This window comes from Pseudomonas sp. B329 (assembly GCF_023127835.1).
GTDB classification, from domain to species: domain Bacteria; phylum Pseudomonadota; class Gammaproteobacteria; order Pseudomonadales; family Pseudomonadaceae; genus Aquipseudomonas; species Aquipseudomonas synxantha_A.
The window spans coordinates 65,284-112,408 of record NZ_SPKP01000045.1 but is presented as its reverse complement, the minus strand read 5'-3'; the positions used below and the strand labels follow the sequence as shown (position 1 = coordinate 112,408).

The window sequence follows — 47,125 nt, the reverse complement described above, 5'->3', positions numbered from 1 at the left end:
CAATCGGGTTGTTGTTCTCGTCCAGCAATTGCACGGTCGAACCCGGCTTGCCGGTGACCGGCAATGCACCCGTATCAGGATCTACAACGCCCAACGTCGGTGTCATCAGCGGCAAGGTAAGCGCCACAGAAGGATCAGACTGAAGACCATCCACCGTCTGGGTCGTCGTGATAGTTTGGTGGCTGGCAGTGGGTGGCAGCTGGACTTGCACGCGCCCATCATTACCAAGCGTACCAGCGGAAAGTACTTGGCCGCCTTCTCCCTTGACCTCAAATAGACCACCAGGGCGACCTTGAATAGCCAGTGTGTTGGACTGGATATCGAAATTGATCAAAGGTGCAGACGGCTTGGTGGCGCTGACGGCCGCGTTTCCACCACCACCACCACCACCACCACCACCACCGACCAGTGCCGCTACGCCGCCAAGGCCAAGCGCTCCAAGCAGCCACATGAAGGTGTTGTCTCCGTCATCCACCAGCAGCTCATCTACGTTAGAAATCTCTTTTAAAGAAAGCGATGCATGATCTGGTTCATAAGTTGCGTGCCAGAATTTGCCTTGATGCTCCAGGACCAACTCATTGCGCAGCCCGTCAGCCGAGACAATAAAAAAGCCTTTGAGAACGATCTGTTCACCCGTCGTTAGCTCAATAACCAAGTCGCTTCCAGCCTGAGAAGCAGACTTCAGCGTTTGAGGATTCAACGAAATCTTAACAATACTAGGGCCGCCAACGGTGATAGAGTTTCCCGTTGATTGCGCGACCAATTTTCCAGACGTGATATCTATCAGACTAACCTGAGCCATGCGTGCTTCGCTCCAAATGTAAGGGGTCTGACTGCGGCGCCCTTCGTCGAATGACATCCAAGCCCAGTCAGCCAAACCAATAACGCCGGGAACACATGACGTGTTTGGGCATTAACAGGCGCACATACTCATAAGAAATATCCTGAAGGTCTGTGGGATTTTTCACCAAACCATTTAGACTGATTTAAGCAGCCTTTTCAGAAAAGTGGAGAAAACCCCAGCAATCGTTGACGGGCGGAGCCTGCACCGGCCCGTCTCTGTGACATGACTATCGAAGGGAGCCGACCAGTGGGCCAACCTCCGCCCAGACATCTTTGTTGTAGATTTTCTGCGAGAGCGTGCTCTGACGTCCTTCCCTTCAGGCTTAGCCCACTGATTGAACACGGGCTCGAAGGTGTGCTCCTTCGCAGCATGAACAGCAAGTCGCTGTTGTTTAAGATGCTCGTAGGGGGTTGATGCCCCAGGCAACCAAGGCACGGGCTTCATCACGACGGGTACGGGCTTCTTTAGGCTCAATTTGGGGGTAACCACCGAGGCGCATGCGCTTCTGCTTGCCTGCCCAGTAATAACTGAAAAGCCAGACTTTGCCGCCGCTGGCAGTCACATTGAGAGTGAAACCATCACTGTCACCGAGGGTGTAGTCATTACCGGTGATTCGAGCATGCCGAACTGTCATTTGAGTTCCATCGCGAGCTCCCGAACAGAATCAGGGCCAGATGCTCCTCTCACTGTGCAAACTGCGCCAGCAACAAACCGACTCACTAAATCACCGCCGAAACGATCGGCCTGGCATCCACCGATGAGCTGACAATGGGCCCGGTAACCAAAGACAAGGAAGTCTTCCTGGGCGGCGCTGAACCGACATTCAAAGCCACGAACGCAAAGGGACGTGTGTTTAACGACTCAGCGTTCATGACCCCAGGCCTCCTGCTTGAGCCGCAGACGTATTCGCGACTGAGCTGCACGAAGTAAACCGACCACCCGGTGCGGGCAGCGCGCGCGCCGGCTATCCACATCGAGACAGGCATGAAGCGTTTCTATCGCAATCCGCATCCGGCTGATTGAGAAACACCAGCACGCCCAAAATGGCTGCATAGAATTTGAATGCTGCGCTCTGGCCATTCCATTACTGGGATTGCCACATCAAGAACCACTCGCCGCCAATCACCATAAAGCCGAAGAACCACACCAACAGGCCCGCGGTGACGCTGCGACGGCGCAGGCCTTAGCGCGGTTGAACTGCTCATCACTGCGGTGCCGGGCGCGCCACAACATTGGCACATTAGCAGCCAACACCAAGGCGCTCAGTACCTCGCCTGCAATGATCAGCCAGTAAGCGCCGTGCCATAGCCACGGGACGGTGATCGCAGGCGACATGGCAGCGTTGTAGGGGAAGGTAGTGTCTATGCTCAGTACGTGCCAGACGAAGTTGAAATTCGAGGTGTAGTCCGCGAGGTTGTTGAACACTGCCAGCGCGGCGAAGGCCGCCAACATTGCGACCAGGACCAAGTTTGCATAACGAGTGACCATACTGACTTCCTGAAAATGCCTTAAAGGCTCAGCACGTCACACCTGCGTCGGCCCGCAGAATCCGCCAGGTATCTATTTTTGATGTAAGCGTCTGCTGAATCACTGTGGGACAGGTGTGGCCGTTCCCCGTTGTAGATCAGCACCGACTCATCCACCATTTTCACTGCGTCCGCCAGATTTTTAGGGCGATACAGCAGGAACTCGCTCTTCAAAATACCGTTTATCCTCTCCGCCAGAGCATTCTGGTAGCAGTCATAGCCGTCGGTCATTGAGCATCTGATGCCATGACTAGCGTGCAAAGGTTGATAACGCTCAGAGCCCGCCAACTGGTTGAGGCTCACGAAGGCTCGGTGAGTGTCCATTCCAAAGGGCCGGGTTTTGGCTGCACCTTCTCGATATGGCTGCCACTGTGTGAACAACAGAATCATCTGCCACCTGCTGACGGTGCGCGGGATGACGGTGAGTTCGTCCACGCCAACCAGCGACGCTCGCCATACGAAAGATGCCACAATCTCATGACCGGGCATGTCTAAGCGCAACCACGAACACGCTAAATCGACATCGCAAAGTTGTCCCGATAGGGAGAGGAGATAGGGATGAACTTTGCCGGTGTCATAAGCGAGCCATCCGGCACAGCTTTGAACTTAAGCTGAGCGCCAGAACGCGACGGATATTGGCGACAATCTCCGAGGTGCATTGCAAAAGATCGGGGGAGTACGCCGGATAGAACAAACAAGGCTTGTCCAATTGAAGGCACAAAGCCTGCACTAACCAAACTGTCCTCTACATCCCGGCTACAATAGCTTATTTGTATTTTGTCCGCGCGGTCCGGATTCAGCACGCGCTGGACGACACAAAGAATGACCTCCGTACTACACAGTTCGTCAGATACAAATCCAAAAATATGCGTTCGCATGTAAAATGGCATAATACGCCAATGATCGAAAGACCCTGTTTGCCGAAAGCTGGAGCTACTTATGGCGACGCGAAACGTTGTGCTGACCCCTCACCAGGAACAGGTTATCCATGACCTGGTTCAATCCGGCCGTTATCAAAATGCCAGCGAGGTAATGCGGGAAGGCTTACGACTATTGGAGCAACGCGTCGCCGAAGATACCGCCAAAATTGAGGCCCTGCGTCAGGCGACCTCGATCGGCATTATGGACCTTGAGCACGGGCGCTTTACGCGGTTGAATGAAGGGAATCTGCAGGACTATCTCGAGGGCTTGAGCCTGGAGGCAATCCTCCCTGCGAGCGAGAAACAGTGAGCATGGCGCAATACCGGATTTCCAACGCCGCGCGCGCCGACATTGTCGACATCCTTAGGCTCTCCCAGACGCAGTTCGGCGATCAAGCACGCCGGCGCTATCAGGCGCTGATTCTCGGGTCGCTGCAAGCGATTGCTGACACGCCTTATCGCTTTGGCAGCCACGATCGCGATGAGCTTGCACCGGGCCTTCGCAGCTATCACCTTATCTATTCACGCCAGCATGCCAAACACCCCCATGGAATGGTCAAGAGTCCACGCCATATCGTGTTCTATCGTGTGGCAAACGACGACGTGATCGATGTCGTTAGACTCCTGCATGACGCCATGGACGTGCAACTGCACCTGCCCAACGACTGACCACCGATCTGGCCCAAAGGCCTACCAGATGTTGAATAGTAAAGCTGAGGCGCCCTATCTCTACATATCAATCTAATCAACACAGCACTGGAACTCGACTTCGCGAAATATTACCGCACTATGTCCGCAGCCAGACGGGATCCGCCCCCACAACTATAAACCTGCCGAAAAGTAGAGTTAGCCTGTGTGGATAGGCTTCCGCCATCGAGCACAATAAACGTTCAATTTCACGGCCCACCTCAGTATCTCTCTGAGGTTTCCGTAGACTTACCAGTTTTCCCTGATCAACATACAGACTTGAAAAACCGGGTTCAGGACAATGAGTATTTCCACAAATAGGGTCCATGGGCCCACTGAACTCTCTCCCTTCACACTTCTTTCACAGTCAAGAAACTATGGTCTTCCTGCTCCGAGTAAAAACCTTTCAGCCCGCCTCCCCCATCACGAATTTTTCGTTGCCTGCTAAACTGATGTTCTACTCGAAAGGAATCGATGCCATGACCTCCCAATACTCACTTCCTGATGTGCTGGATAAAATTTTCGAAAATCAGCTCGCTTTGGAAGCCGCAATCATGGCGCTGACGCTGCTGATCGAACGAGAGGGTAACGCGGAAGTTGGCAACAACGTGCGCGGAGCACTGCACACAATTGGGGAAAATGTGGGCCATATTCGACAAGGCTTGGCGAAGCTCAAAGCAACCCCCTCCAGCAAGTAATACGCCCATCTCAGCTGTATCTTCTTCGTTACACTTCGTCGCCTTTTCGTTGATCGATTCTCATTGGCAGCGCAAAATCCTTCCGCTGACGGAACAGCTTTCAACGAAAAGGCTGACGCTCTACAGCCCCAAAACACCCCAGCTATGAGCCCTCTCGTCGGCCCTCAAACATGCGACATGAAGATGCCATCCCCCCATTGCTTAAGGCGTTAAACGAAAACCAACTCGCGTTGGCAGCTGCTATCGAAGAGCTCGCTAAATGGGTCGGTGATCGTGGCTCTGTAGATGCCGTCAAGAATGTGTATGGCGCCCTCGAAACGCTCGCCCATAACCAAGCATTCATTGAAATGAGTGTGGCCTTGATGATGGGGCAGGATTAAAAACCTTCCCCCTCCCCCACACTGACCTTCGGCCGTCGGCTGCCATAGCTTCTCTGACATGCCAGCCCCGCTATTCTGGCTCGATCATACGCCACTGCCAGCTCTCCCGCTCTTTGTCAGCCCACTGGAGCAAGTTGGAGAGCACCATAGCGGCAGGCGGTCTTACACCCATGATCGGCATGTCGCTCCCTCTATGGTTTGACGGGACCGCAGCATCTGGTCACAGAAGGCAGAAAGCTCAGCTAGGGTCGAGCTTTTTCCTTTTGAGACAAACGACTCCTGAATCGGCTCGGTATGAAATGCGGTATATGACAGAAACAGCGTATCGGCAATTATGCTGAACGGTAGGTCGATCACTGCCAACGGTACCAAGATACGCAAACCCCAGCGCTACCGTCCGATACGGCCTTGATCAGCGCAATATCCATGGAGGTTCCACAATAAGGACGAACTCCACAGGCAGGGTGATCACCAAGGTTTCGGAGAGCGTTGACCCCCCCTCCAACATCGCCACCGCCACCGCCACTATCAAAATCCGCATGTCGTACCCTGGTTGGTTTGGCGGGACTGTTGCACCAGAGGCCAAATGCAAAAAAACAGTGCGGAAGGGGTTTCAGGTGGGGTTATGGCTATCTTGCGCGTAACACGTACCCTCGACACTGCGCACGAAACTCTCTGCTCACGCGAACGGCATGGGGCCAGGAAAACTCCCTATAGGTACCCAGTGAGTAATGATGCCTGTATCAGGCTTCCAATGGTGAAGTAGCATGGCTGGAGGTTCAATAAAGGAAGCTTCTGGCGCATCTGGATCAAGCTGCAAAGCAATTGCAGTAGTAGTACTGGGCGCAGTACACAGCACTGAGCCACCGAACCGTAATTGCATCGCGCGATGGATGTGCCCGCACACAACTCGTTCGACGGCAGGAAAGCGCTGTATGACATTTGCCAGGCTTTCGCCGTTTTCGCATCCATAAATATCTATATATGGAATACCGCTGAGAAAGGGGTGGTGATGCATCATGATCAGCGTGGGCCGATCCGCCTCTTGCGCTAACGCATTTTCAAGCCATTCCTTCGATTGAGCGTCAAAATTGCCGTGATGCTTACCAGGCACGGTAATGTCCAGACCGATTATGCGGACAGGGCCAAACTCGCTGGCAATAAAGTTGAAGGGCTCCAAGTCTGCACCATATGGCTCAATCAGCCGTGCGGAGCGAAACTCATGCCGGTCATCATGGTTGCCTGGAATAATCAATAAAGGCTGCTTTATTTCGGACAACAGTTTCTTTGCCATCATGTACTCAGCAGGCGACCCTCTATCCACTATGTCTCCAGTTACTATCACGACATCAGGAACAGGATTGAGAGTGTTCAAATGTGCAATAGCTGCTTCACACATAGCATTCGAATCTACCAAACCTTGATAAAGCTGACCTTGAGGCCTGATATGTAGATCTGATAAGTGCGCTATTAACATACCAATCCTCGCGAGGTTGACCCGATAATGTCCGATGGAGTGTATCGCAAAATCCACTGTGGTCGAAACAGCTATGCGCCTACAGCTCAACCGCCACCCAACAGCGGATAGCCACCGGGGCTATGGCTGTATCGGTAAAGCGTTCATTGCCCATTTTTTCTGTACATGGGGATAGTCTTTGAACACTTTACCAATACAGCTTTGGCATGATGGAAGCCGATTCACCCCGTCAACGGGCGATAAAAGTCCAGGGTAGTGACGTGTGGTACTCGGGCAATTACCTTGATCGTCGGGTAGATTTGAGACAGAAAACCTATGGCCGTATCGGTAAAGCCTTTGAACTCGCGTTCAAACATCGCCAATTGGACAGCGGGCCGGTGGTATACTGGGCCTGCGATGCGTTGCAACAGATCATCATCAGTCCATGACGTTGGGCCATCAATTTACCGCCGCCTTAATGGATAGTCGAACTAACCGCTCAGGACACTAGTGTGCAGTATCAGAATAAAGTTACTTCCTACTTATAAGTTTTTCTATAAAAATCAGATTGATATGGCTACATCACAGGGAGGTTTATTTCGAGACAGCACACTGGCACGCGTTCAATTGACAGCTGTCTATTACAACCTACTCAGACGTTGGGCCGCTGTTTAATGGCGAGTGTGGTTCATTCGCAATTAATTCCGGCCTCATCTTGGTAGTGTCCCCGTGTGCTGGCATTTTTGTCAGTAGCAACTCATCGAGTGCCTGCCGGTAGCGGTGTCCACCCAGGTGCATGGTGCTGTTGTGTCTGACGCCGGGCACCAGTAACAGGTGTTTGGGCTCCTGCGCCGCGGCATACAGTTGCTGGCTGAAACGCGGTGGGACAAAACCATCGTCCAGTCCATGGACCACCAGCAAGGGCATGTGAATGTCGGCAATCTTGTCGATGGACGCAAATTTCTGCGATAACACCCAGCACACTGGCAGCGAAGTGTTAGCCATCGCTCTGGCCGCGTCGGCCAAGGACGTGAATGTGGCTTCAATCACCAGCCCCTGCACGGGAGAGGGTACCTGGTTATCCGCCGCTTGCTTGCTTAACTCCGCCGCCAGGTCGATGGCCACCGCGCCGCCCAGGGAGTGCCCATAAATCAGGCGTCTGACGGGGTCCGGTTGCAGGGTCTGGAAATGTTCCCAGGCAATACGTGCGTCTTCATAAACGCTGGCTTCCGACGGCAGGTCGCCCTGGCTTTGGCCAAACCCACGATAGTCGATGGCCAGTACCGAGAACCCTTGGGCGTGCAGTTGTTCGATGCGAAACAACTGGCCTGTGAGGTTCCAGCGCGCCCCATGCAAGTACAAGATCGCCGGAGCGTCTTTTTTTGCGGCAGGCCACCACCAGCCATGGATGTAGTGCCCGAGCTTGAAGCTGGCCGGTTTCAGTTCGAACTCCTGCACATCGCGGGGCAGGCCACGGTATGAACTAGCTGCGCCCGGTTCGATGTTAAACAACAATTCGCGCTCCTTGTACTGCAGGATGGCGCAACCTGCGGGCAACCCGAGGATCACCACGGCCATACACAACAGGGGGAGCCTGCGCAGGCGCAGCTGTGTAAAAAAACGTGAGAGCATTGTCGTTCCAGGAGAGAGGCGAAGCGCTGCTGTATATAGAGTTCGATGAAGTCGGTGGCCTGGGTATCGAAAGTCAGTTGATGATTTCCACTAGATCGACGTCGATATCCCGGCTCACCAAGCTCTTGTCGACCTTTCCGGTGATCTTGATCCGAGTATTGTCATTGAAGGCTACTGGCGGAAGATCTTCGTCATCAATTTCGACGGTGATGGAGCCGGTGGTATCCTTGAATTCGTATTTCTCATCCTTCAGCTTCTGGATGATGTGACCTTGCAGTACCACTGGTGTGTCGTCAGGTGCTGCTTGTGCGGCGGCCACTGTGTTTGCCGATTGTGCGCCGGGGCCTGTGTAACCTGCGCCTGCCCAAACAGCGGCACTGAACAGTGGAGTCAGCAGCAGAGCAACATAACGAGCTTTCATAACGATAGTCCTAGTTTGAGTTGGATGAATTGAGCATAAATTGTCAATCTGAATTAAAACTTAATTTGTGTGCACGGATACCTTAAAAGCGTTGGACGTTGATGGGCCACATGCAACACTGGCGACGATGGCTAACTAAAAACACTTCAGCCGAAGAAAACAGTAACGTTCCCCTCCCCAGTTCAGTATTTCACTTTGTACGTAGGAGAATCCTCCGGCCGTTGGCCGCGCCGGTCGTACAGGCGGGTAGTGCTGATGTTCGCGTGCCCTAACCATTCCTGAACCTTGGCGATATCGGCGTCATGCTCCAGGGCGTTGGTTGCGGCCGTGGCCCTCAATCCATGCCCCCCCAGTCCGTCGACGTGGATGCCCGCCGTCTTGGCCCAGTATGCAACCACCTTATAGATACCATCGGCGCAAATGCCACCGCCGGTGGTGCGACCGCGGATCGAGCGGAACAGCGGACCATTCCCCGGTTCGCGGTTAGCGTCCCGTTCCAGATACGCATGAATGCGTTCGGCCGCGACTGGGTGCAGCGGTAAATAGCGGGTCTACCACCCTTCCCTTTCACTTGCAGATGTTTGATGCCTCGACGCTCCTGCAGGTCGCCAGTCATTAGCTGGGCGGCTTCTTCACGGCGTAAGCCGTGATATAGCAGCACGGCCAAGATCGCCCGATCGCGTACACCCTTTAGTTTCAAGCCATCCGGCGCCGTTAGCAGTAATTTAGCCTGATCAGCACCAACACCGACTCTGTATGAAAGACGGTGTACGGCAGAAATAGCGTATCGGCGACCATGCTGAACGGCAGGTCGATCACCGCCAGCGGTACAAAGATAAGAAAAATCCCCGCACTTCCGTCCAATGCGGCCTTGATCAGCGCAATATCTATGTAGGATCCGCAATACGGACCCACTCCACAGGGACGGTGATCACCAAAGGTTTCGGAGAGTTGAACACCCAGCCAACATCACCACTGTTACTGTCGATGGCAACGACAAGCTGGCTGATAAACCCTCTGTTGTTATTCAATATCAGGATGAGGACGGCGATGATAACTCCGAGCACATACCCAAGAATGATTAAACAATAGAACACCGGTCGCTTGAATGGCTTGACGCGTGCCACCAAAGTTTCTGATGTTTTGGCACAAAGGTCCATGTAGTGTCGCAGAACTGGTAGCAGGCTATTCTCCAGGTCAGAGGGAAGCGTTGTCTGCACCAACCATTTCAGATGGGATGCGGTCTGGATCACTATCGATGTCGAGGAGTCAGGTATACCTTCCGTAGCCAGCACTTCGCTCCACGGAACGTTCGCCAGTCCGGGCACCATCAGCCCCGTGGGCCCAATGTGCAATTTCACTGTATGTGCATTGAACGTCTTGTGTTTGGTAAGAGCTTCGACCACAGCTATCGGTGCAAGGAGTCCACAGATTGCTAGCACGACGCTCATGACGATAGACAACGTGAACGCCCACCCAGAACTCCCCCATGTCGGTGCGAGGATGTTCATAGCGACAAATGGGGCCACACCTCCCAGTCCGCCGAGAACCAGCATGGCCATGTTACCCAATCCTGGCTTGGGTCGAACTGGCTCAGACTCACGGAGCCCTCGAAGATCGGACTCTTGCGATCCGTCTGGTTATTCATATCCATCCGTTCTCTCCACCAGCAATACCACATCAGTGACAGGCGGCCTCTGTTCGGTCACTTGATTGACCGCCTGGATTTTGAATTCTTCGGAGTAACGCGGGTTACTCATGGCACCTCCTGATTGGCGTCAGCTTAAGGCAAAGAGGTGTCTTCGAAACCGGCGATTAGGGAGCAATGGAACCACGTCCTGGGTGTGTTCAGGGCACGCGAGATGATGGCCGGTAAAGCGCCGGATGATCGGTGGCAGGTTGAATTCGTCTAGGGCAATCAGGGGGCGATAGAGAAAACAGATTAAATCGGGCGCTTAGCATTCGGCCTTGTCTTCCGCCAACGAAAGCCAATCTAACCTCGCTGACTGGCTGAAAAAAGCAGCGCAATGAGTACTGTGAACGCGCGTAACGACATACGTCTAGGGATTCTCCGAACAAGTCTGTAGATGTGCTGAAATATGCCCGTCCCCTGATCCGAGCTGCCCATGAGCCAAATGAGCTTTTCCGACTTTGAATACGCAGGCAAGCGCAAACAGACAACGCTTCTTCGCCGAGATGGATCAGCTCGTGCCCTGGAGCGCGTTGCTTAAGCTGATCGAACCGTGACTGGCCGCCGGCCGGCAAGTTGATCGGAGCATCCCTAGCGGCCCCTCTACGAGCCCCTCGATAACTCACGCCAGCGCACTTCGCGCCATTGACCTTGATCTATACATATTCCTCATAGATATTTAAAAAATAATTCTTATATCTATATGCTCGATAAAAAGCTCTCCATTGCGCTATCGGTCAGCCAAGCCCCTTATCCACTTTCACGTCGAGTCCACCATGAAAGGCATCAAGCTCCGTTCGTTGTCAGTCACCCTCGGTTCTGCCGCTCTGCTGAGCGCCGTCTTAGCCTCTTCTGCCATGGCCGGCTTGCTGGAGAAAGGTCGCGCCAGCGGGCTGACCGCAGGTATCGCCAACGAACAGCCCTACGCTTATATCGGCACGGATGGAAAAGTCACAGGGGCCAACGTCGAAGTCTTGCAGGCCATTTTAAACCCGCTGGGTATCGCTAAAATCGACACCCCAATCACCGATTTCGGCTCGCTGGTCCCAGGACTTGCCGCCGGGCGCTTCGACCTTATCGGCGCGGGCCTGTTCATAAACCCCAGTCGATGCAAGGTCATTGGTTATTCCAATCCCGTCACCCAATCCGGCGGTACTTTTATTGTCAAGGCCGGTAACCCGTTGAAGTTGCACAGCCTCAAGGATGTCGCCAACAATCCCAAGGCGCGCCTGGCCACGCAAACCGGTACCAATCAAGTGCAGGAAGCCAAGGACAGCGGCATTGCTGCCGGCAACGTCATCCTGTTCGACAAAGACATCGAGGCACTGGCCGCGCTGCAGTCCGACCGCGTGGACGTGGTGTATTTCCCTGATGCCTCGGTCGTCAGTCTGGTGAAAAAAACCGACAGCCCGGCGATCGAACGCGCCCTACCCTTCAACCAGATTCCCGACGCCCAAGGTAAGCCGACTTGGAATTACCACGCCTATGGCCTGCCAAAAAACGATCCTGAGTTCATCCAGGCGTTCAACGATCAATTAGCAAAGCTGCGGGCTTCCGGTGAGCTGTTGAAGATTCTGCAGAAGTACGGCTACACCGAAAACGAATTGCCGGAAACCGGCGTGACGGCGGCGCAACGCTGTGCACTCTGACATTCACCGCACTGAGAGAACTTCGTTTTGTACAAGCACACCATCGTGTCTTCATCGACTTGTACTGCGGTGACTTGTGCGAGAACACCGCCAAATTCGTAATGTGCCAGATGACCGGTGACAATGATTTCGATCAGCACACCCGAGTGCATTAGGTTTCATTTGGATGGCGTGGCCAACATCGCGCAGTTTCTCGGCCTCACCGAAGAGCGCGCAGCCACGTCGAAACAGAGACGAAATATTGTGGTGAGCAACTTCGCCAAGGTTGGTGCACCCATCAGCGCCCGGCTGTATCTGGACGTTGCCGCTGGCGACGCGGTGATTGTCCGCCCGCGTCTGGGACGCCTGAAGGATCTTTACGGCAACACCCTGGGCGAGTTAGTCGCGCCCCACTAGGGACGGGGACTGATGATTGAGCAGTCTCGCACCGTTACCTGCCGGTACGCTATGAACCTCCAGGCAGCAATCGGCCTCAACCCACACGAGTACCGGCCATGTTTTTCGAATCTTCGACGATAGATACCGCGACCTTCATTTCCCGGCAGTTGGCAACGGGGGCACTGACGACCCTGGAAATCACTTTCCTGGCGGAACTGGTGGTGCTACTCATGTCCTTCATCATCGCGCTGATGCGCCTGTCACCCTTGCGCATCCTGCGCTGGACTGCCACGGTCTACGTCGAAGTGCTGCGCGGCATCTCAGCGCTGGTCCTGTTGTTCTACCTGTTTTTCATTTTGCCGTTGTTCGGGATCAGCTTGCCGCCCATGACCACCGCCGTCATCGGCCTGGGCCTGACCTTTTCTGCCTATGGCTCGGAAATCGTCCGCTCGGCACTGATCAACGTCAGCCGCGGGCAGCGCGATGCGCTTCGGGCGCTGGACTTTGGGGCCGTGACGGCTTTTCGGCGAATCCTGTTGCCTCAGGCCCTGCCGTTCATGCTACCGCCACTGGGCAATCAACTGGTGGAGCTGATGAAAACCACCTCCCTGGTGTCCTTGATCACCCTGAGCGACCTGACATTTTCCGGCGGGCAACTGGTGGCCACCCTGGGTCAACAGACGCTGATCTGGGGCATTGTACTTGTGTGCTATTTCGTCATGGCCTGGCCGTTAACCTGGCTGGTCCGGCGTTATGAACGTCATGTCACGGCATGGCGCCAGGCGAGTACATCATGAATTTTGATTACTCCTTTGCCTGGTCTATCCTGCCGGAGCTGTTTCGCGGCCTGCTGGTCACTATTCAGGTGGTGGTGCTCGGCTTTGTGCTCGCGATGTTGCTGGGTTTGCTGTTGGCGATGGCCCAACGCTCCCGCATCACCCTCGTTCATGCCGCGAGCACGGGCTACCTGAGCTTCTTCCGCAACACGCCGTTGATGGTCCAGTTGTATGTGCTGTTCTTTGCCTTCCCGCTGCTGGGGATCACCCTACCCGCCATCTCCACAGGAGTTATCGGCCTGGGGCTGTATTACGGTGCTTACATCGCCGAGGCCTACCGGGGTGCCATCGAAGATGTGCCGGCCGGGCAATGGGAAGCCGCCAGGGCGCTGGATTTCGAAACGGCAACGACCTGGCAAAGGATCATCCTGCCCCAAGCCCTGAAACCGATGCTGCCGATCCTCGGCAATTACCTGATCGGCATGTTCAAGGAAACCCCGCTGCTGGCGGTAATCACCATCCCGGAGTTGTTCCAGGCGACCAAGCAGATCGCAGGCATGACCTACCGTTACAACGAACCCTATACCGTCATGGCCCTGATGTTCCTGGCAATCAGCGTACCGACGTCCCTGTTCTTCAAATACCTCGAAAACCGCACTCATGACTGATCTCATCCACACCCAGCGCCTTGCGCCAGCGCAGATTTCGCTCAAGCAAGTGGTGAAAAACTTTGGCAGCACCCGGGTCATCGACCACCTCGACCTGAGCATTCCGAAAGGGCAGAAAGTCGCCTTGATCGGCCCGAGCGGTTCAGGAAAATCTACGGTGCTGCGCTTGATCAAGGGCCTCGAAAGTTATCAACATGGCAGCATTGAAGTGGCCGGTGTTCCGGTGCCGATCAAGCCCACGGGCTGGCATTGGCCAGGCCGCCGAAGTGCGCCTGTGGTGCATCGCGTGGGCATGGTGTTCCAACAGTTCAACCTGTTTCCGCACCTCACGGTCCAGGAAAACATCACCGAGGCGCCCTTCCGGGTGTTGAAACTGAACCGCGACGAAGCCAATGCCCGGACGGAACAGTACCTGGGCCTGGTGGGCTTGAGTCACAAAGCCAATGTGTTCCCCAGTCAACTATCGGGTGGCCAACAGCAACGGGTGGCGATTGCCCGCGCCTTGGCCATGCGCCCGCAAATCATGCTTTTCGACGAAGTGACCTCGGCCCTGGACCCGGAACTGGTCGGCGAGGTGCTGGCAGTCATCCGCACCATTGCCCATGAACAGCAGATGACCATGTTGCTGGTCACTCACGAAATAAAGTTCGCCCAGGACATCGCCGATCGAGTGCTGTTCATGGAGGCCGGGAAAATCGTCGCTGACGGATCGCCAGCGCAAATATTGGTCAACCCCGACAACGAGCGTACCCGGCGATTTCTCAACCTGGTGGAACAACGCTAAACCTAATTTTTTCGAAGCGCAGCCACGCGGCCTACACCGAATACCGCCACCAGCCGTGGTTTGCACGGCTGGTGGCGGTATTGAAAAGTGCAATGTGCCGAGCCTGGTCACAACAGATAGAAACGCCCCGCCAAACGCCAGTTGGTGATTGCTTGTGTCTTGTTCTCATTGCCCCTCGAGCAGCACCGGCTTGCCCAACTCCCCAATCTTCTCCAGCCGCGCCCGCACAATATTGCGACTGATATTCAGCAGACGCCCGGTCTGCAACTGGTTGCCATGGCAATAGCGATAGGCCGCGCGAAAGATCGTCTCCTCGATGTGCTCATAGAGGTCCGGAAAGTTCTGCTCGAACAACGAATTCAACGCCGCCTCCAGGCTCACCGCCTCAGTGATCGCAGGCGCAGCCTGGTTCGCCTCGTCCTGGCGAATGCCCGAGGAACGCATGTCCACCAAATGCAGATCCGGTGGTTGCACCAACTGGTTGCGGCACACCAGCAAGGCGTGGTGAATGGCATTTTCGAGCTCGCGGATATTGCCCGGCCAGCTATGTTCCAACAGCTTTCGCTCAGCATCGATGCTCAACGTGGCGCGGTTGTACCCCAGTCGCTGGCAGTGCTCTTCGAGAAAAAATTCCGCCAGGGGCAGGATATCGCCCGGCCGCTCGCGCAGAGGCGGCAGTCGAATGGTGGCGACGTGCAGACGGTAGAACAAGTCTTCGCGGAAGTTACCTGCAACGACGGCATCGGCAAGGTTAACGTTAGTGGCGGCCACCAGCCGCACATTGATCGGGATCGGTGTCCGCGAGCCCAGGCGCACCACTTCGCGCTCCTGCAAAACGCGCAGTAACTTCACCTGCATGTTCAACGGCAGATCACCGATCTCATCGAGAAACAGCGTGCCGCCGTTGGCGGCTTCAAACCAACCGGCCTTCTGGGTGGTAGCGCCGGTGAACGCGCCTTTCTCGTGGCCGAACAATTCGCTTTCCACGAGGGTCTCGGCAAACGCGCCGCAGTTCACCGCCACGAAAGGTTCACGTCCGCGACGGCTCAGATGATGGATATGCCGTGCGACCAATTCCTTGCCGGTCCCGGTCTCGCCAATGATCAAGGTATTGGCTTCGCTGGGTGCCAGACGTTCAATACGTGACAGTAATTCCTGGGAGCGCGGGTCCTTGAAGACCAGCACGGTGGCACGCACCGACTTGGTCAATTCGCGAGGATTGGGATGGGTGATCAGCGACATGGTGCGTTCCTGGCAGTAAAAGCGCGTGCTCAATAGTGCATGAAGTTTTCTAGATCATTTAATTATAAATTAATATTTATATATTCAATTATCGCATATACCAACAACATGACCCACCACTGTTGCTGGAGCAGCAACCGGCCAGCACCCACGTGTTCACCCACCAGCAGCAGATCAGACAGGCCATTGCTACCTCAAACGCTGCAGCCCATGCAGCACGCGGTCTAGAGCGATTTTTCCAGCTGCTGGCATGCAATCTGCTCTCTCGCTCCCAACACAATCCCCTGTAGGAGCCGGCAAGCCCGCGCCTACAAAGGGTTTTGAATTCAGGTAGGGAGAAACCTCATGAGAAATTTCTGGCACAGAAGCCTCATCGCTCTGTTCGGCCTACTGGCAAGCAGCGCGGCGCTCGCCGAGTCGGCTGCCCCGGCCTCGGTAAAAATCGCTATCGTGGCCTACACGCAAGGTGGCAAGCCAGTGTTTGGCGGGATTGCCGGCCGCGTGATCGAAGAAGGTTGGCTGGAGGCCCAACTGCACGAGCGCGGGGTGAAACTCGAATGGATCGCCCTACCCCACGCCGGCGCTGGCCCGCAGATCAACGAAGGGTTCAGCAACAACAGCCTGGACTTCGCCGTACGCGGAGACCTGCCCTCAGTGATCGCCGGTGCCGGCGGTGTGCCGGGCAAGCTGATCGTGCCCGGCGATAGTGGTAACAACGTTTACCTGGTGGTGCCCGAAGGCTCCAGCGCCAAGACCATCGAAGACCTCAAGGGCAAGCGCTTGGCCCTGCACCGTGGCCGGCCTTGGGAGTTCGCATTCAGCAACTTCCTCGCCAGCAAAGGCCTGAAACTCGATGACTTCAAGATCGCCAACCTCAACCCGCAGGTCGGCGCGGCAGCGGTGTCTGCCGGCAAGGTCGATGCAGCCGTGTTGCTCAGCGAGGCCTATGCCTTGGAAGACAAAGGCGTGGGCAAGATCATCTGGTCGACCAAACAGGGCAACAATGACTGGCGCCTGATCTCCGACCTATGGGGCACCGAGTCTTTCGTGCAGCAGCATCCAGACATCACCCAATTGCTGGCGACCGCCTGGGTCAAGGCAGCGTGGTGGATTTCTCAACCGCAAAACCAGGACGCCTATTACCAACTGTCCTCTCGTGCCGGTACCGCTGAAAGCGTGCTGCGCCGCGACGGCCAAAACGACCCAGTGACCTGGAAGGAACGCTGGGCGCCGAAAAGCGATGCGCAACTCAAGGCCCACTATCAGGCCCTCACCGCCTACGCCCTGGCCAACCATCTGATTCGCGACACTTATGAGATCGGCCCGTCACTGGCTACCGGCTTTACCAACCAGGCTTTGATCGACCTGAAACTCACCGACTACTGGCCGGCACTGCGTGGCCAGGTCAGCACCAATCCTTGATAGGGAAATTGATAATGAAACTGCCACATTCTTTCGCCTTCGGTCTCAGCGTACTGGCCTTGTCCATGAGCGCGTTCGCCGCTGACGTATACGCCCCAAAAACGGACCCACTACAAGGTGATGGCCGCGTCTCGGCGTTCTACACCTGGGAAAAGGCCATTCCGGCCATTCCCGGAAAGCTGTTACGCAGCGAACCGCTAGACAAGACCATCAGCCTGGCAAACGCCGCCAGCGCGCAACGCATCCTCTACACCTCCACCGATGGCATCGATAATAAAACCCCAGTAGTGGTTTCCGGCGCGTTGTTCCTGCCCAAGGGCACACCGCCGGCCGGCGGTTGGCCGGTCGTAACCTGGGGACATGGCACTGTTGGCGTCGCAGATGTGTGTGCGCCGTCCTGGCAAGGTCGCTCCTACCGCGATGTGGCGTACCTCAACCGCTGGCTGGCAGAAGGGTTTGCGGTGGTCGCCACCGACTACCAAGGGCTCGGCGTACCCGGCGGCCACCCGTTGCTGAACAGCCGCATGGCCGCCTACGGCATCCTCGACGCCGCCAAGGCTGTAGTTGCAGGGGTACCTGGGTTGGCTGACAAGGTGTTGATTGTCGGCCAGTCCCAAGGCGGGGCAGGCGCGTTTGCCGCAGCGGCCTATGCCGCCACTTACGCCCCGGACCTTGGCGTCAAGGGCAGCATCGGCACCGGCGTGATCTACACCCTCGACTACGCGAAAAACCCCAGCGAGGAAGTGCGCAATAAAGTCGACCCGACCCTGGTCTACGGCTTCTACACCTTGCTCGCCGCCCAGCAATACGACCCGAGCATCAACCCGGCGGACTTCTACACCGACAAGGCGCTGCCCATCTTCGAACAGGCTCGCACTAGCTGTCTGTTCGCTCTAGAAGGCGACGTGGAGGGCCTGGGCCTGAGCATTGCCAACACCAAGAAAGATTACAAAGGCAAACAGCTCGCGCCGTGGCTCGCGCAAGTCGCCTACCCCACCCTGAAAACGTCCAAACCGGTGTTCATCGGTACCGGTGCCGAAGACGTCACCCCAGCCGCCGCGACCCAGGTCAAGCTGATGCAGGACGCCTGCAACGCCGGTTCCGTAGTCGAAGGCCACCTGTACAAAGGCCTGGGCCACAGCGCGACGGTCAATGCCTCGCTCAAGGACTCGATCCCATTCGCCCACAAAGTCATCAATGACCAGCCGATCACCCCAGTCTGCGCCCCAACCGCGCAGTAAGCAGGAGGCTTGCATGAGCATCGAATTTTTTACTCGCCTGCCGCTGCACGGCGAAACCCAGTTCCTGCCGGGCGACCCGCGTAACCGTGGCGACTGGCATCGGGGCGGTCCCGACAGCACCGGGGCGGTGTCCGGGTTCAGCGTGGGCGACCACTTCACTTACATCGACTACCTGGGCCAGATCGCCAAGGCCGCCGAGATCAATAAGTTCGGCGGTGTGTTGATGGTCAACGCGCCCAGCGGCGAAGAGCCGTGGACGGTGTGCTCGCTGCTGGCCCGCGAAACTCGTACCCTGCAATTTGTCACCGCGTTCCAGCCCTACCACTACACCCCATGGGTGGCCGTGCAACAGGCGGCGACCTACCAACGCGCCACCGGCAACCGCCTGGTATGGAACATCATCAACGGCGGCTCGGACGCGATCCAGCGCCAGGTCGGCGACTACAGCGACCACGATGCACGCTACGAGCGCGCCACCGAATTCATGGACGTGGTCAAGGGCTATTGGCACAACGAGTCGTTTCACTACGATGGCAAGTTTTACAAGGCCGACGGTGGGGGCTTGCGCGCGCCGCTGAAAAAGGCGCAGTTGCCGCTTATCTGCACGGCTGGCTCATCCATCGCTGCACGGGAGTTCGCCGCCAAGCACGCGGATTTCTACTTGATGCGTGCCGAGCACCCGGATGAAATCACCGCTCTGATCGCCGACCTGCGCCAACGAGCGTTGAAATGGGGGCGCACCGATATTCGCTTCGGCCTGTCGATTGATGTGATCACCCGAGAAACCGAAGAACTGGCGCGCACTGAAGCCAAGCGTTTCTTCGACGAAGGCATCGCCCGTGGCGCGGTCAAGGCCGTCGCCGCCCACGCCGGGCTGCGTACCGCGCGCAAACTGAGCTACGAGCACGGTTTTGCCGAGAAAAACGAGGCGCAGGGTTTCGAAGACTTTTTTATCCACCCGAACGTGTGGGCTGGCTTCGGCTATATCGGCATCCCACCGGGCTGCGCGCTAGTAGGCAGTTATGAAAACGTGGTGGCGCGGATTCGCGAATACAACAACCTCGGCATCGACCTGTTCTTCCTCGCCGGCTATCCGCACCTGGAAGAAGCCTACCGACTCGGCGAGCATATCCTGCCGCACTTTCGCAGCGAGCGCTCGGTGTTGAGCCGTCCGCTGGAGCCGGTGCGCGAACTGCACTCGGCCAACGGCGGAGCCTGAAACCATGACCTTACTGCTGAGCCGTCGAGACTTTCTCGGCTACAGCGCGACCGCCAGCGGCGCTCTGCTGCTGGCGGGTTGCGGCCCGAATGACGCACCGGCTGCCGCCACCGGCAGCGACCAGCCACGCTACGGCGGCCGCCTGCGCTTGGGGATTCTCGACGGCAACCAGAGCGGCAATCTGGACGCGCATAAACCGGTGGGTAGCGGCATCGTTCGCGGCTTTGCGCTGTATAGCAAGTTGTGGGAGTGGGATGAGCAAATGCAGCCGCGCTTGGCACTGGCAGAGTTTGCCGAGCCCAACGCGGATGCCAGCACCTGGACCCTGCGCTTGCGTCCGGGCCTGGAGTTCCACAACGGCAAGACCATTGACGCCGACGACCTGATGTTCTCGATCCGCCGTCTCACCGATCCGCAACTGGCTTCGCCGTATGCGGCACTGTTGCACTGGGTAGACCGCGACAACCTGGTCAAACTCGACAACCGCACCGTGCGCCTGAACTTTCGCGACGGCCGCAGCTATATGCCGCTGGCCGAAACCTGGGTCAACTTCGGCGGTATCGTGCCGGTGGATTACCACCCGGTCACCAATCCGGTGGGCGCCGGCCCCTACAAACTGAAAAGTTTCACCCCCGGCCAGCGCTCGCTGTTCACGCGTTTCGAGAATTACTACAAGGAGGGTAAGCCGTACGCCGACGAGCTCGAAATCATCGATTTCAAGGATCAGGTCTCACGCCTCGCCGCACTGCGCGCCGGGCAGATCGACATGGCCAACTCGATGCCCACCGAACAGCTGCCGATCTTGGAGAAGGACCCTAGGTTGAAGGTCATCAAATCGGTGACCGGCAACTGGCTGTCCTTCGATATGAATCTGGACAAGCCGCCCTTCAACGACCCGCGGGTGCGCGAGGCGCTTCGCTTGCTGGCCGACCGCGAAGAACTGGTACGTCGCGCACTGAATGGCCAGGGCCGAGTGGCTAATGATTTGTATGCGCCCAGTGACCCCACCTTCAACCACAGCCTTGGCCCGCGACCGTACGCCCCTCAGCGCGCAGCGCAATTGCTCAAGGACGCCGGCCAGGAAAACCTAGAGGTGGAACTGATCACCACCCCGGGCCCAGGCTTGAGTTCAGCATTAGTGCTGGCTGAGCAGGCCAAGCGCATCGGCGTCACCCTTAAGGTTAAGCAAGTAGACCTCGCCACTTTCCAGGGCCCGCTGAAAAACGATTGGACCCTAAGCACCAGGGGCAGCATCGGTGCACCGTTCCTCGCCAGTGCAATCCACACCGACGCACCCTTTGCGGTATCCAACAAGACCCACTTCAACGACGCGCAATTCAGCGAACTGCTCCTCGCCGCCATGGCCCAGCCCGACCTGGAAAAACGCAAGGTTCTGGTGCATCAGGTGCAGCAGATCCAGTACGAACGCGGCGGCATGTTGATCTGGGGGTATGCCGACCTTCTGGACAGCGTTTCCACGCGCGTCGGTGGGGCCCAGGCAGAAGAGTCGCCGTTCAGCACCTGGCGCTTCGAGAAGCTCTGGCTCAAAGACACGGCCTGACACCTCATTCCCCGTAGGAGTCCGGTTTGCCGGCGATGAGGCCTCAAGCCTTGCGCCGATCAACGGGACGCCTACGGGGCATCACATTGATAACAATTTTCGACAGGAGTCATTTCTGCCATGCACGCTATCGCCTTGCGTTTACCCCTGCTGCTGGCAGTCACCCTGCCGCTGCAGGCTTTTGCCTCCGATACCCAACTGCAAACCGTGACCGTGCAGGCAAGTGCCAGCAAGTCGGATGACGACGCACTGCCCACCCGCCCGCCGACCTCAGTGTACGGTGGCACGGAAACCAAAGTGCTGGACACGCCGCGCTCCGTGGTGCAAATCAACGCCGAGCAATTGGCGAGCGGCGCGATCCATAGCGCCGACGACCTGGTCAAATATGCGCCCGGCATCACTCGGGGCGGCGGGCAAAACGCGGGTATCGCACCGCAGTTTCGTGGCCAGGGTTCGGAGATTTTCCAGGACGGCCAGCGTGGTTACGCCGTGCGCCACCCCGCCAACTTCAACGCCTATGAAGGTGCGGACATCGTTGCCGGCCCGTCCTCGGTGACCTACGGCTCGGTATCCGGCAGCGGCGGCTACGTCAACTACCTGAGCAAGAAACCCGACTTCAACGCGTTCAAGACCAAACTCAGCGGCGAACTGGGTTCGTGGATTCCGAACGGCACCTCACGCAGTTCCAATAAATTCAGCATCGACAACACCGGGCCTCTGAGTGACAACCTGGCCTACCGCGTGAGCATCACCAAGCAGCGCCAGGAGGACTTCTATGACAATGTCGAGAACAATTTTGACGCCTTCTATGGCGCGTTGGCCTGGCGCAACGACAACGTGCGCGTCGACTGGAACGCCAGCTACGACAATTACTACGACTACAACATCACCCACGGTTGGAACCGCGCTACTCAGGGCCTGGTAGACGACGGCAAATACTACGCCGGGCGCGCCACACCGATTATCCAGAACGGCAGTACCCTGTGGTCGCCGGTGCTGGCTTCGGGCGCCGCCGATGCGCCAACACTCGGTTGGGTAAAACGCCAACGCAACGCCCAGGGCCAATACAGTGTGGTCGACGGCAGCTTCCAGACTGCCCCACCGAATACCCAGGCCAACCCCGGCAGCCTGCGTGGCTGGGTGTATGACCCGACGCTGGCGGGCAATGGCGAGCAGTCGCTGTCATCACAGACCGGGCAGCGCAAAGAGGACGAAAGCAGCTCGCGGCGCTTCACCACGCAACTGCGTATCGAGGCCGACCTGTCGCCGACTATCACCGTAGCCAACAGCATGTTTTATGAACGTTCCAAAGACATCACCGATGCCGTGGGCGCATTCCAGGTGCAATCGAAGGACAACATTTTCGATAACCGCTTCGAGTTCCGCTCGCGCAACGAGACCCAGCTGGGCGGCTGGACCCTGCGCGATGACAGCAACAGCGGCCTGATCTACCGCCGCGAATTCAACCAGTCGATTGCTGCGAACAACAGCTTTGGCTCGACCATTAATGCCTATGACCTGACCGAAGACCCTTCCGGCAAAAACCCTGGTGACTTACTCGGCCTCAACGCCACCAACCCTGCCGGCGGCAACGGCGCTTGGATCGGACAACCCGGCGTGCCGCAATACTCCAACTACTACGGCTGGCTCAACCTGCCGCCCATGTATGAAGCTGGGCACGGCCTGTACGCCGAATCGGTGGCGCCATACACCGCTGAAAGCACCTGGACCACCAAAACCCTGTTCAGCCAGCACAACCTCAAGTACGGCGAGTATTTCGGCTTGAATATTGGCGCCAGCCGCAGCTGGATCGAGGCCGAGATCGACAACCCGTTCGTACTCGCCGGTGGCAACCGGCGCAAGGACAGCGACAATTACCGGCTGTTTGCTTTCCAGGTCAGCCCGTATGTAAAACCGACTGAAAACACCACGCTGTACTACACCTTCGACCGCTCGTTGGCGGTCAACACCGGGTTCTTTTCCAACGGCCTTGGCTGGGGCAGCGGCAGTGGCGCCAACCAGCTCAACCCGCTGGCGTTCCAGAGCTTGAGCGTGCTGCATGAAGTCGGGGTAAAGGTCGAAGCAGTGCCTAACCAGCTGTTCATGACGTTGGCGGCGTTCAAGCAAGCCCGCGACCAGGCACCTGACAGCAATAACAACATCGCGCGGCTGATGATCAAGGGTGTGGAAGCCACCGTGCACTATCAACCGGACGACCACCTTCGCAGCGGTCTGAACCTGTCCAAGCTCAACGCCTATAACGAGTTCACCTCCCAGGCCGGATTTGCCTCAGCGGGGTTCATTCCCGACAACGGCACAGTGTTCGGCGATAACAATAGCCTCAACCAGCGGCCGTCCGGGCGTTTCGACGCGGTGCAGATTCCTGAATACACCGCCAGCGGGTATGTCGACTACCGCTTCGACTCAGGCTTTGGCGCCGAACTTTCAGGCTGGTGGACCAGCAGTTGGTACCTGAACCTCAGCAAGACCGTAAAGATCCCGAACGAATACAACCTCGATCTCGCCGTGTACTACCGCCAACCGCAATGGAGCACCACGCTACGGGTGCTCAACCTGACCAATGAACTGAACTTCGTCAGCGGACTGGCCGGTTCCACCAACACTTTTTTGCAACCCATGCCTGGCCGCACCTTGTTGGCCCAGGTCGACTATCAATTCTGATCCGCACCAGGAGCACGTTATGTCTATCGAATTTGTCGGCATGATTTTCCCTCGCCAGTGGTCCGAAACCCGTGGCGTTCGCAGCCCGGATTTCGACCTCGACTTTATCCGTCACCATGCCCGCGCCCATGAGCATGCAGGCTTCGACCGTGTGCTGATCGCCAGCGGCCCCGGCAGTGCCGACAGCCTGCAAATTGCCGCGTATGCGGCGGCGCACACTGAGCGATTGGGCTTCATGATCGCCCATCGCCCCGGCCTCACCGCGCCGACCGTCGCTGCCCGCTCGTTTGCCACGCTGGACCATACCACTGGCGGCGGGCGCATTCGCTTGCACGCGATTACCGGCATTACCGCCGAGCCACAGGAAGGCGACTTTCTGCTGGACAAGACCGAACGCTACAGGCGCACCGATGAATATCTGGAGATTGTGCGACGCACCTGGACGGCCGAAGAGCCGTTCGATTTCGAAGGTGAGTACTTCAACATCAAGGGTGCGTTTTCACCGGTCAAACCGTTGCAACAGCCGCATATTCCAATCTCGTTTGGCGGCTCTTCCGACATTGCCTATCAGATCGCGGTGAAGCATGCGGACCTGTATGCGCTGTGGGGCGAGCCATTAAGCGGCGTGGCTGAGCAAATTGCCAAGCTGAAGGCGGCAGCATTAACAGCGGGTGTTGAAGCGCCACGGGTCAGTTTGTCGGTGCGGCTGATTTTGGGGGCAACAGAGGAATTAGCCTGGCAACGCGCCGAGCAGATCCTGGAGCAGATCAAGGCCAATCCACAGTTTGCGGCGGGCAGTCCGTGGCAGAAGCGGCTCAAGGGCACCGGCTCCGAACGTCTGTTAGCGGCGGCGGCGTTGGGTGATAGTCATGATCGCGCGCTATGGATGCCGACGGCGACAGCAGTGGGCGCTTATGGCGATACCACCGCGCTGGTGGGTACCCCGGAAACGGTGGCGCAGGCACTGCTGGATTATGTGGACCTGGGCGTTACCACGTTCTTGAATCGCGGTTATGACCCGCTGTACGACACCGTGGATTATGGGCGGTGGATTATCCCCGCAGTGCGTGAAGAGGCGTTGCGGCGCAAGGCGAAAATTGCTTAACGACGGCTGAAGCCATCGCCGGCAAGCCGGTTCCTTCAAGGGGTTTGTGTACCTGTAGGGGCCTGCTTGCCGGCGATCACTGTGCAGGAGCCATTCACCCCAATGACGGCGAATGCTCCAGCAACGTGCGCGTATATGCCGCCTGTGGTTGATCCAAAACATCATCAACGGCCCCCTGCTCCACCACCCTTCCGACCTTCAACACCAGCACCCGATCAGCAATCGCGCGCACCACGCCCAGGTCGTGGGTGACGAATAACATCGTCAATCCTTCACGCTGTAGCTGGCGCAGCAGGTCCAGGATCGACGCCTGTACCGATACGTCCAATGCCGAGGTGATTTCATCGCAAATCAGCAACCTGGGCTCGCACAACAGCGCACGGGCGATAGCCACTCGCTGGCGTTCACCACCTGACAGGCTGTGGGGAAAGAGGCCGGCGACTGATCCCGGCAGTGACACACGCTTGAGCACGGCTTCCACTCGCTCCCGTGCTGGCGCCCCTTGCACGCCGAAGAAATGCGCCAGTGGCGCACTCAGAGTCTGGTACACGGTTTGCCGTGGGTTCAACGCACGATATGGATTCTGGAAGATGTATTGAATCTGGTGGCGCAGGCCTGCATCGCGCTGGCGGGCGTGCAACGGTAAATGCCGGCCGGCGTAGTCCAGTGCCCCCTCGGCATTCTCCCCAAGGCCAGCAATAGCCCGCGCCAGGCTGGTCTTGCCCGAGCCCGACTCACCCACAATCGCCAGGCATTCACCCGGTTGCACCTGCAGCGAGACATCGAACAACACCTGCCGGTCATAGGCGACGTTCAAGCCTCTGACCGACAACAGTGACCGCTCTACCCGGCCCTTCAAGGCCGCAATTGGCGCGAGTGCCTTGACCTGTAACGCCTGATCGTAAGGCGCCAGGCAAGCCACCCCACGACCGGCCGCGTTCATCTGCAATAACGGCTCAGCCACCGCGCACCCAGCCGTAAACCGCTCACAACGCGGCCCGAAACTGCATCCCTGGGGCCGACGCCCCGGCGCCGGTGCATGCCCGGCAATCGCCGTCAATTCGCGCCGTCCCGCTACATCCGGAATCGCCGCCAGCAACCCTCGGGTATAGGGATGGGACGGTCGACTGAACAACTCATCCCGCGTCGCCGTTTCAACGATGCGCCCGGCGTACATCACCATCACCCGGTCCACCAGGTCCTTGATCACCGCCAGGTCGTGGGACACATACACCGCCGCTACGCCCTGGCTTTTGCACAGCCGATGCAGCGTGGCGAGGATATGCGCCTGGGTGCTGACGTCCAGCGCAGTGGTCGGCTCGTCCAGCACGATCAGGCGCGGGCGCAGCACAAAAGCCAGCGCCAGCATCACCCGTTGCTGCTGGCCGCCGGACAGTTGATGGGGAAAGCGCCGCAGAAACCCGTGATCATCCGGCAAGCCGACATCACGCAGGGTCTCGATGAGGCGCTGCTGTTGCGCCTCGCGGTCAAGCCCAGAAGGATGCGCCGCTAAGGTCTCACGCAACAGGTGACCGATGCGCAGTGCCGGATTGAGCGCGGTGGCCGGGTCCTGGGCGACATAACCGATCAGGCTGCCACGGGCACGGCGCAAGGCTTCGCCTTCCAGGCTCAACAATGCCTGGTCACCTACGTGCACCTGTCCGCCGACAATCCGTGCACCGCGCCGAGCATGTGCCAGCAACGCAGTCGCCAAGGTGGTCTTGCCCGAGCCCGACTCCCCCACCAAACCGAGAATTTCCCCGGCAGCCAGGCTGAACGAGATGCCCGACACCACATCTACATGCCCCGGCAATTCCACCCGCAGGTCGCGGACCTGCAACACCCCGGCTTCGATTTCGGTAATCGCATTCATGCTTGTGTGTCTCCCAGCCTTGCGCTGCTGCGGCCGATGCCTTCAGCCAAAATATTGGTGCCGTAGGCAAACACACCGATCAGCACCGCCGGAGCCAATACGGCCCAGGGTTGCACCAGCAGGCCGGCCTGGTTTTCATTGATCATCAGCCCCCAGTCAGCGGTGGGTGGCGCCACGCCGTAGCCAAGAAAACTCAGGCCCGACAGCATGCCCACACCCCAGGTCAGCATGTTGCCGAAATGCACCAGCAGGGGCGTGAGGATGTTCGGCAGGATCTCCTTGAACAGAATTCGGCGTCGCGAATAGCCCATCATTTGCGCCGCTTCAACGAACTCCTGACCTGCCACTGCTACCGCACTCGCCCGCGCCAAACGGATAACGCCCGGTATAAAGGCGATGGAGACTGTCAGCACGATCAACCACGGTGCGCGCCCCAACATGGACACAATCAGCAGCACCAGAATCAGGTCGGGGAACGCCAGGGACACATCCGCCGACCAGGTAATAAACTGATCCAGGCGCCGACGCGACAAACCCGCCAGCAACCCCAACGTAGTACCCACCGCCAGTGCAATACTAGCGGCTGCGACCGACATCCACAGCACCGACAAACCACCGCTGAGCAACCGCGACAGCACGTCATGCCCCAGGAAGTCATACCCTAGCCACGCATCACCTGCAGGCGCGCCGTAGACAGGACCGACCATGTCCGTCGACCCGTGAGGTGCCAACCAAGGCCCGAACAGCGCCACGACCACCACCAGCAAAGTGATCAACGCGCCCTTACGTGTTTGTGGTTCGGCCAACCATCGACGGGCACTCATGCATCACCTCGGGAGCGGCGCCACCACGGGGTTATTCCCCTTCGGTTGCGTTGAATCAGGGTCACCCGCCGTGCGGTGCGCAGCTTGGGTGTAAGCAGTACGGTCAATAGGTCGGCCAGTAGGTTGATCAGCACCACCGCGAGGGTGATCACCAGCACAATCGCCTGGATCATCGGCAGGTCGCGCATCTGGATCGCGGCGTTCAGCGCGGTGCCGATACCGGGATAGCTGAAGATGACTTCCGCCAGCACTGCGCCTCCGATCAACGTACGCAAGGTCAGCGCCACACCCTGGATCGCCGGTACCAGCGCATTGGGCAAAGTGTGGTACCAGACAATCCGCCGCTGCGGAATGCCGCGTAGCCTGGCGGCAATCACGTAATCGGACTCCTGGGCCTCGATCACGGCGGCCCTTACCATGCGCGTGAGGTACGGCAATGCAGTGAGGCTCAAGGCGAATATCGGCAATACCAGAGACTTGAGTTGGCGCAGCAGCGACAGGTCGGGATCCAGGATCGATACCGCGGGTAAGAAATCCATGTGCGGCATGGAAAACAGCAATACCAGGCCAATCGCCAGCAGAAACCCCGGCGTGGCTTTCAGAAAGATCAGCAACGACAGGCTCCAGCGATCCAGCCAGCTGTCGCGTCGCAATGCCAGGGCCACGCCAAGGGCCAGTGCGCCAGGCACTACCACGGTGATCACTCCGACTAGCAACGCCAGTGTGTAGCCCAAACGCCCCCACAGGACATGGCTGACCGGCGCGTTGGAGTCCAGGGAAACCCCGAGGTCCCCGCACAAGACGCTGCCGAGCCAGCGCAGGTATTGCCACAGGATTGGCTGGTCGAGCCCCAACTGGTGTTGCAGGGTAAGGATGCTTTCCAGCGGCGCGTCCGGGCCGAGGATCACCCGCGCGGGGTCGGATGGCAGTGCCTGGGTGGCGATGAATACCACCAGGCTGATTACCCAGGCCGTCAGCAGGCCGTAACCCAGGCGCCCGATAAACCATGACAACCAAGCAGGCGTGCGTGGAGGATTGGCAGACGGCTCAAGCATGCTTCAACCACAGTTCGTCAAACCGCCAGGAAGCGAAGGTGGTCTGCTCTGGCGCCAAACCGCCGACCTTGACCGAGGCGGCGTCCAGCACATCGTTGAAGCCCCAAATCAGCAATCCGCCGCGCACGTGTTGAATCTGCTGGGCCTCGTGTACCAGGCCTTTACGCAGTTCCAGGTCTGGCTGCGCAAGGGCCTTACGGTAGAGGTCATCAAAACGCGGGTCATGGAAGTTGCTGCGGTTGTAGATCGCCAGCGGTGCGTCGTTGTGCAGTGCCGAGGCCAGGAAACCCCGGGCTGGCGTAGAACCCGGCGACACTTGCCACTGCTCACGCTGCGGGCCGTTGAACACAGCGCCATCCACTTGGGTCACGCGTATCTGGACACCGGCCTTTTTCGCTTGCTGGGCCAACACCAGCGCGGCGTTTACACCGGGCCCAGGCGTGGTGGTCAGTTCCACGCGTAAATCCGTCTGCCCGGCCTGACGCAGCAGCGAGCGGGCCTGCTCCAGATCATACGGCCGCTGGGCAATCGCATGGTTGTAGGTGGGATCGTGAGGTGAATACAGGTCATTGGCAATGCGACCGAAACCGTTGAGGCCACGGTCCACCAGCTCTTGCCGATCCGCCAGCAAGCGAAACGCATGGCGCACCCGCACATCATCGAAGGGCGGCTTGGCCAGGTTGAGATTGAAACCGGTAAACGAAGTGCTTGGCGACACGCACAACGACAAGCGTGAGTCGGCTTTGAGCAACGCACTGTGCTCGGCCTGCACACCGCTGGCCACATCGATCTGTCCGGCGCGCAACGCGGCAACACGGGAGACCTGGTCCTTGAACTCGATGATTTCCAGCTCATCGGCATAAGGCTGGCCGGGTTTGTAGTAATTCTCAAACCGCGTGTACAACGAGCGCTGGCCGGGTACGAAACGCTTGAGCCTATAAGGGCCGGCACCTACCGGATTGGTGATGGGGTCATAGTCGGTGGGGACGATGCCGCCAAAGCTGATCAGGGTTTCATCCAGAGGGAAGAAGCTCTGGCCTTGCTTGAAGCGGATTTCGATGGTGCGCTCATCCAGCTTGCGTAAGGCATTGCGATCAATGGCACCGACCAGGCCGGCAAACGGCGATGCCAGCTTGGGATCGGTAAGGCGCAACAACGAAAACAGCATGTCGTCAGCGCCGATGGTCTTGCCATGGTGAAACTCCAGGTCCGGCTTGATGCGGATGGTCCAGGCACTCGCATCGGCATTCGGTTCGGCGAACTCGGCCAGGGCCAGGCGTGTGCTGACATCGGTGTTCCATTCCCAGAACTTGCTGTACAGCGCCCAGCCACGAATGATCCCGCCGCCCACCGGTTTATGGGCATCCAGGTTGCCAGACTGATCGCCATCGATAATGCCAATGCGCAGGCGCCCACCGCTGACGGGCTTACCGCTCAGTACGGCGGCACCCTGAGTCGTCGTGCCGCTGTCGCAGCCGCCCAACAGCAAACCACCGCCGATGGCCAAGCTGTTGCCGAGAAACACCCGGCGAGAAAATCCATCACTCATGGTTCAAGCCTCTTGGCGCTGCGGCGACTTTTGGCTGACACCCAGACGCGGCGCTTCAAAGCCGTGGTCCAGGTCCAGCAGCGGGAACAGCAGGTCGGCCACGCGGTGCGCTTCATCGATCAGCGGGAAGCCAGACAGAATGAACGAGGAAGTGCCCTGGGCTTCGTATTCGCGGATGCGCTCGGCGACCTGTTCCGCGCTGCCCACCAAGTAGGTACCAGCGGCCGGCCCGAGGATATTGAAACCGAATAGGCTCGGGCCAAGCCATACGTTAGGATAGATCTCCAGCTCACGCGCGGTCGGCAAACGCCCGGCGCGAATGGTCTCGACGTTACGCTGGGTCTGCGGGTCGTCGCTGTGGAAATCTTCCAGGCTCACACCGGCCGGCAACTGGCGCTCGATGGCGTTGCGCGCAGTTTGCAGCGAGGTGCGTTGCAGGAGTCTTTCGGCGTGGGCCCAGGCTTCTTCCTCGGTCTCGCGCACGATGATTTGCAAGCGTGTGCCGAAGGTCAGTTCGCGACCGATCTTCGCCGCTTCAGCGGCGACTTTGCGAAACTTGTCGCCGAGTTTTGGCGGAGTATTGGCGAAGCTCAGATACACGTCGAGCAATTGCACCGAATGCTCGACGCCAGGCCCTGAGGTTCCGGCGCCCCACAACGGGATGCCCGGCTTCTGGTAAGGCGGATGCCAGCCGCCCAGCGGATGGTTGGCTGCGCCCGGCGAACGCGGTGCGAGCTTGACGTACTCACCGTCATAGCCACGCGTGTCGCCGGCGTAGAAACCCTGGAACGCCCGCCAGTATTCCAGGCTGAAGGCGTATCGCTCGTCATGCGGGTAGTGCACCCCAAGTGTCGCCAGGCCTGCGTCATTGCCATTGACCACGTTGAACAGCAGGCGGCCATTGGAGAACTGATCGAAGGTCAGCGCCCACTTGGCCAACACCGCTGGCGATAACTCGCCCGGGTGCTGCGCCACCAGAAAACGTAGGCGCTGGGTGGCGTCGATCAACGACGCGGCCACCGCCAGGCTTTCATTGGGGCTGGAACCGAGCAGCGAACCGTAGTAGCCCAGGCGATCACTGGCCACGGCGAGCTGCTTGAGGTGCTGGAAATCAGTGTTCCAACGGCCTTCCGGCTCCCATGGGTACGGGCCATCGGGCGTGGTCAAGTACCAAAGAATTTTTACAGCCATAAAAAACATCCTTGAAATAGAGAACCCTGTGGGAGCTGGTAAGGCGTTAGCGGCGGTCGATGGCCGGGACCAGGCCCAGTGCCGTGGCTTGTTCGAACAGGCCGCTCATTTTCCATTGCTGGGTCAACACGCCCGGCCCGTAGGCCCGTGAGCCACCGAGCGCATCGGCAAGCAATTGCAGTTGTGCACCCTCCTCGAGCAACAGGATGAATTCGGCGGTAGCGCGCAGGCCTTGCTTGCCCCACACGGTGGAGCCGCCATTGGCCTCCAGGATCGCCAGGTTGAAGGGGTTCTCGGCGATCTTGTCGAGGATAAAGTCCACTTCCTGTTGGCGACGGTCGATATACACCGGCAGTTCACGGGCCAACTGGTAGCGCTGCACCGGCACGTAATGGAATGGCAAGGTGCGGTGGGTCTGGGCCCAGGCGCCCAGGTACGGCGAATGCACGTGGGACACGGTGGTCACATTCGGGTGTTGCTGGAACAGCTTGGTGTAGCGCCCCAGACCGCCCTTGCCTTTGCCAAAAACCACGTTGCCGGCAAAGTCGGTAACCGTGGCTTGCAGCGGTTTGCGGTAGTTCCACGGGCCTCCGTAATTCACCGATACCAACAGTTCCTGGCCAGGTACGCGTTCGATAAAGCCGACGGTCCCAGCAGCGGTGATAGTGTTTGTTTCACGGAATACGGTGAAGGCTTCTTCGGCTTCCAGCAGGACCCTATCGATAAAGGTTTGCAGTTCCTGGCTGATCGGTTGTGCGTGGGCAATGGCAGTCATGGGGATTCTCCGGATTCAGGCGCGGCGCTTGGCCAACAGTTCATGGGCAGCTTGCAGGGGGCGCGGGTCGACCCAGTCGGCGATCACAAAATCGCGCTCCAGGAAGCCGTGCAGGTAGAGGAAATCTTTCTGGATATCGAGGAATTCCAGGCGCTGGGCAGACAGGTCCGGCGCCAGGGTGGTGTGGAAATCACCGCGATAAGCCTCGGCCACACCGGCACTGCCGGCGCGAGTTTCTTCTTCTAGAATGGCGTTCAGGCTGTCGCGGTTGTTGGCCGCCCAATCGGCGGCGCTGAGGGTTTGCGCGAGAAAGCGCACCACCAGGTCAAAGTGGTTGTCCAGCAGGCTCTGGTGAACGGTGATCGGACGCGGCGTGCCGTTGTTGATGCGGTAGCGCGGCTCGGCGATCAGGTCCAAGTCGATCCCCACCACCAGCCCCAGGCGGCGTGCGGCGTCGGCCGCCGAAGCACCCTTGACGTAAACCGCATCCACCTCTCCACGCACCAGGTAATCCAGGCCGGACCACAAGCGCTGCAAACCTTGCTGCGGGTCAGGCGCTTGTTCCTGGTCCTGCAATGCCACTTCCACCAGTTCCACATCATCAAACCCCAGTCCGGCCAGGCTCAATGCGCCCTTATAGCCATGCAGGCTCATGGCGCGGGCGATGCTGCCGGGACGGTTTTCACCCCAGGCCGGCAGGGCCAGGCGCTTGCCTTTGAGGTCTGCGGGACGGGTGATGCCGGAGTCCGGGCGGACCAGGATGGTCTGCCATTCCTCGATCCAGGTCAGCCCGATCAAGCGGCTCGGCGCACCCGCAGCACGAGCGGCCAATGCAGGGACGTTGCCGCCTTCGCGAAACAGCCCCGGCAAATCGTGATCATAGTGGTGCCGGCCCAACTGACGCGCCTCCTGCAAGGTGGACACCGGCAGGCCGTCGGGTGCGAACTCCTCGGTCAACCAGCCCAGCTTATAGGCGATGCCGGACGCAGTCGGCACCGGGCAACGGGTAAACCAGATCTGCTCAAGCTCAGGTGTGGACAGGACAGCGGAAAGTGTCATGGGCAGCTCCATTAAATTGGGCAAGTCAGTGGAGGGGGTATTGCAGAGGGCGTGCCAATCGCTCAAAGCCCCGGTTTACAAGGACATGGAAACAAACATCCAAACGCGACTGCTGGCCTGCCAACAGCACTGCTGCTCTTCCAGCAGCCGTTTCACGACGCTGCTTCCCCAGCAGCAAACCGGCACGCCCCCCTCCCCCGTACAGCAGGGGTTTGCTCGTTGGCGCAGAACTTGCTCAAGCCCTCCCAACACCAACCTCCCCGCAGGAGCCGGCTTGCCGGCGATGTTCGTCAACGATGACGCACAGCCATAGAGGAACGGGGCAAACCAAAGGATGAATGAATGACAACGTATGAACAGGCGCCCGCCCGCCACCTGCACAGCGAAACCGAGGCCATCGACGCCGCCAGAGAAATCGCCGTGGAGATCGCCAGCATTGCCGCCGACACCCAGCAAAATGGCCAACTGCCCTGGCGCCAGGCGCAATTGCTGTCCGAAAGCGGCATCACCGCCATCGGTGTACCTAAGGCCTTCGGCGGCCTGGGCGCATCGGTGCAGACCATCGTCGAAACCGTGCGCATCATTTCGGTGGCCGACGGCGGCGTCGGGCAACTGCTGCAAATCCACAATGTGATGCTGCGCGGGATTTTCAACGGTTACCCGGATGCAGTACTCGATCGGCTGGTCAGCGATGTCCTGGCTGGCAAGCGTTTCGGCAACGCCCTGGCCGAGGTAGGCGGCAAGAACAAGTTCGCCCTCAAGACCCGCGTCGAACGCCGCGAGGACGGCGCCCTGGTACTCAATGGCAGCAAGTTTTACTCCACGGGCTCTTACCTGGCCGAATGGATCTCCCTCACGGCCGCCTCGGATGACGGCGGTGCCGGCGTACTGCTCAACCGCAACACGCCAGGCCTGACCCTGGTGGACGACTGGGACGCCTTCGGCCAGAACAACTCGGTGAGTGGCACGGTGAACTTCGACAATATCGTGCTGGATGAGGATTTTGTTTCACGCCGCAAGGGCCCAATGAAACGTACGGGGTTGACCTTCCCGCAGATCCTTCACGCGGCCATTGATACGGGTATCGCGGCCGGCGCGTTGTCGGCGGCCGTCGACTACCTCAAGCACAACGCTCGGCCTTGGGTAGAAAGCGGCGTAGACCATGCCAATGAGGAGCCGCACATCATCAAACAGATTGGCGAATACGCCGTGGCCCTGCGCGCCGCTGAATCCCTGCTGCGCGATGCGGCACGGATATTTGACCGCCATGAGCAAGCCCCGGAAAACAAAGAGCTGCAAGACGAGCTGATCCTTTCGGTGGCCACTGCCCGTGCCCATTCGGACAGCGCCTCGCTGAAGATCTCCAGCGATATCTTCTCGCTGCTGGGGGCCAGTTCATCGCTGAGCAAATGGAACCTCGACCGCTTCTGGCGCAATGCCCGGGTGCACACCACCCACGACCCGATCCGCTGGCGCCTGCACCATGTGGGCAACTACTACCTCAATGGCGTGGACCCCGGTGAATACACCGCGATCCTCAACGCCAAGGAAACCCAGGGCGCTACACGCAAATAAATCACCGTAGGGTTTTGTGTGTGCCCTTATACGCCGTTTATGCCAATGAGCTTTTCATGATCGAACGACACCCTCTTCTACGCAGCCTGGCGATCTATAAGGAAATGCCCTGGCGATTCACTCTGGTGGCGGCGCTGTACGTGGCCATCAACCTGGGCCTGGTCTGGCAGCAATGGCTGATCGGCCATGCAGTCAATGACGTGAGCGCCGGACGTGCCGTGGTACGCCTCAGCGACGGCAGCCTGGATGCCGGCCTTGGCTGGTACTGGCTGGGCCTGATGCTTGCCGTGGCCCTGGGCCGTGGCGTGCTGCAATACATCGCCAGCGTGTTGTCGCTGGTGATCAGCCAGGAACTGCTGACGCGCCTGCGCTCACGCATCCTGGCCCAGGTGCAAAGCCTGCACCTGGGCTATCACTGGCAGCACGGCATGGGTGAAATGATCACCCGCACCACCCGTGATGCCGACAAAGTGCGCGACGCATTGATCACTTTCTGGCGGCAGTTGGTAGAGACACCGCTGGTGGTGCTGGCCACGGTTGGCCTGCTGAGCTGGTACAACCCGCTGCTAGGGCTGGTGCCGCTGTTGCTGACGGTGACCGGCTTGGCGATTTTCGTGCGTCAGACCGAACAGCTGGTGAGCCTGGATCGCGCGGTCGGTAGCGCCTATGACCGGGTCAACCAGGACCTGAGCGAAGGCATTGGCGGCGTACGGGTGATCAAGTCGTTCGCCCTGGAACAGCGGCGTATCAAGGGCTTTGCAGATCAGGTGGCGGTGTTTGCTGCGTTGGCGCGCCAGGCCCTGGCTTATTCCAGCTCACGTATTCCGCTGCCCCAGGCCGTAGTGGCGCTGGGTCACGTCTGGATCCTGGTATACGGCGCGCACCTTGTGGCGACCGGTCAACTGGGAATCGGCGAATTGGTCACTTCGCTGCTGATCGCCACCACCCTGGTGTTTCGTATAGAGGGCATCGGCCGGGTAATGCAGACCTTCGCCGATGCCCGCGCCAGTGCGGAACGCATCTGGCAACTGCTGGACGCCCCAGCCGCGATCCGCAGTGGTGCTGCCACCCTACCCGCCAGCCCACTGGGACTGAAGTTGGAACAGGTCAGCGTGACCGCGCCCGGTGGTGGCCGCGACATTTTGCACGGCTGTTCGCTGACATTGCAGCCGGGTGAAATCGTCGCGCTGGTGGGCGCAACCGGTACCGGTAAGAGCCTGCTCGCCAGCTTACTGCCACGCCTGACCGATGTAACCGCCGGGCGCCTGTTGCTCGGTTCGGACAACGACGGCTGGCATGACATCCGTAACCTGCAACTGGGCCCGCTGCGTCAGCGAGTGCATGTGGTACCCCAGGAGAGTTTCCTGTTTGCCGGCAGCCTGGCGGCCAACCTGCGCCTGACCGCGCCTAATGCCACTGACGAAGAACTGCGCGAAGCGTTGCATCAAGCCGCTGCTGAAGATGTCCTGCAGCGCCTGCCCCTGGGCCTTGAAACCCCTCTCGGCGATAGGGGCGTGACCTTATCCGGCGGCCAGCGCCAACGCCTGTGCCTGGCCCGCGCGCTGCTCGGAAAACCCGACATCCTGTGCCTGGACGACGCCACCAGCGCCCTCGACGCCATCAGCGAGCGCCAGGTGCTGCACAACCTTGGACACCTGCGCGGCACCACGGTGCTGGTGATCTCCAGCAAGCTCTCGACCATCCTGCTGGCCGACCGCGTGCTGATGCTGGACGACGGTAGGATCACCGCCCAAGGCACCCATGCTGAACTGCAATCAACCAATGCGCACTACCGCGACCTGCTGGGGGTAGACAATGGCTAACCCGCTGCCAGGCAAAGCCTTGAGCGATATCGAAATCGAAGAAATGCTGGCGAAAAAGGTCCTCGATCGTGGCATGTTCAAGCGCTTGCTGCCGTTGCTGCGACCGATCCGTCGGCAAATTGCGGCTGTTATCGGCATTGAGATCCTACTGGTGTTCACCGTGTTCCTGCGGCCCTGGTTTGTACGCGAGCTGCTGGACCGAGGGCTGATCCGGCAAGCCGATCACTGGCTGCTGGAGGAAAACCTGGTGCTATGGCTAGGCCTGGGCCTGGCGACAAGTTGGCTGGCGCGTTTCCTGCTGGCCGGCGTCTCGCAGTTTGTTGCCGGCGGCGCGGCGATCCGCGTGTTGAATGCCTTGCGCGTGCAGGTGTTTGCCCATGTGCAGAACCTAAGCGTGAGCTACTTCGACCTGACCCGTGCAGGGCGCATCATTTCCCGGGTCGACCGCGATGTCGACGCCCTCGAACCGCTGGTGATCCAGGGTCCGCCGGAGTTGCTGGGCGCCGTGCTGCGCTGCGGCCTGGCCTCGGTAATGCTCTGGCGCATCGACCCACGGTTCTTCCTCAGCCTGGTGGCGACGGTGCCATTGCTGGTGCTCGCGACATGGAGCTTCAAGCGTATTTCCCAGCGCAACTGGGCCAAGGTCGCGGAGAACCGCAGCCGCTTTACTGCGCACTTGGTGGAAAGTGTCAGCGGTGCGCGCTTGCTGCAACAGTGCGCCCAGGAGGCGCCGAACCTGCAGCGCTATCGCGTGCTGCTGGATGATTTCAACCATGCGCTGATTCGCGGCAGTTTGCGCTCGTCGTGGTTTGCACCGTTTACCGCACTGCTCAGTTCAGCAGGCATCGCGCTGTTATTGCTGGTGGGTGCGTATGGGTTGGCGGCGGGTGAAGTCAGTGTCGGCCAGGTGGCAGAAAGCCTGTTCTACGTGTTTCTGTTCCTGGGGCCATTGCAGGAGCTGTCGGACCTGTTTGAACGCTACGCCACGGGTTCGGCGTCGGCCCAGCGGATCTTCCTGTTGCTTGACACGCGCCCGCAGATCGTCGACAGCGCTACCCCCCGCGCATTGGAGCGCGCCCGTGGAGAAGTGCAGTTTGACCAAGTGGAGTTCGGTTATGGTCAGGCGCCCGTAATCAAAGGCTTGAGCCTGCATATTCCAGCCGGAGAAGTGCTGGCGATCGTCGGCCCGTCCGGCCACGGCAAAAGTACCTTGGTGCAACTGCTGACACGCTTCTACGAAGTCCAAGCCGGCGCCGTGCGACTCGACGGCATCAATGTGCGCGACCTGGCGCAACACACCTTGCGTCGCCATGTGGGCGTGGTGTTGCAGGACAATGTACTGTTCAGCGGCAGCATCCTCGACAACCTGCGCCTGGCCGCGCCCCATGCCGATGATGCAACGCTGGTCGCCGCTGCCCGTGAACTGGGCGCCGATGAAGTTCTGGAACGCCTGCCCCATCAGTACCACACTGAAGTAGGGCCGCTGGGGGCTCATCTGAGCCATGGCCAGCGGCAACTGGTGTGCCTGGTGCGCGCGTACCTGGCGGACCCGGCGGTGCTGGTTCTGGATGAGGCGACGTCGGCGGTCGATATTCATACCGAACGGCGTATCCAACGGGCCTTGCGACGCCTGTGTGAGGGGCGTACGGCAATCATCATCGCCCACCGCCTGGCAACAATTCGGGATGCCGACCGGATTGCCGTCGTACGCCACGGCCAAGTGGTGGAACTGGGGCCACACCAGCAATTGATCGGACAGGTCGGGCCCTATGCAGCGCTGTACCACACCTACCTGCTCAGCGCCCATCAACCTGACGCCATCGCCCTGTAGGAGCCGGCTTGCCGGCCCCCTGAAAGCCTATGTTGCGCGTCCAGCATTGGTTGCTGGGAGGCTGCTGCTACAGCAGCAGCCCTCTTCTTCTGAAGTGCGGTTCCCCCCGTAGCCACTGGCCGAAGCGCCCATGGCATGCACGTTGCACAGACCTTGCGCATCAGGTCTGCGCCCCTTGCACGACTCAAATCAGGAGCACCCATGAGCACTGAATTTTTCTGGCGCCTGCCGTTGGGCACCGACGGTCCGCAACTGACCACCGACAAACACAACCGTGGCAACCCCGACTACCGGCCTGGCAACATCGCCCCGGGGCGATTACCCAACGGCGAGCCGGATGACTTCACCTACATCGACTACATCGCCCAAGTGGCCAAGGCCGCCGAACTTGCAGGTTTTGAAGGCGCCCTGCTGCCCACTGGCCCCGAGCCCTGGATCGCCGCTGCAGCGCTGGCCCGCGAAACCCGGCGCATCAAGTTCCTGATCGCCTTCCAAGCCACCTGGACCCTGCCCGCCTACGCCGCGCAGCAAGCCGCGATCCTGCAGAACCTCAGCCGTGGCCGCCTGGAGTGGAACATCATCACCGGAGGTAACCCCGCGAGCCAGCGCGCCAATGGTGATTTCCTCGAACATGACCTGCGCTACAAGCGCACCGGCGAATTCCTGGACATCATCCAGGGCCTGTGGAAGAACGAAAAATTCTCCTACGACGGTGAGATCTACCAACTGGAAAACGGTGCCCTGCCCACCGGCCTGCGTCATGAGCGCAAGCCAGGAGTTTACTTCTCCGGATTCTCCGATGCTGCGTTGGGCGTTGCCGCCAAACACGCCGACGTGTACCTGAATTGGGCCGAGCCCATCGACAAGCTCAAGCCGCATATCGAGCGCGTACGCGAGTTGGCTGACAAACAAGGGCGCACGGTACGTTTCGGCCTGCGGGTCGACCTGTTCGCCCGTGAGACCGAAGAGCTGGCCTGGAAAGACCTGCGACGCCAATTCGACAAACTCGAAGGCAAGACCAGTACAGTTGCCAAAGGTTTTACCAGCGGTTCGGATTCAGTCGGCGGCGCGCGGCAGACCGCCTATCACCAGAACGTCGACCGCTTCGACGACCTGACCATCGGCCCCAACCTCTGGGCTGGTTTCGCCAAGGCCAAGCCGGGACCCACCGTCGGCCTGGTGGGCAGCCACGAAAACATCGCCGAGCGCCTGGTGGAATACCGCGACGCTGGCTTCTCGACCTTTATCCTTGCCGGCAACCCGCACCTTGAGGAGGCCTTGCGCATTGGCCAGGAAGTATTGCCGCTGGTGCACCAACGCCCGGCGATCCAACCTTTGAAAGCCAGCGCCTAAGCGCTGGGGGAGAACCTCTGATGACACAACCCCTCGACACTCTCTGGTATACCCGTTGTCCTGTGCCAACCGGGCTGGGCATCGCCGTACAAAAGGGCTGGTTGCAAGACACCGTCGGCGCCTTGGGCACCGAGGTGCAGTCCCTGCGCGAATCGAATGACAAGGCCGTGCGCGAGTCGCACTTCGACCACACCTTGCAGAACTCGGTGCGCCATGGCGGCAATATCCCGGCGATCTGGGCCCGCGCCCAAGGCCGCGAAACCCGGGTGATCGGCTTGTCCTGGGCGGATGAAGTGCAACTGATCCTGACCCGCCCGGACAGCGGCATCAAGACCGTCAAGGACCTCAACGGCCGCACCTTCGGCTTGCCGGACTGGGCCGGCGTTCAAATCGACTTCACCCGCGCCCAGGCCCTGCGCGGCCTGGAAAACGCGCTGTCGCTGGAAGGCTTGAAAGTCGGCGATGTGAAGCTTGTCAACTTCCGCTACGGCGGTACCTTCAGTGACAGCGCCGTGCGCAATGTAGCCGGCACGCCGGTTAACACCCAGGTCAGCGCGCGCAACCTGGAACTGATCGGCCTGCTGCGCGGCGAGGTGGATGCAATTTTCCTCAAGGGCGCCAGCGCCGCCCAGCACGCCCATGATTTCGGCCTGCATATCGTGATCGATACAGGCGCCCACCCCGACCCACTGATCCGCAGCAACAACGGCACCCCACGCACGCTGGCGGTAGACCTGAACCTGCTGGAGAACCATTTTGACGTGGCCACTGGCATCCTCGACGCGGTGCTGCGCGCCGAACAGTGGGCCCATACCCACCCGGAAGACACCCGCCGTTACCTGGCGCGGGAAACCAACAGCAGCGAGTATTGGGTGACAGCCGCCTATGGCCACGACGCGCACCTGCGCCTGCGTACCGAGCTGGATGAACAGGCGATTGCTGCCCTGCAGGACTTCACCAACTTTTTGCACCGTTGGCGCTTTATTCCACAGCGCTTCGATGTGCGTGAATGGATCGATGCACGGCCGTTGAACACTGTGCTCAACGACAACGCCAACGCTGCAGGAGCTGGGTTGCCAGCGATGGCCTCCTAATGATTACTGCATCATTCACGGGCGCCATCGCCAGCAAGCCGGGCTCCTGCAATGTGCGAACATTTCATGGATTTGAACGAAGAATTTTATGAGCAAACCACTCGATACTCTCTGGTATACCCACAGCCCGGTCCCCACCGGGCTTGGCATCGCGGTGCAGTCCGGGCGACTGGCCGAAGCCTTCCTGCCCTTTGGCACCAATATCCAATCGTTGCGCGAGTCCACCGAGCGGGAAGTGCGCGAAGCCCACTATGACCATCATCTGCAGAATTCGGTGCGCCACGGTGGCAATATCCCGGCGATCTGGGCCTACGCCAGTGGCGTCGAAACCCGCGTGCTGGGGTTGTCGTGGAGCGACGAGGTGCAGTTGATCCTCACCACCGCAGAGAGCGGTGTTAAGAACGTACGCGACCTGAAAAACCGCCGTTTCGGTCTGCCCAAGTGGGCCAACGTACAGATCGACTTCACGCGTGCCCAGGCCCTGCGTGGCCTGGAAAACGCACTCAAACTCGAAGGTTTGAACGTGTCGGACGTGGAGCTGGTGGATTACCCCTATGGCGGGACCTACAGCGATAACCAGACCTCCTATGTGTATGGCCCCGAAATCGGACTGGGGGTCAGCCGCTTCAGCCGGCGCAACAATGAACTGATCGGCCTGCTGCGCGGCGATATCGACGCAATCTTTCTCAAGGGCGCCCACGCTGTGCACTTGGCCAATGAGTTCGGCTTGCATGTCGTAGTAGATACTGGCTCGCACCCTGACCCGTTGATCCGCAGCAACAACGGCACGCCGCGCGCCCTCACCGTGGATATCAACCTGCTGCAAGAGCATTTCGATGCCAGCGTGAAAATCGTCGATACCGTGCTGCGCACCGAGCAGTGGGCCTGGGCCAACCCGGATGAAACCCGGCGCTTTCTCGCCAAAGAACTCAATACCAGCGAATACTGGGTCACGGCCGCCTATGGTGAAGATGCGCACCGTCGACTACGGACCACGCTGGACTCGCGCTCGATCGATGCATTGCAGGATTTCACCGACTTCCTGTTCCGCTGGAACTTCATCCCGCGCCGCTTCGATGTGCGCGACTGGATCGACTTCAGCGTGCTGGAAAAAGTCATTGGTTCCACTTCGCGCGTCGCTGTTTAGTCCTACCCTACCTGTAGGAGCCCGGCTTGCCGGCGATGGCAGCCGTGAAAACGCCATCGCCGGCAAGCCGGGCTCCTACAATTAATGTGTGATCAGTGCCAGCTGTGTTGGCCTAGCAACACTTTCCCTGCTGCTCCAGCAACACACTGCGCGCACTTTCTGCTGAATCCTCCGCAGGTCGTTTTCACGCCTCTTGAAAGAGTTATAAAACTCAGCTTTATATATTTTTTTATAATTAAAATTAGTAGCTTACGATCATGTATCAACACTGAAATCCTCTTGGCACGATCTCTGCTCTACCCCCCTTAAGGACATATTTTCCGGGGGAGACTGCAATGCATAAAATCAATCCGATCACCAAGGGCCTTTGGCTCGCTTTGCTCGTCGCCGGCAGCACGCACGCCGCTGAAGACGACGCCAGCAAGACCGAGCCGTCACTCAAGACCGTGACCGTCACCGCGCAACACCGCGAGCAAACCCTTCAAGAGGTTCCGGTGGCGGTATCGGCGGTCCAGGGCACCAGCATCGTCGCCGATGGCGTACGTGACATGGGCGACATCACCACCTTCATTCCCAACGCCTCGGCCAAGAATCCCGACGGCGACGGTCGCCCGCGCTGGTACATCCGCGGGCTGGGCACTGGCGACACTGGTGCGGCCACGGTTTACCCCGTAGGCATTTATGCCGATGACGTGTACCTGAATGCACCGATTGCCGGTGGCGGCCCGCTGTGGGACCTGGAGCGCATCGAGATCCTGCGCGGGCCACAGGGCACGCTCTACGGCAAGAACACCACGGCCGGCGCGGTAAATATCATCTCGAAGAAACCGACGTTCGACACCGACGGTTTCGGCACCATCGGCTTTGGCAGCAAGAACGAACGCATCCTCAGCGGCGCCCTCGGCGGTGCCCTGGTGGATGAGAAACTCGCCGCGCGGATCTCGCTGTACTCCGAAGAGCGCGACGGTTTCCAGAAGAACCTGGTGGACGATCACACCTACGGTGACGTGAACAAAAAGGCGGTGCGCCTGCAGTTCTTCGCCCAGCTCAACGACGACCTGGACGCGCTGTGGAAGATCCACAGCCGCGAGTTCAAGGGCGATGGCGCCAACGGTGCGCTGACCCTGGGCCGCTATTACAACGTGGGCTACCAGCGGCCGGCCGGGCGCGATATCGCGCTCAATGTGAAAGACGATTCCAAGCTCAATCACGACGGTACTTCGCTGACCCTTAATTGGCACCTGGGCGACTACACCCTCACGTCCATCAGCGCCTATGACTATATTCGCGGCCAGTCCAGCAGTGACGGCGACTACACGCCGTACGAGGTCAACGGGACCTCCACCGCAGACAACAAATACGCTCAGTATTCCCAGGAAATCCGCCTGGCCTCGCCCCAGCAGGAAACCCTGCGCTGGCTGGCCGGTGCGCACTATTTCCATGAAGATCTGGATAGCACCGCCGGGCGTTTTATCCAGCCCGGCCCGACCCCCAACGGCACAGGTTCGAACCAGATTGGGGGCGCCACGGATTTTCGTGACCTGAGCTACGACCATAAGACTGACAGCTACGCGCTATTCGGCAACCTGACCTACGACTTCACCGACAACTTCAGCGTGACCGGTGGCCTGCGCTGGACCCAGGAAAAGAAAGACATCGACCTCAGCCTGACCCAGTTGACCCGCGCCACCGCCAACGGCCCATTGATCCCGCTAGCCGCCGCCGGCAGCAACGGCAATCGCCAGGAGGATAAAACCTGGGAAGCCTGGACCTACGACCTGACCCCGGAATACCGCATCAACGACAACGTGCGCGTGTTTTTCCGCTACGCCCATGGCTTCCGTTCCGGCGGTTTCAACACCGGGTTGTCCACCAGCCTGTCGCAACTGACCACGGTAGACCCGGAACAACTCGACGCCTATGAGTTCGGCGTGAAGTCCGAGTGGTTCAACCATCGCCTGACCGCCAACGCGAATATCTTCTACTACGACTATTCGGACATTCAGGTGAACCTGCTGACGGTTAACAACGGAGTACTGACAACCGCCTTGACCAACGGCGCCAAGGGTAAGGTCAAAGGTGCCGAGCTGGAACTGGAAGGCCAACCCACCGACTACTTGCACCTGCGCGCAGCGATCTCGTTCCTGGACAGCGAATACACCGATTTCAAAAACACCAACCCCACCACCGGCGCAGTCACCGGCGACTATAGCGGCAACAGCTTCGTGCGCTCGCCGCGTAATGTGGTGTCCTTGGGCGGCGACTACACCATCCCACTGGAAATCGGCGGCAAGCTGGTGGCGGGGGCGGATGTGAGTTTCCGCGACAAGGAATACTTCCTCGCCGACCGCCAGAGTAGCGCCGACAAGGACCTGAGCCAGCCTCACTACACCTTGGCCAACAGTCGCCTGACCTGGTACAGCACCGACGAAAAACTCAGCGTCACCGGCTTCGTCAACAACCTCACCGACCGCCGCTACCAAGTCCATGGCCGGCCGAACGGTGGCTTGGGCCAGTACGTGATCACCTACGGCGACCCTCGCACCGTAGGCCTGAGCGTGACCAGCCGCTTCTAACCCAACCACACCTCCACTCCCTGTAGGAGCCGGCAAGCCGGGCTCCTACATTCTGAAAGGACCTTTTTATGTTCCAACGCACTCCGTTGGCCGGCGCCATTGCGCTGGTCATGGGCAGCCTTGCCTGGCCTGTATTTGCGGCAGACGATACGCAGCCAACTGCAAAAAACGATCGCCTGGACACCGTAGTGGTACTAGGCACCCGCCGCAGCGACTTGACCGCCCTGCAAAGCGCAGCACCCGTCGACGTACTGTCTGGCGAGCAATTGCAGCAAACCGGCGCCACCGATCTGTCCGGCGCCCTCACCGCCTTGTCGCCGTCGTTCAACTTCCCACAATCACCTCAAGGAGCCTTCGGCGGCTCCATCGCCCAGGGCGCTTCGCTGCGTGGCTTGGCGTCGGACCAAGTGCTGGTGCTGGTCAACGGCAAGCGCCGTCACAGCAGCGCGAATATCACCCGTCAGAGCCTGGTGAATGGGCGTGGCGCGGCGGCGGTGGACTTGAGCCTGATTCCGTTGAGTGCGATCCAGCGCGTAGAGATCCTGCGCGACGGCGCCGCAGCCCAATATGGCTCCGACGCCATCGCGGGGGTAATCAACATTGTGCTCAAGGAAAACGACGACGGCGGCAACCTGGGCTATCGCTTTGGCGGCTATGACAAAGGCGATGGCCTGCAGCGTAAGCTCAACGGCTGGAAGGGTTTCACGCTGCCCAACGACGGCTTCCTGACCTTGAGCTTCGACGCCGGCAGCCAGGACCCGGCCAGCGACACGAACCCCGACAACCGGATCTTTTACCCCGGAGATACCAGTGTTAACACGCCCCGCGAGCAGAATAACCGCTACCGCACCTGGCGTTGGGGTGCAGGCAATGTCTCGGACCAGTACAACTTCGTGGCCAACAGCGAGGTCGGCATCGGCGAGAGCCTGACCGCCTACGGCTTCGCCACCTACTCCCACAAGAACACCGACGCCGAAGGTTTCTTCGACCCGCCTACCACCTTGCGTAACAACTATGGCAGTAACGCGTTGGCGCGCTATCCGGACGGCCGCTTGCCGATCACCCGCTACGGCCTGGAGGATTATGCGGTGACCGGCGGGCTGCGCTGGGAGAACGAGCGTCTGGGCAAATTCGACCTGGCGCTCAACCATGGTAATAACACCCTTAAATCCACCGACCGCAATGCGATCAACCCCAGCTACGGCACAAATAGCCCATCGAAGATCTACACCGGAGAGCGCGAAAACGACCAGACCAACTTGACCCTGGACTGGGTGCGCGACTTTCCCACCGACCTGTTGTTCAAGCCGCTGACACTCTCCGCCGGGCTGGCCTGGCGCAAGGAAAACTATCAACTGAGCGCGGGTGAAGCGGCGGGCGGGCAGAACGGCCCGCTGTTCAACACGGCCGACCCGATCACCGGGCGCCGAATTCCAGGTTATTACTCAGGCATCACCCAGGTAGATGCTGCCTCGCTGGATCGCAAGGTACTGGGCGCCTACATTAACGTCGAGGGCCAGGTTACCGAGAAATTCCAGGCCGGCGTGGCGGTGCGTACTGAGCACTATTCGGACTTTGGCGACACCACCAACGGCAAACTGTCCCTGCGCTACGACTTCACTCCACAGATCGCCGCACGGGCCACTGCGAGCACCGGGTATCGCGCGCCTTCGTTGGTGCAGAGCGGCATGTCCTCGTTCAGTGTGCAGGTGGTAGAGCAACCACCGGGCAGCGGCAACTTCGTCGAGGTGCAACAACGTACGTTGCGCGCCAACAGCCCGGAAGCCCAGGCGCTTGGCGGCAAGGCGCTCAAGCCGGAGGAGTCGACCAACTATTCCCTGGGCCTGGTCTGGCGCCCACTGGAAAATGCCTCGGTCACGGTGGACGCGTACCGCATCAACATCGACAACCGCATCACCCTTTCCGACCAGTTGCCCGCCAGCGTGGTCACGCCGATCTTCGCCGGTACACCCTACGCCAATATCCAGAGCGCGGCGTTCTACACCAACGTCGCCGACACCCTCACCGACGGTATCGAGTTGACCGGCAATTACCAGTGGGACCTGCAGCAGTGGGGTCGCCTGAACCTGAGCGGCGGCTTTGCCAAGACCGACACCACCATCACTGGCTTGCGCGATGTGGGCAATATCAAGGGTTCGCAGATTGTCGGGCGCAACACACAGGGCCTGATCGAGGAAGGCACGCCGGACACCAAGCTGACCCTGAGCGCCAACTGGCTGTATGAAAACTGGGGCCTGACCGTGGCCCAGCGCCGCTATGGCGAATGGAAAAGCCTCAATGCCACCAATCCCAGCCTGGATCAAACCTACAGCCCGCAATGGGTGACCGATCTCGACCTGTCGTATACCTTCCACAAGGGCGTAAAAGTCTCGGTGGGTGCGATCAATCTGTTCGATAC

General features: G+C 59.3%; 39 protein-coding genes and 6 pseudogenes (1 of these 45 cut by a window edge). 25 read left to right on the top strand and 20 right to left on the bottom strand.

Going from position 1 to position 47,125, the window contains the following annotated elements; translation table 11 throughout:
* The 4 genes and pseudogenes from E4P00_RS21195 to E4P00_RS21180 form a co-directional block, all read right to left on the bottom strand.
* Nucleotides 1-802 (bottom strand): BapA prefix-like domain-containing protein (locus E4P00_RS21195; RefSeq protein WP_248132944.1); only part of this gene is annotated, 802 nt, incomplete at its 3' end.
* A 433-nt stretch (nt 803-1,235) separates the two neighbouring features.
* Entirely contained in the window at nt 1,236-1,478 is a 243-nt protein-coding gene (locus E4P00_RS21190; RefSeq protein WP_248132943.1) for an Arm DNA-binding domain-containing protein, read from the bottom strand.
* Nucleotides 1,479-1,808: 330 nt separating this feature from the next.
* A pseudogene (locus tag E4P00_RS21185) lies at nt 1,809-2,332 on the bottom strand (DUF2165 domain-containing protein).
* 20 nt (nt 2,333-2,352) lie between these two features.
* Nucleotides 2,353-2,640 (bottom strand): annotated as a pseudogene (locus tag E4P00_RS21180) (integrase core domain-containing protein); the annotation flags it as partial.
* Between the two features lie 669 nt (nt 2,641-3,309).
* On the opposite strand from E4P00_RS21180, the gene E4P00_RS21175 reads away from it, so the two are divergent.
* The 4 genes from E4P00_RS21175 (at nt 3,310) to E4P00_RS21160 (ending at nt 5,055) form a co-directional block, all read left to right on the top strand.
* Nucleotides 3,310-3,600 (top strand): type II toxin-antitoxin system ParD family antitoxin, encoded by a 291-nt coding sequence (locus E4P00_RS21175; protein WP_248132941.1) that lies wholly within the window; start codon nt 3,310-3,312, stop codon nt 3,598-3,600.
* A gap of 2 nt (nt 3,601-3,602) precedes the next feature.
* Complete coding sequence (locus E4P00_RS21170) at nt 3,603-3,959, top strand: type II toxin-antitoxin system RelE/ParE family toxin (protein ID WP_248132950.1); 357 nt, start codon at nt 3,603-3,605, stop codon at nt 3,957-3,959.
* Nucleotides 3,960-4,456: 497 nt separating this feature from the next.
* Nucleotides 4,457-4,675: a hypothetical protein gene (locus E4P00_RS21165; RefSeq protein ID WP_248132939.1), complete on the top strand. Its 219-nt coding sequence runs from the start codon at nt 4,457-4,459 to the stop codon at nt 4,673-4,675.
* Nucleotides 4,676-4,845: 170 nt separating this feature from the next.
* Complete coding sequence (locus E4P00_RS21160) at nt 4,846-5,055, top strand: hypothetical protein (RefSeq protein WP_248132937.1); 210 nt, start codon at nt 4,846-4,848, stop codon at nt 5,053-5,055.
* Here the strand turns inward: E4P00_RS21160 and E4P00_RS21155 are convergent.
* From E4P00_RS21155 to E4P00_RS21145, 3 genes and pseudogenes are all read right to left on the bottom strand, one after another.
* Nucleotides 5,052-5,209 (bottom strand): annotated as a pseudogene (locus E4P00_RS21155) (DUF2514 family protein); the annotation flags it as partial. The gene E4P00_RS21160 and the pseudogene E4P00_RS21155 sit on opposite strands and share 4 nt — an antisense overlap.
* Before the next feature lie 8 nt (nt 5,210-5,217).
* Nucleotides 5,218-5,412, bottom strand: coding sequence for a YceK/YidQ family lipoprotein (locus E4P00_RS21150; protein WP_248132948.1), 195 nt, complete (start codon nt 5,410-5,412; stop codon nt 5,218-5,220).
* A gap of 322 nt (nt 5,413-5,734) precedes the next feature.
* Nucleotides 5,735-6,532, bottom strand: a complete 798-nt coding sequence (locus E4P00_RS21145; protein WP_248132935.1) for a phosphodiesterase — start codon at nt 6,530-6,532, stop codon at nt 5,735-5,737.
* A gap of 326 nt (nt 6,533-6,858) precedes the next feature.
* Between E4P00_RS21145 and E4P00_RS21140 the strand changes: the two are divergent.
* Nucleotides 6,859-6,948 (top strand): annotated as a pseudogene (locus E4P00_RS21140) (site-specific integrase); the annotation flags it as partial.
* A 211-nt stretch (nt 6,949-7,159) separates the two neighbouring features.
* Here E4P00_RS21140 and E4P00_RS21135 read toward each other — a convergent pair.
* The 5 genes and pseudogenes from E4P00_RS21135 to E4P00_RS21115 all read right to left on the bottom strand — a co-directional run bounded on the left by E4P00_RS21135 (nt 7,160) and on the right by E4P00_RS21115 (nt 10,126).
* Nucleotides 7,160-8,143: an alpha/beta fold hydrolase gene (locus tag E4P00_RS21135; RefSeq protein WP_248132933.1), complete on the bottom strand. Its 984-nt coding sequence runs from the start codon at nt 8,141-8,143 to the stop codon at nt 7,160-7,162.
* A gap of 73 nt (nt 8,144-8,216) precedes the next feature.
* Nucleotides 8,217-8,564 (bottom strand): NirD/YgiW/YdeI family stress tolerance protein, encoded by a 348-nt coding sequence (locus E4P00_RS21130; protein ID WP_248132931.1) that lies wholly within the window; start codon nt 8,562-8,564, stop codon nt 8,217-8,219.
* 182 nt (nt 8,565-8,746) lie between these two features.
* Nucleotides 8,747-9,306 (bottom strand): annotated as a pseudogene (locus E4P00_RS21125) (tyrosine-type recombinase/integrase); the annotation flags it as partial.
* Entirely contained in the window at nt 9,279-9,479 is a 201-nt protein-coding gene (locus tag E4P00_RS21120) for a YceK/YidQ family lipoprotein (protein WP_248132929.1), read from the bottom strand. The gene E4P00_RS21120 and the pseudogene E4P00_RS21125, both read right to left, overlap by 28 nt.
* Nucleotides 9,452-10,126 (bottom strand): hypothetical protein, encoded by a 675-nt coding sequence (locus E4P00_RS21115; RefSeq protein WP_248132928.1) that lies wholly within the window; start codon nt 10,124-10,126, stop codon nt 9,452-9,454. Before E4P00_RS21115 ends, E4P00_RS21120 begins: the two co-directional genes overlap by 28 nt.
* Nucleotides 10,127-10,690: 564 nt before the next feature.
* Here E4P00_RS21115 and E4P00_RS21105 point away from each other — a divergent pair.
* The 6 genes and pseudogenes from E4P00_RS21105 to E4P00_RS21080 all read left to right on the top strand — a co-directional run.
* A pseudogene (locus E4P00_RS21105) lies at nt 10,691-10,808 on the top strand (IS5/IS1182 family transposase); the annotation flags it as partial.
* Nucleotides 10,809-11,030: 222 nt separating this feature from the next.
* Nucleotides 11,031-11,903 carry an ectoine/hydroxyectoine ABC transporter substrate-binding protein EhuB gene (ehuB, locus tag E4P00_RS21100; RefSeq protein ID WP_248132926.1) on the top strand — a complete coding sequence of 291 codons (873 nt, stop codon included), beginning with the start codon at nt 11,031-11,033 and terminating at the stop codon, nt 11,901-11,903.
* 123 nt (nt 11,904-12,026) lie between these two features.
* Nucleotides 12,027-12,299 (top strand): hypothetical protein, encoded by a 273-nt coding sequence (locus E4P00_RS21095; RefSeq protein ID WP_248132925.1) that lies wholly within the window; start codon nt 12,027-12,029, stop codon nt 12,297-12,299.
* Nucleotides 12,300-12,397: 98 nt separating this feature from the next.
* Nucleotides 12,398-13,078: an ectoine/hydroxyectoine ABC transporter permease subunit EhuC gene (gene ehuC / locus E4P00_RS21090; RefSeq protein WP_248132924.1), complete on the top strand. Its 681-nt coding sequence runs from the start codon at nt 12,398-12,400 to the stop codon at nt 13,076-13,078.
* A complete protein-coding gene (gene ehuD, locus E4P00_RS21085; RefSeq protein WP_248132923.1) occupies nt 13,075-13,725 on the top strand; it encodes an ectoine/hydroxyectoine ABC transporter permease subunit EhuD in 651 nt (216 codons plus the stop codon). The genes ehuC and ehuD overlap by 4 nt, the downstream gene beginning before the upstream one ends.
* A complete protein-coding gene (locus tag E4P00_RS21080; protein ID WP_248132922.1) occupies nt 13,718-14,509 on the top strand; it encodes an amino acid ABC transporter ATP-binding protein in 792 nt (263 codons plus the stop codon). The genes ehuD and E4P00_RS21080 overlap by 8 nt, the downstream gene beginning before the upstream one ends.
* A gap of 165 nt (nt 14,510-14,674) precedes the next feature.
* Here E4P00_RS21080 and E4P00_RS21075 read toward each other — a convergent pair whose 3' ends face one another.
* The gene (locus E4P00_RS21075) at nt 14,675-15,751 is read right to left on the bottom strand and encodes a sigma-54 dependent transcriptional regulator (RefSeq protein ID WP_248132921.1); all 1,077 of its coding nucleotides are present in this window, start codon (nt 15,749-15,751) and stop codon (nt 14,675-14,677) included.
* A gap of 345 nt (nt 15,752-16,096) precedes the next feature.
* On the opposite strand from E4P00_RS21075, the gene E4P00_RS21070 reads away from it, so the two are divergent.
* From E4P00_RS21070 to E4P00_RS21045, 6 genes are all read left to right on the top strand, one after another.
* Nucleotides 16,097-17,173 (top strand): ABC transporter substrate-binding protein, encoded by a 1,077-nt coding sequence (locus tag E4P00_RS21070; protein WP_248132920.1) that lies wholly within the window; start codon nt 16,097-16,099, stop codon nt 17,171-17,173.
* Between the two features lie 14 nt (nt 17,174-17,187).
* Nucleotides 17,188-18,414: a lipase family protein gene (locus E4P00_RS21065; RefSeq protein WP_248132919.1), complete on the top strand. Its 1,227-nt coding sequence runs from the start codon at nt 17,188-17,190 to the stop codon at nt 18,412-18,414.
* Between the two features lie 13 nt (nt 18,415-18,427).
* Entirely contained in the window at nt 18,428-19,633 is a 1,206-nt protein-coding gene (locus tag E4P00_RS21060) for an LLM class flavin-dependent oxidoreductase (RefSeq protein ID WP_115488690.1), read from the top strand.
* Between the two features lie 4 nt (nt 19,634-19,637).
* On the top strand, nt 19,638-21,194 hold the full coding sequence (locus E4P00_RS21055) for an ABC transporter substrate-binding protein (protein ID WP_248132918.1): 1,557 nt from the start codon (nt 19,638-19,640) through the stop codon (nt 21,192-21,194).
* Between the two features lie 120 nt (nt 21,195-21,314).
* The gene (locus E4P00_RS21050) at nt 21,315-23,876 is read left to right on the top strand and encodes a TonB-dependent receptor plug domain-containing protein (RefSeq protein ID WP_248132917.1); all 2,562 of its coding nucleotides are present in this window, start codon (nt 21,315-21,317) and stop codon (nt 23,874-23,876) included.
* Between the two features lie 19 nt (nt 23,877-23,895).
* Nucleotides 23,896-24,981: an LLM class flavin-dependent oxidoreductase gene (locus E4P00_RS21045; RefSeq protein WP_248132916.1), complete on the top strand. Its 1,086-nt coding sequence runs from the start codon at nt 23,896-23,898 to the stop codon at nt 24,979-24,981.
* A 94-nt stretch (nt 24,982-25,075) separates the two neighbouring features.
* Here the strand turns inward: E4P00_RS21045 and E4P00_RS21040 are convergent, their stop codons facing one another.
* Genes E4P00_RS21040 through E4P00_RS21010 form a run of 7 tightly spaced genes read right to left on the bottom strand, consistent with a single transcriptional unit; the run spans nt 25,076 to nt 33,307 of the window.
* Complete coding sequence (locus E4P00_RS21040) at nt 25,076-26,854, bottom strand: ABC transporter ATP-binding protein (protein ID WP_248132914.1); 1,779 nt, start codon at nt 26,852-26,854, stop codon at nt 25,076-25,078.
* On the bottom strand, nt 26,851-27,678 hold the full coding sequence (locus tag E4P00_RS21035) for an ABC transporter permease (protein WP_248132913.1): 828 nt from the start codon (nt 27,676-27,678) through the stop codon (nt 26,851-26,853). Before E4P00_RS21035 ends, E4P00_RS21040 begins: the two co-directional genes overlap by 4 nt.
* Nucleotides 27,675-28,733 (bottom strand): ABC transporter permease, encoded by a 1,059-nt coding sequence (locus E4P00_RS21030; RefSeq protein WP_248132912.1) that lies wholly within the window; start codon nt 28,731-28,733, stop codon nt 27,675-27,677. Before E4P00_RS21030 ends, E4P00_RS21035 begins: the two co-directional genes overlap by 4 nt.
* A complete protein-coding gene (locus E4P00_RS21025; RefSeq protein ID WP_248132911.1) occupies nt 28,726-30,282 on the bottom strand; it encodes an ABC transporter substrate-binding protein in 1,557 nt (518 codons plus the stop codon). The genes E4P00_RS21030 and E4P00_RS21025 overlap by 8 nt, the downstream gene beginning before the upstream one ends.
* 3 nt (nt 30,283-30,285) lie before the next feature.
* The gene (locus tag E4P00_RS21020) at nt 30,286-31,473 is read right to left on the bottom strand and encodes an LLM class flavin-dependent oxidoreductase (protein ID WP_150293391.1); all 1,188 of its coding nucleotides are present in this window, start codon (nt 31,471-31,473) and stop codon (nt 30,286-30,288) included.
* A 46-nt stretch (nt 31,474-31,519) separates the two neighbouring features.
* On the bottom strand, nt 31,520-32,248 hold the full coding sequence (locus E4P00_RS21015; protein ID WP_248132909.1) for a class II aldolase/adducin family protein: 729 nt from the start codon (nt 32,246-32,248) through the stop codon (nt 31,520-31,522).
* Nucleotides 32,249-32,263: 15 nt separating this feature from the next.
* A complete protein-coding gene (locus tag E4P00_RS21010) occupies nt 32,264-33,307 on the bottom strand; it encodes an ABC transporter substrate-binding protein (protein WP_248132907.1) in 1,044 nt (347 codons plus the stop codon).
* 342 nt (nt 33,308-33,649) lie between these two features.
* Here E4P00_RS21010 and E4P00_RS21005 point away from each other — a divergent pair, with 342 nt between their 5' ends.
* The 8 genes from E4P00_RS21005 to E4P00_RS20970 form a co-directional block, all read left to right on the top strand.
* Complete coding sequence (locus E4P00_RS21005; RefSeq protein WP_248132905.1) at nt 33,650-34,882, top strand: acyl-CoA dehydrogenase family protein; 1,233 nt, start codon at nt 33,650-33,652, stop codon at nt 34,880-34,882.
* 56 nt (nt 34,883-34,938) lie between these two features.
* The gene (locus E4P00_RS21000) at nt 34,939-36,705 is read left to right on the top strand and encodes an ABC transporter ATP-binding protein (protein ID WP_248132902.1); all 1,767 of its coding nucleotides are present in this window, start codon (nt 34,939-34,941) and stop codon (nt 36,703-36,705) included.
* Entirely contained in the window at nt 36,698-38,536 is a 1,839-nt protein-coding gene (locus tag E4P00_RS20995) for an ABC transporter ATP-binding protein (RefSeq protein ID WP_248132900.1), read from the top strand. Before E4P00_RS21000 ends, E4P00_RS20995 begins: the two co-directional genes overlap by 8 nt.
* Nucleotides 38,537-38,737: 201 nt before the next feature.
* Entirely contained in the window at nt 38,738-39,889 is a 1,152-nt protein-coding gene (locus E4P00_RS20990) for an LLM class flavin-dependent oxidoreductase (protein WP_065941391.1), read from the top strand.
* 20 nt (nt 39,890-39,909) lie between these two features.
* Nucleotides 39,910-40,983, top strand: a complete 1,074-nt coding sequence (locus E4P00_RS20985) for an ABC transporter substrate-binding protein (RefSeq protein ID WP_248132898.1) — start codon at nt 39,910-39,912, stop codon at nt 40,981-40,983.
* 88 nt (nt 40,984-41,071) lie between these two features.
* Nucleotides 41,072-42,130 carry an ABC transporter substrate-binding protein gene (locus E4P00_RS20980; RefSeq protein WP_248132897.1) on the top strand — a complete coding sequence of 353 codons (1,059 nt, stop codon included), beginning with the start codon at nt 41,072-41,074 and terminating at the stop codon, nt 42,128-42,130.
* A gap of 335 nt (nt 42,131-42,465) precedes the next feature.
* Nucleotides 42,466-44,706, top strand: a complete 2,241-nt coding sequence (locus E4P00_RS20975) for a TonB-dependent receptor (protein ID WP_248132895.1) — start codon at nt 42,466-42,468, stop codon at nt 44,704-44,706.
* Between the two features lie 68 nt (nt 44,707-44,774).
* Nucleotides 44,775-47,125, top strand: partial view of a TonB-dependent receptor gene (locus tag E4P00_RS20970; RefSeq protein ID WP_248132893.1) — the 5' portion only. 115 nt of this gene lie beyond the right edge of the window; only the first 2,351 of its 2,466 coding nucleotides appear in the window; its start codon is at nt 44,775-44,777; its stop codon lies beyond the right edge, outside the window.

Excerpts from the sequence above, each read along its gene's own strand:
- E4P00_RS21190 (WP_248132943.1), bottom strand. The coding sequence starts at position 1,478 with ATGACAGTTCGGCATGCTCGAATCACCGGTAATGACTACACCCTCGGT.
- E4P00_RS21175 (WP_248132941.1), top strand. The coding sequence starts at position 3,310 with ATGGCGACGCGAAACGTTGTGCTGACCCCTCACCAGGAACAGGTTATC.
- E4P00_RS21170 (WP_248132950.1), top strand. The coding sequence starts at position 3,603 with ATGGCGCAATACCGGATTTCCAACGCCGCGCGCGCCGACATTGTCGAC.
- E4P00_RS21165 (WP_248132939.1), top strand. The coding sequence starts at position 4,457 with ATGACCTCCCAATACTCACTTCCTGATGTGCTGGATAAAATTTTCGAA.
- E4P00_RS21160 (WP_248132937.1), top strand. The coding sequence starts at position 4,846 with ATGCGACATGAAGATGCCATCCCCCCATTGCTTAAGGCGTTAAACGAA.
- E4P00_RS21145 (WP_248132935.1), bottom strand. The coding sequence starts at position 6,532 with ATGTTAATAGCGCACTTATCAGATCTACATATCAGGCCTCAAGGTCAG.
- E4P00_RS21135 (WP_248132933.1), bottom strand. The coding sequence starts at position 8,143 with ATGCTCTCACGTTTTTTTACACAGCTGCGCCTGCGCAGGCTCCCCCTG.
- E4P00_RS21130 (WP_248132931.1), bottom strand. The coding sequence starts at position 8,564 with ATGAAAGCTCGTTATGTTGCTCTGCTGCTGACTCCACTGTTCAGTGCC.
- E4P00_RS21115 (WP_248132928.1), bottom strand. The coding sequence starts at position 10,126 with ATGGCCATGCTGGTTCTCGGCGGACTGGGAGGTGTGGCCCCATTTGTC.
- ehuB (WP_248132926.1), top strand. The coding sequence starts at position 11,031 with ATGAAAGGCATCAAGCTCCGTTCGTTGTCAGTCACCCTCGGTTCTGCC.
- E4P00_RS21095 (WP_248132925.1), top strand. The coding sequence starts at position 12,027 with ATGATTTCGATCAGCACACCCGAGTGCATTAGGTTTCATTTGGATGGC.
- ehuC (WP_248132924.1), top strand. The coding sequence starts at position 12,398 with ATGTTTTTCGAATCTTCGACGATAGATACCGCGACCTTCATTTCCCGG.
- ehuD (WP_248132923.1), top strand. The coding sequence starts at position 13,075 with ATGAATTTTGATTACTCCTTTGCCTGGTCTATCCTGCCGGAGCTGTTT.
- E4P00_RS21080 (WP_248132922.1), top strand. The coding sequence starts at position 13,718 with ATGACTGATCTCATCCACACCCAGCGCCTTGCGCCAGCGCAGATTTCG.
- E4P00_RS21075 (WP_248132921.1), bottom strand. The coding sequence starts at position 15,751 with ATGTCGCTGATCACCCATCCCAATCCTCGCGAATTGACCAAGTCGGTG.
- E4P00_RS21070 (WP_248132920.1), top strand. The coding sequence starts at position 16,097 with ATGAGAAATTTCTGGCACAGAAGCCTCATCGCTCTGTTCGGCCTACTG.
- E4P00_RS21065 (WP_248132919.1), top strand. The coding sequence starts at position 17,188 with ATGAAACTGCCACATTCTTTCGCCTTCGGTCTCAGCGTACTGGCCTTG.
- E4P00_RS21060 (WP_115488690.1), top strand. The coding sequence starts at position 18,428 with ATGAGCATCGAATTTTTTACTCGCCTGCCGCTGCACGGCGAAACCCAG.
- E4P00_RS21055 (WP_248132918.1), top strand. The coding sequence starts at position 19,638 with ATGACCTTACTGCTGAGCCGTCGAGACTTTCTCGGCTACAGCGCGACC.
- E4P00_RS21050 (WP_248132917.1), top strand. The coding sequence starts at position 21,315 with ATGCACGCTATCGCCTTGCGTTTACCCCTGCTGCTGGCAGTCACCCTG.
- E4P00_RS21045 (WP_248132916.1), top strand. The coding sequence starts at position 23,896 with ATGTCTATCGAATTTGTCGGCATGATTTTCCCTCGCCAGTGGTCCGAA.
- E4P00_RS21040 (WP_248132914.1), bottom strand. The coding sequence starts at position 26,854 with ATGAATGCGATTACCGAAATCGAAGCCGGGGTGTTGCAGGTCCGCGAC.
- E4P00_RS21035 (WP_248132913.1), bottom strand. The coding sequence starts at position 27,678 with ATGAGTGCCCGTCGATGGTTGGCCGAACCACAAACACGTAAGGGCGCG.
- E4P00_RS21030 (WP_248132912.1), bottom strand. The coding sequence starts at position 28,733 with ATGCTTGAGCCGTCTGCCAATCCTCCACGCACGCCTGCTTGGTTGTCA.
- E4P00_RS21025 (WP_248132911.1), bottom strand. The coding sequence starts at position 30,282 with ATGAGTGATGGATTTTCTCGCCGGGTGTTTCTCGGCAACAGCTTGGCC.
- E4P00_RS21020 (WP_150293391.1), bottom strand. The coding sequence starts at position 31,473 with ATGGCTGTAAAAATTCTTTGGTACTTGACCACGCCCGATGGCCCGTAC.
- E4P00_RS21015 (WP_248132909.1), bottom strand. The coding sequence starts at position 32,248 with ATGACTGCCATTGCCCACGCACAACCGATCAGCCAGGAACTGCAAACC.
- E4P00_RS21010 (WP_248132907.1), bottom strand. The coding sequence starts at position 33,307 with ATGACACTTTCCGCTGTCCTGTCCACACCTGAGCTTGAGCAGATCTGG.
- E4P00_RS21005 (WP_248132905.1), top strand. The coding sequence starts at position 33,650 with ATGACAACGTATGAACAGGCGCCCGCCCGCCACCTGCACAGCGAAACC.
- E4P00_RS21000 (WP_248132902.1), top strand. The coding sequence starts at position 34,939 with ATGATCGAACGACACCCTCTTCTACGCAGCCTGGCGATCTATAAGGAA.
- E4P00_RS20995 (WP_248132900.1), top strand. The coding sequence starts at position 36,698 with ATGGCTAACCCGCTGCCAGGCAAAGCCTTGAGCGATATCGAAATCGAA.
- E4P00_RS20990 (WP_065941391.1), top strand. The coding sequence starts at position 38,738 with ATGAGCACTGAATTTTTCTGGCGCCTGCCGTTGGGCACCGACGGTCCG.
- E4P00_RS20985 (WP_248132898.1), top strand. The coding sequence starts at position 39,910 with ATGACACAACCCCTCGACACTCTCTGGTATACCCGTTGTCCTGTGCCA.
- E4P00_RS20980 (WP_248132897.1), top strand. The coding sequence starts at position 41,072 with ATGAGCAAACCACTCGATACTCTCTGGTATACCCACAGCCCGGTCCCC.
- E4P00_RS20975 (WP_248132895.1), top strand. The coding sequence starts at position 42,466 with ATGCATAAAATCAATCCGATCACCAAGGGCCTTTGGCTCGCTTTGCTC.